The organism is Methanobrevibacter sp., assembly GCF_045130115.1.
Lineage (GTDB): Archaea > Methanobacteriota > Methanobacteria > Methanobacteriales > Methanobacteriaceae > Methanocatella.
The window spans coordinates 1-57671 of sequence record NZ_JBGUPC010000036.1 but is presented as its reverse complement, the minus strand read 5'-3'; the positions used below and the strand labels follow the sequence as shown (position 1 = coordinate 57671).

The window sequence follows — 57671 nt, the reverse complement described above, 5'->3', positions numbered from 1 at the left end:
AGTCTGAAAATACTATCTCATCAGTTCCAAGAGTTTTTGAGTGTGCATCGAGCTCTGCAACAACATGAGTGTATCCCAATTCCCTTAAAGGCTCGACCAAACGAGGCCCATCAGTCACTGCAACGGATTCTATTTCAAAATCCTCAATCGGAAATGCATGAGGAACCCCGAATACGACAATCATGTCCAAATCCTTATCCTTCAGGAATTCAGCAGCCTTATCGGCTGTTATCGGATACTCATCAAGACCCCCTGTTATGAAATCAGGTTCATTATCAAGCTGATTTTTAATATTAACCGCATGCTGCCTGATTCTTGGAAGTCCGATGTTTTCATCGAGATTTGCTACAAAAATCGGCTTGTTGTCGGGATTTATTTTTTCGTAATCAAAATTGATAATGTCTGCAAACAGATAGGAGGTTTCCTTTTTAACATTAAGAACAAAAGCGACTTTTTTATTATCTTTTAGAGCCTTAACAACAGTTTTTGCTATAGATTCCTTTGAATCACCAAAGTTAGGTTTAATATATTTTCCTTGTGCCATTCCCCTAGTCTTTTCAACTTCAGTTGCCTTTTCAAGCATTTCGATTTGCCTATCTGACTCTTCACGTGGTATTACACCCGCTTCAACGGCAGCATCCAACGCCATGATTGCCCCAACAGTGTTATCGCCTTCACCTGATCCTCCATGGGATTCGACAGGAATGACAGTGCATGGCAAGTCTGCAGTTGCAATGGCTTCCTTTAAATCCTCACCAATAATCATGCTTGCACAGGTTCCTGCAATGCCCATCAGTTTAGGCTTGAATGCATCATATGCTTCAGTCAGTGTATCAACTAGTTTTTCACCGGCGCCTAAAATAAAATCATTTTCAGACATTCCGGTAGTTACAACACGGACTCCATCACCTTCTAAAAGCCTTGCTGTTCTAAAGCAACAGCCGGTAGGCCCATGCATGACAATAACATCAACGTTCATATCTCTCAATGTGTAAAGAGTTGCCGCAATTGGACTTGGTCTTGGATGTATAATTTTTATCAACTCACAATTTTTTTAACAAATAATTATATAAAATTCTTAATTAATATAATTAATTAACAGATTCATGGAGATTGCATTATGAAACTTGACAAGGAAATATTGGAAGAAAAAATCAGGGACTACAGAACATTCCTAAGCTGTTCAGAATCAACATTGATGGGACTGTGCGAAACTGCAGATTATCCGATTTCACAGGGAGACATGAAAAAATTGGCTTGTGGTTTTGCCGGCGGAATGGGTGGAACATTCGATGAGGGAACCTGCGGTGCGGTAACCGGCGCACTGATGGCGAATGGTCTTCTCAATGACGACATACCAACAATCAAGGACAACGCCAAAGAGATTTTCAACACATTCAAAGATGAATACGGCACTGTAATGTGTGGCAAGATAACAAATAACGGTGAAGACAAATCCCCTTGTGTTGATTGCTGCGTTTTCATTGCAAACAAAGTTGCTGATTTAGTTGAAAAGGAATAACAAAAGAGACTTATGATTTACAAAAGGGAATTTGATGAAGAAAGAGACGAGTGTGAGGAAATATACCATATTGAAGAGGACATCACTGACCCCACACTAATTGAAATCGACACATTATACGGACAGGCAGATGCATTAAGCTTGAAATATGCAGAAAAACATCATGAAAAAATTCGCAACATATCCGTTATTGCACCATCGATTGTATTTTTCTTTCTTCTTTATGAAGCCGCTGAACAGCATTGGCTCATTTTCGTTGTGACAGCATTAATAATACTGTTATATCTTGTTTACAGACAGCCTAGCGAAGAAAAAACTCATGAAAAATACTTGGAATATCGAGTTCTTGCAGAAGCACTCCGCATTCAATATTTTCTATCAAAAGCAGGGATTGAAAAGAAAGCCCTTGATATCCTACCATGGTTTACTGAAATACGCATTCCTTTAGTTAAGAAGGTTCTCTCAAAATTACCCGCAACAGAAACAAATAAAAAAGAATCGATTTTAGACTGCTGGATTAGAGACCAAATGAAATACCATGACGGCGCCCATAAAAGAGCATTGGAACAACTTGAAAAAAATGAATTTTATGAAAGAATTTCACTGATTGCAACCATCTTATTCTATGTAATAGCATTGATTTTTGAAATTTCAATGATACTTTACGCCCCTTTTGATGTGGAAACTGCACATTGGGTTCGTGCAGGATTAAAGATTGGAGTTGGAACCGCCACTGCAATTACAATATTCCTTTCAAACTACTATGGAAAGATGTCCCTGTCAAGCAAAGTTGAAGAGCATCTGAGAATGTACTGGCTGTATCAAAAGGTGGAACATAAGATTAAACAGACAAAAGAGGAAAATGAAGAGGAGATAATCTATCTTGCGGAACAGTGCCTGATTGAAAATGCAAGCTGGTATTCACATCAAAAGAAAAACACCCCTGATTTTGCTGTGGAATGATTTTGCTCCTTGAAAAATCCGTGCATCATCCTAGGATATACAATCCTAACAGAATAATCAGCAGAACAACATTCAATACTGTGAAAATAATAAAATACCTGATTTTGAATTCTCCATGCTCACGAACAAGAATCTTATATGAAATGAGATTAGCCATAGATGCAATCAGGGTTCCAAATCCTCCGATATTGATTCCAATAATGATAGCTTCGTAATTGCTGCTGAAACCGCTCAACAACATTGCTGCTGGAACATTGGAAATCACCTGTGATGAAACAATACCTATTAAAACCTCATTGCCACTGATCCATCTGCTGAAAAGCGCATTGAAAAATGGGACGTTTTCCAAATTGCCAATCAAGACAAATAATGCAATGAATGTCAAAAGCAGGTAATAGTCGATGCCCTTAAAAACTCTTTTGAAGAAATTTTCCCGATTGAATTCGACTTCACTCAATTTTGGCAAAGTTATTTTATCATTTGGCACAAATAACGACAATATCAATAAAAATACTGCTGATACAATAACATAAGGCAGGAGCAAGAGGAAAAACGATTCAAATGGAATTTTGGATACCGTATACATCACGATATTGTGGGGCGCCCCGATAGGAAGCACCATACACCCTACATTTGCCGCAATGGTCTGCATGGAAACTGTAAAAACAATTAAATCAAGCCTATCGACTTTCTTTAAGGCCAATATGGCAAATGGCACAAATATTATCAAAGAAACATCATTGGTTATGAATATTGAACTGAAAAAGCATGTGAAAACCAAAAACAAGACAAGTCCCCTTGTGTTTTTAACCTTAACCAATAATCTTCGAACCAGAATCTCAAAAATTGACAGATTCTTTAGAATCTCAACAATCAGCATTATAAAAAACAGCAGTACGATTGTATCCCAATTAATATAATTTAAATAATTAAGACTAGGTCTGATAAAAAAGCAAGAGATTATAGCTAAAATTAAAGATGTGAAGAATATTATCTCTTTTTTAAAAAAATCATAAAATTTAGATGAAAATTCGTTCATTATATCCCAGTGAGGCTAGTCTGCATCCTCTTCCATAGTTTCCAGAAGAAAGCTTACAGGCCGAAATCCATCATTGCATGATATCATTGCAGACTTTTTGTTTTTCATCCAACCGTCATAGAAATTGCTGGCTCCATTTGCCAATGCCATTACAAATGGTGAAAGGCTTTCCCATGCACTGTCACAGAAATTATCGGGCTTAACCCATCCGTTTGCAATGAATACCTGACCTTCATCCACATCGCATTCATGTTCCAGTGGATTTTCATATTTTTCAATTAAATCATCGTGCCTGACCTTTCTCATGACCGTAATTTTAACCTTTTTCATTATAACACCTCTAAATCGCTTTTTTCATACCTATTATGGCCTTTAAGAGACTTCTTATGCTTCCAGCATCTGATTGCATCATCTAAAGATTTGCCTTCATTATCCTCAAAGAAATCCCTGATATACTGATTGTATTGGAATTGCTTGCCGATTTCCGTTTTTTGGTTAGAGCCTTGAATCTCATGGTATGCGTCAACTGCATCCCTGTATGTCTTGTCGGGATTCGCTTTAAGCCATTTTTGGAACCGAACCTTGAACTTGAACCCCTTGCCTATTTCCTTTTCAAAAAATGCTCTTTTATCCTCGCTGCATTTGAAATTTTCGCCCAATCTTGAATCAAGAGTTATTTCAGACAAAGGAGTGTTAGAATTTTGCCTCATAACGGGTTCATTTAACTCTTCACCAGTTGATAAATAATGGATTATCCTGTTTTCCAATTCCTGTTTGGATCCGCTTACTTTCAACCCTTCAGACCTGCAGAAGTCCTTCAGTTCCTCCTTTAAAAAATAATATTGTTTAAATTCATCCGAAGTTAAATTATTCGTTAATTTCACCATATGAATCAGTTTAATCTATATTAAGATAAAAATAGCATTAAAGATTGAATAAGGATAAATTTGGTTAACAAATTTTGACACATCCCCATTCAACAAGTATCTGATGGTTTGCCCTTTGGCAACCTAACATCAAATGATGTTAAATAACAATATTAACTTTTTAATATATATAATTTTCTTATTTTAATGAAAACAATACTCTACATAACCGAAACAATTTTATACGAATAAATCAATATTGATTTAAAAAAATAATTAATTTTAAATAGAATTACAGTAAAATAGTGAATTCTAAAACACTAATATAAAGAAAAAAAGAAGAGGAATATTATCCTCTTGTCACTATACTTATGATGTCGCCATCTTTCAGCTCATAATCACTGGCCACGCGCATTTTGGATTTCGCATCAACCGCATGCATGAACTTGTCCCCTATATCTGTGTGGACAATGTAGGCCAGCTGCTTAGGTGTTGAGCCTTTAGGGACAAGGAATCCGTCAGGCAATACATTACCCTTCTGGTCAGTGTATTTGTTTTCATCCTGAACCGGATATACGACAATCCTGTCAAGAAGTTCAAATATCGCATAATTCAGCGCATCCTGAACTCCTGTGCTTCCATAGACATCCAGGATGTTGGATTGAATATACTCCAAACCTTTTCGTTGGGCTTCTGACAGCTCTTCCGGCTTCAGGATTTCAAAATGGTCATCACCGGACATGTAGCTGATCAGTCCGCTTTCTGCAGCTTTAACCAATGCCAATTCTGAGCCTGCTGAAGTTGGAATCACGTTCGGATACTTTTCCTTGATTCTTTTGATGTTTTCAGCAGATGTAGGCAAGTCCGCCTTGTTTGCAATAATCATCATCGGCTTTGCAATATGCAGGATATTGCGTGTAAGCTCAATCAAATCCTCCTCTTCCCATTTGTTGTAATCAGGTTCTACTGTCCTTTTAGCCTCAATAATGTCTTCAATGGCTATTCCTGTACCTGACAACTGGTCATAGAGAACCTTTGAGATGTCAAGATGCTCCGCACCAACCTTTCTTATAAGCCTCACCCAGTTCTTGGACAGTATTCCATACATCCACATGACGATTTCATTTTCCAGAAATTCCAAATCGTCCAAGGGGTCATGGCTTCCTGCATCAACAGGATTTCCTTCAAGGTCGGTTGAGCCTGAAGCATCAATTACATTGATAAATACCTTAGCCTGCATCAATTCATCTAAAAACTTGTTACCTAATCCTTTTCCTTCGTGTGCTCCAGGAACAAGTCCCGCAACATCTATCATTTCAATCGGAAGCAATCTTTTCCCATCAATGCATATTGAGTTGTGAGGATTGCATGTGACGCCCAATTCCTTACACGGGCAATCCTTAATTACATGAGCAACAGCCTTGTTTGCATCGATTGTTGTGAATGGATAGTTTGCCATTTCCACTCCTGATGCTGTTGCTGAATTGAAAAAGGATGATTTTCCTACATTTGGTTTTCCACAAACTGCAATTTGAAGCATAATAATCACTTAATTATCTATGTTTTTAAAATTATAAATAGTTTCAGAATTAATTAATAATTAATGAAGGATGAAGATATAGAAAGACCCCAAGCCATGAAAATTAGACAAGGAATTCAGGATGCGATGAACCAAACATTGCCGGACAAGGAGTTTAATCCAAAAAACATCGATCTGGTTGAAGTTGATATCGCATTGGATAAAATAGGATGGAATTTTCAAAACTACAGGATTTTAAACATATCTGATATCCATCTGGGCCAATGGATCAATCCGGAGTATCTCGATGACCTGGTCGACTATGTTAATACATTGAATTATGATTTGATAGTCCTGACCGGAGATTACTTTTCATACAATATCGAAAGCTACGATGATGCATTGGAAAAATCCCTCAAAAAGCTGAAAGCCGAAGACGGCAAATTCGGCATTTTGGGAAATCATGACCATTGGATGGATGCAGACAAGGTCAGAAGAATCTTTAAAAGTGCAGACATTCATGATTTGAGCAATGACAATGTAGTGCTGAAAAGAGGTGACGACAAAATCAATTTGGCCGGTGTTGACTCCTGTACTGTTTGTGCCGACAATTTGGATAAGGTATTGGCAAAGCTTGAAGACGATTACCCGACAATCCTGCTTGCACATGAGCCGGACTTTGCCCTTGAATCCTCACAAACCGGCAAAATCGATTTGCAGATTTCAGGACATTCCCACGGAGGGCAGTTCATCATTCCAAAATTTAAAACAACCCCATTTAGAGGCCCCAACTCCACAAGATATCCTGTCGGGCTTTATAAGGTCAATGACATGGTTCAGTATACAAGCAAGGGCCTGGGTACAAATTCATTTAGAATACGCATAAACTGCAAACCTGAAATCACAATAATAACCCTTAAAAGCAATAATAGGCGAAAAATTCCGATAGAATGATAAAGAACAGATTAATTTCATCACTGAGAACCATAATAACAACCTTGTTGTATGTTATTGCAAACATTGCGGCAGTGTATGTGGTAGACTACATAAGTACAGACTTTACAATCGGCCCATGGTACAATGCAGTCCTTATAGTCATAGTCGTTGCTATTGCAAATTCGCTGCTGTGGCCCATATTCAGGCGTTTTCTGATGAAGATAATCATCTTTACCTTTGGAATCGGATCACTCTTCATAAACTCGATAATCTTTTATATCGCTTCCCTTTTCATTCCAGGACTTTCCGCAGGAATATATGGCGTACTGCAGGTTCCTATCGTGATGGCGATATTCACAACCTTCGTTACAAACATAACAAACACCAACTATTACGACAGCTACATCAAAAGCATTCTCAAGTATGCAGTCAAGCAAAAGACACCATACAAGAAAATATATCCCGGACTGATTATGGTCGAAATAGATGGCCTTTCCATAAACACCCTGAAAAAGGCCATTGACAAGGGAATAATGCCAAACATTGAAAGATGGATTGGCGAAAATACACACACTCTGAAGGAATGGGAAACCGATTTATCATCACAGACTGGGGCGAGCCAGGCAGGAATACTTCATGGAAACAATACGGACATTGTAGCCTACAGATGGGTTGAAAAGGAAAATGACAACAGAATTATCGTTTCAGGAAAATTGAGTGATACCCCTCAAATTGAAAATAAGATAAGCAATGGCGAAGGCCTTCTGGTAAATGGCATAAGCATCGCAAACATGTTCTCAGGGGACAGTGAAATTCCAACACTTACATCCTCAAAGTTGAACGGATTGGCAAACATATACAGCAAAACATTGAATGCCGTGTTTCTGGATGCATATAATTTTCAAAGGCTATTTATTCTATTCTTATGGGACATTATTCTTGAACTGACCTCCCAATTGATTCATAATGTGAAAAACATAAAGCCACGACTCAGAAGAACAATCGTATATGCAGCAGTGAGGGCAGGGGCTAATGTGGTCCTAAGGGAAGTCACAACTGATGTTCTGACAAGTGAAATACTGACCGGAAACATTGACAGCGCATATGCAACATTCATGGGTTATGATGAAATAGCCCATCACTCAGGAGTTGAGGATAGGGACGTGTGGATTGCCCTAAAAAAAATAGACCAGCAATTTGCAAAGCTTACCTCAGCAATCGAGATGAGCGACCGGGATTATAAGCTTGTTGTCCTTTCTGACCATGGTCAGTCCAAAGGAGCCACATTCAAGCAAAGATATGGAATGACCCTGGGAAATTATGTGCGCGGGCTCCTTCCGGATGATTTGAGAATGTTTAAAACTGAATATAACATAGACCACTTCAGGGATGCAATAATTCCTGAAAACAAACAGTTAAGAAACTTCAAGGAAAAGATGGGAGACATTCGGGAAGACATTTTGGATTGGGAATCCCTGCAAAACATAAGGGAAGGCGTTGAAAAGAGAAAACCTGCCATAATATTTGAAAATGAGCAATATCTAAATCTGAGAGACAGATATACTAATAGCCTTGACTACATCAAAGGCTATGAAACCTCACAGCAAAGCACAAAAAAGGAAAAGGACTCAGAACTGATTGTGTTGGGTTCTGGCAATATGGGACTGATATATCTGACCCAATGGAAGCAGCGCCTGAACTATGAAGAAATCGTAATGCTCTTTCCCGATTTGATTCCAGGCCTTGTAAAGCATTCTGGAATAGGCTTCATTCTGGTCGATTCGATAGCGAATGGAGGAATGATAATTGGCGAAAATGGAATCTATTATCTTGACAGCGATGAAATCGTCGGCGAAAATCCACTTGAAGACTTCGGCAAAAATGCCGCAATGCATCTTAAAAGGCAAAATTCATTCAACAACATGCCCGACATTCTGGTCAACAGCTTCTATGACAGCGAAAGCGATGAAGTATGTGCATTTGAAGAACTGATAGGATCCCACGGAGGATTGGGAGGAAATCAGACAAAGCCGTTCATCTTGTACCCGTCCGAATGGGACGACCCGGGCGAACTTATTGGCTCAGAATCAATTTACCATTTCTTAAAAGATGAAATCACCAATCTAAATTCTTGAAAGCCAGTAATCCAGAATTTCCTCAACGTTTTCATCAAAGCTTATTGTCTTGTCCTTATTTTCCGGAATTGCCTGAGGATAATCAAGATTCAATCTTATAAGTGTTGCATCTGAATTGCCGTATGTCATCTGCTCAAAGGGATAGCGGATGATTCCAGGAGTATTGAATCCAACGCCAATTTCCAAAAATACGAATTTTCCGTCGATATTGTCTAGGAAATCGTAATAATTCTTATTCATTTCATGCCATTTAGCATCTTCAACAAAATAACTGTCCTTTCTTAGATTCAAATCCATATTCCCTCCGCAAACCGGGCATTTAGGAACAAGATCAGATGGAATTCTAAAGTTCTCTGTTTTTTCCACCCATTCAAAAACCTGTTCTTTGTTCGGATATAATCTGTCATGGCATGCCTTTTCACATTGAAGCAATCCGTAATCGCCCTGGGTTGCAAATATCCTTTCATCATCGAATCCATTAATCCAAAACTGATGTTCAACATTGGTTGTAAGGACAAAATACTCCTTATCCTCAACCAATTTCAATAATTTCTGGTAAACGCTTGTTTTTCCCACATCATAACGGTTTGCAAAAACATGCCTAGCCCAGTAGGCCCATTTTTCTTCCTGAGACTCGAAGGGATAAAATCCAGATGAATACATGTCTGTAAATCCGTATTCCTCAATGAAATCCTTGAAATATTTTTCAAACCTCTCACCGGTGTAGTCGATTCCGGCGGCAGTAGACAGCCCCGCACCGGCACCTATTATTATGTAATCAGCCTCATCAATGGCCTTTTTGGCCTTATCCAATCTTAATGTAAATTTATCCATTGAAATACTCCTTATATATTAAATAATCCTCATCAGTAAATACATTGAAAATTACATGTTTCAATGTTGTTTCATTTGATTTTAAATATTCTGTAACACTACCTATTGCAATTTCAGCCGCCAGGTCCTGTGGAAAGTTAAACACTCCTGTTGAAATGCAGCAGAACGCAAGTGATTTCAGTTCATTTTCGCTTGCAATCTCCAGACATGACAGATAACAGTTTTTCAGGTCTTCACAGTCCCTGTCTGTCGGCTGTGAACCATATGGGATTTGCGGCCCTACAGTGTGAATGACATATTTTGAAGGCAAATTGTAGGCGCCTGTGATTTTTGCTTTTCCAACCGCCTCGTCATGGCCTTGCATTTGCATGATCTCGTTGCACTCATCCCTAAGCTGAACACCAGCAGATGAGTGAATGACATTGTCAATGCAGTTGTGCTGCGGAATAAAGCATCCAAGCAATTTCGAATTTGCAGCATTGACGATTCCATCAACCTTTAGTGTTGTGATGTCGCCCTGCCACAGCATCATCCTTCCTTTAGCCTCAGTAATGTCTTCCGGAGAAGTCAAAACCTTTCCTGAAGTTTCTGCGGTTAAGAATTCATCCTGAACCCTTAAGAACTCATCAGAAATTTCCAAAGGAATCCGTACATTCATCAATGCCCTGAGCAAATTTCTTTTGTCCTGAAAATCATCGGGAATGTCAATAGCTTCTCCCCTTTCATCAATCAAATAGTCCAATAGGAAATCCAGTTGTTCGGTTGCATTAATTTTAACCCCTCCTCATTTTTGTTAATTATTAGTATAATCAACAGCATTTAAATGATTTTTGTAACCTCCAGGAAACCGGGTAACAAAAAAGTAACTTTAAATAGAAATTAAATCAACTTTTAATTATGAACACAGACAAAGTTGTTTGCCCAGTGGATAAGACTTTAAATCTGATTAACAAAAAATGGAGCGTTCAGATTATAAGGGACATGTTTTTTGGCAAAAAGCATTTCAAAGAATTTAAAGAGGACAAGCCCAAATTATCCAATAAGGTATTATCCAATTGCCTTAAAGAACTGGAAGAAAATGGATTAATTGAAAAAAAGGTTCTGAACACTACTCCAGTTACAACCGAGTACTATTTGACTGAATATGGCAAATCAATGAACAGGATAATCTATGAATTGGCCATGTTTACCCTGCATGATGAAAACAACAACAGCTATTCTCTTGAAACTCGAGAATCCCTGAAAAATGATTTCAAACAAAGATTAGGAATTGATGATTAAAATGACCGGTAAAATTTATATCATTGGAATTGGACCTGGTTCCAGCGAATATTTGACAAAAAAAGCAATCGATACCGTTGAAATGAGTGATTATACTGTCGGAAGCACCCGTGCGATTGACCTGTTTGATGATGCTCCAGGAAAAATCGCATTTAACGTCAAGGATCTGCTGGACAAATTGGAGGAAGGGGTCAAACTGGCAGCCGATGGAAACACCGTGTCAATATTGTCAACCGGAGATCCAGGTTTTTCAGGCGTTTTGAATACCGTCCTAAGGCTTTCGGATGAAAACAATTTTCCCGAAGAAAACATCGAGGTCATTCCAGGAATCAGTTCACTTCAGCTTGCTGCTGCAGAATGCCACATCCAATGGGACAATGCCAATGTGATGACCTTCCACGGCCGTGAAAACATAGAGGACATCCTTCCGGTCATAAACAACGGCAAGACAACCATTGCACTGCCCTCCAGAAAAGTCAAGGACATGGCACAGTTCCTGCTTGACAATGGGGTTGAAGAGGACAGGAAAGTGACCGTCTGTGAACGCCTAAGCTATCCGGATGAGAAAATTGTTTCAGCCACTTTAAGCGACATTGCCAGCAGCGAATTTACTTATATGTGCATAATTGTCATATATCCATAGGATTGCTCTTAAAAATTCATTATAAAAGCAATTTACCATTTAATTTTAATATCAAAGTTTATATGTTCTAGATATCATACTTTAACCGTCAATTAGACAGAAAAATTGACAGAAGGTAGATATCATGAACATTAAAATAAACACCATATGTTTCATCATCCTACTTTTTTTGCTTATTGGAACCGTTTCGGCAGCGGAAATGGATAATGAAACATTGAAACAGACAATCAAACAACCAGAAGACGAAATCTGCCAGATTTCTTCCGAAAGCCAGGACGAAGTCATGGCAGGTTGCGAGAATATGGAAAAGCTTGAGGCTAGTCTCAGCAATGAGAAGATAGAAGCAGACAATTCCAAAAAGGCATATGCAAGTCTAATAACCGACAGCAAACTGAAAGTGAACATAAAGGCTCCTGATGTGAAGATGCACTACAAGGACGGAAGCAAACTTACTGTTACAGTCAAGGACGAACTGAAAAAAGCAGTGAAAAAATCCAAAGTGAAAATTACCATAGATGGAAAAACCTACACCAAAACAACCGATTCCAATGGAAAGGCATCGATAAACCTTAACCTGAAGAGTGGGAAATATACGGTAACAACCACATTTGACGAAACGAAAAACTATCATAAAAACAGCGTCAAAAGCACAGTGACAATCAAAAGCACAATAAAAGCGGGTGACTTTTCAAAATACTATAAAAATAAGGCATCATATAGCGCAACATTTTATGACAAGAAAGGAAAGCTCCTTAAGAACACCAATATCAAATTCAAATTGAACAGCAAAAGCCATAGCGTTAAAACCAGCAAGAAGGGCAAAGGAAAACTGTCCATAGATTTGAAACCCGGAACCTACAGCATTTCATCTATCAACTCCAAGACCTCCGAAACAGTCACAAAAAAGATAACAATCAGGACAATCCTTGAAACAAGGGATCTGACAATGGACGAAAAGGACGGAAGCAAATTCACGGTCAAAGTGCTGAACAGCAACGGAAAGGTTTCACCTAATAAAAAAGTGACATTGAAAGTGAACAGCAAAACATACACTCCAAAAAGCGATTCGAAAGGTATTGCAGTACAGACAATAGACCTGCCGGCCGGAAAGTACAGCATTACAACCGAATATGAAGGGCTTGTACATACCAATCATATAACAGTCAATGCAGTAATGAAAACAGCATCCTTCAGCCACATTACCATGATTCCAGATTATGTCAACGTAACCGTACCCTATGCTTTCCACAATTCCGCCTACACCCTGAAAACAGGAAATGACGGAATAATAAAACTGCCTAAAAAGGATGTTTTTGCAATACACATCACTGAAAGCAAACATTACCTGTTCTCCACAGATCCACAGCCGGGGATTGATGCAAATGTGATCGGCTATAAAACATATCTTGTGCCGTTTGACGGAAGCGGTCTCAAAAGCGATTACAACAAGGATAATCTGAAAGGGGACGGAGTGATGATTTCAAAGGCAAATGACTATACACAAATCGAATTCAGAAGTACGACACAGTGCGATGCGGACCTCTTCGGATTGACTATGGACAAGCATCTGGATAACATTGAAATCATCACATACCTGCAGAACGACTTGATAAAGGCAAGGATATTGTTTTTCACCGGCAGCTATGATGAGGTGGGCCTTAGAAGCAATTTGGGAAAATTATATGAAAAGAATGCCTATGAAATCAATTATAACAACTACGACCAGCTAACCATGAACAATACCGAAAGCATCAGGTTTACAAATACAGGAGAAAGCGTCATATATGACGATTCAAAAAACTCGATCATGCCGAGCATATCAAGAGAGGACATCAAAACAAAACTGATTGTCAATGGCATTGAAGAGCTTGAAAAAAGTGAAAGCATAAGCTATGGTCGCAGCGACTTATATAACGTTATCAGAGGCTTTGAAGTGCTTCAGTCATATGCCATAATCAATGAGAAGGTGAGATATTCCACCATGGATAAATGGTTAATGGTGAATTCCGGATTTCTTTCAAGAATCGGAATAATGAATATCTATGGAATGTTTCTGGCGGGTCTTGAGACAGCATGGCTTGCAGACGAGATAGCCGACAATTATGCAAAGGAGTTCAATGTAAAATGGGACCGTAAAAGGACAACAACAATACTTGGAGGAATCAACTTTGATGACACCTATCTTCACATATTAAACGCAGATATGGGAATGAATGTTGCCGGAAATGGCCAAAATTCAGCAATGTTTAGACTGATGAACTCGTTTTACCTGCCGAATATTGAAAGTTACGTATTGAATCCAGTTGCCGAGAGATATTCAAACAATCTGACAAATTCTTTAGACAGCCTTTACGAATCCGTTGAAAATAATAAATTCAGCATTGCTCAGATTGGAGAAATGTTTTATATTCTATGTGAAGACGGAAGCAATGCCACAATTGTCATCAATTCAACAAGCGGAATATCCAACGCGATAATAATTGACGATGATTTTGCATACAAAGGCTCACTAGTCCCTACATCCTGTGACTGCTGCAGTGTAGGAACAACCCCCGTCGACATAATCAGCGGCATCGGAAACACCTATGCAAAAATCAAAAGATCCAGCGGAAATATCATTGACAATATTATGAATAAGATTCACCCGCTGACTGTGGCAGGGTATATGGTCAGCAATCTGGTTACTGGAATTGCCGGAAAGATTGTGACCGGAAGCCTGACATTAGGTCTTGCAAGCACCATTGGAACAATGATGGGAATACATGGAGCTGGAAATTATATAAAAAATAAATTCGTTGATAAAAAAGATTGGCATTGGGCGTATGAACATGTTGCATTCACCAGAGACGGATATATGCAGGGCAAAAAGTTCTTCAACATCCCAAAAGATGACGGCACATATGATTATGTTGAAGTCACAATAAATCCGGATGGAAGCCTAAACAGGAACGATGCATTATATGTCGGCGACGGATATACTAAAAAACTGTCAAAAAGCGAAACATACCAGTATTTTACTGAAGAAAAATGGACCGCATGCAATATTCCAAGAAAATACCAGATTTATGAAGTTCCCTACCCATTATGAGGAAAGAAAAGTTAAAATAATCTTATTTTAACTTTTTTTAGAATGAAAAAAAATATAATAAATATCAAAAATATATTACATTGTTAAAAGTTTAAAGGAGAAATAAAATGGAGAAAAGTGAGTTAATATTTGGAATAATTATAATAATAGCATACATCATATGTTCAGTAGCTTTAAAAATCCCGATTGTTGCTCATTTAATGTTTGGAGCACTGCTCTTAGGAGTAATAATAATTGCAATACTTTTAAAATTCAAACAGAAATATGAAAATGAGAAAATCAGCAAGATATTCAGGGCCATATCAATAATTTTCATTATCTGTTTTGCAGTGTCGTTTATTTACGAGACATTCTACCATAAAGCATTATTTATTGACTCTGCAATATTCATATTCCTAATATTGATTGTCGAGCTGATTAGTTGGGTTTTAAGAAAAAATAGTGATTAAAAGTTAAAATTTTTAACTTTTAATTTTTTTTACAATTGAATAGCTTCCTGAACAACCTCATCGTTGTCCTCATCGTCATATAGGATATGAGCCAATTTCAATAGCTTTTCCTGACCTTTGACCTCATCCTTGAACAATGGCACTTGAGCAATGTGCTGGTCCGGGAACTTCTGGTCGATTAAGGCCAATCTCTTTTGCTGAAGCTTGTGTCTTGAGTGGCAGAAATCACAGTCACAGATGTCAGGCATCACCTGATTTACAATGACGCTGTCGACAGTTATGTCATATTTGCCTAAAGCTTCCAGGGCCCTTTCGGATTCATAGATTGACATCTCCTCAGGAATGACGACCATCTTGAAGGTTGTCCTGTCAGGATCAGACAATACCTCTTTTGCCTGGTCGATTTGCTCTTTTGTCCTTTTCAAGTCCTCTGATGTTTGAGGATCATCGACTTCATCCATGAAAGGCATGATTTTTCTGAGTGCATTTGTTGCTGAACCTAGTTTTGCCTTAAGCATCATCATCTTGCCCACCCATGAGTCCATTACTTCAGGGAAGGACAATAATCTTAAGGTGTGTCCTGTAGGTGCTGTATCGAACACCACAACATCAAATTCATCTGAATTCATTACTCCCATGAACATTTCAAATGCTGCGGCCTCATCTGCTCCAGGTGAAGATGATACCATGTCCAATTGGTCGGACAAAAAGTCCATGCCAAACAGGCTATCGCTATCATCAGGATTTGCTGCCTTTTGGGCTTCCAGTTGTGCCTGCTTTTGTTCCATTGCAACATCAGGGTCGATTTCAACTGCGAATAAGTTGGTTTTGATTTCACGTGGGTAGCTGCCGATTGGAACTTCCAATGAATCGGATAGGGAGTGTGCAGGGTCAGTTGATACAATCAATGTTTTTTTGCCCTGTTCAGCCAGCCATAATGCAGTGGCAGAGGATACTGAAGTCTTTCCGACTCCTCCTTTTCCGCCTATGAAAATGAATGTTGTCTTGTCTTTGTTGAATTTGAAATAATCTTTAAATGCCAAGTAAATTACCTCCTTAAATAAACTTACTTTTAGTTACTAATTGTAACTTTAATTTCTTATAGTATATAAAGTTAGTTGTTAGTAAAATATTGTTTGTCTTTTTACTTCACAATCCCCTCTTTTTGAACATGTGAAATTTTTGCACAAGTTGAACTTTTACTCAATTCACCACCACCATAAATGAACTTAAAAGTGAACTGAGCGGACTACCGCAGATATTGACAGCCTAAAGGCATGATTGGGAAAAAAAACATTTTCCCAATTATCAAATTTAAAGCCCTAAAAATGTTAAATTACTATTTGCCATCTGAAAATACTCATTTTATAAAAATGAGAATGTTTTTGGAGGCAGATAAATAATATTATCTTTTTTAGCTATTGTTTTAGTTGTATTTGAAATTATTATTCCATAATCAGCGTTGTAACGTTCGATTGCTTGAGCAATTTGTCTTTTCTTCTTTTTGCCCATGCTCACTTCTATAGGTATTGCCTTTTGGAATTCGCCCTGAATTACAAAATCGACATTGGTCTTGTCTTCCGGATCATAATATAATGTGAAATAGTTTCCCTCCTCATTGCTCAGGTAGAATAATGTTGATGCCACAAGATTTTCAAGTAGAACTCCAAGATATGCCTTTTTATTTGAATGGAGATTGCCTATTGATGATGTCAGGATATGTTTTATGCTTGATGTTGCAAAGAAATACTCCCATGACTTGATAGATCTTTTAGGTGATGCAATATGTGGTTCACAATGAAATATCAGGCGTGTTTTTTCAAGAATGTCAAGAATGTTTCTTACATTACCTTTGGATGTTCCAAGATATGTTCCCATTTTTTCCTGGGAAATGTCTCCCGGCTTTTGCAGTGCAAGAAATCTCAATAGACGGTTGGCGTGTGTTTGGCTGGCCGTGGTTATTGATGATATTGCTCCCATATCATGTGATATTACCTTTTTTATCATTCCGGTTATGTTTTTGCAGATTATATGGCGGTTGGTTTCAAATAGTGATGTTGGAAATCCACCATATTTTAAAAATTCATCCCATTCCGTTGTTGAATAGCCGTTGATGTTGATTAAATCCTGATTTATCTGTTGCTCGCAAGCGACTGCATCGGTTATGTCGCCTTGGAAAATTAATTTTTTGAGGGATGCTGAAGCGTTGGCTGCATTGTAGTTGTATTTCAGTTTCAGGTGCTGATTGTAGTTTAGTGGAGTGATGTTTTCTTTTAGAAGTCTTCTTGCTGAGTCTGCATCGTATTCAAGGTTCAGTGCTGATGAGCCGGTGAAGATCATGAATATGTTTTTGGTTCTGTCATATATCCTCTTTCCGGACAATGCCCAGCTCTTGTCATACTGTGATTCATCAATGAGCAGGAATATCTTTTTGTCCAGTCTTCTTAGGGTTGTGTTGTGGTAGGTTTCTAAAAACTGTTTTACAACATCTATGATTTTAAAATCCATTATGTCATTTAGGTTTTCGCATGAAATGAACAGTATCTGATTGGGATTGATGTTTTTGGATTTGAACAGGTATTCATAGGTTTGATATAGTAATGTTGTTTTCCCGACACCTCTTAAGCCGGGAAGTGCAAAATAACGGTTATTGGTTGTTTTTTCTAAAAACTCATCAATATGATGTTTAATAAATTCAAACTCTTTTCTATGTTCAAAACTTCTACCTTCCAATGTTAATTCATTATCTAAAATATTAGGTACATCATATAATTCTTCTTTAATATAATCACTGATGATTTCTTCTTTTTCATACATTTAAAACCACATCCCGGAAAAAATATTTAATCTATTGGTTAAATATTTGACCACATAATATATAAATATGTGGTCAGATAATTGACCATTATATGCTTACTATGATAGTTGAACCACCCCATCCTATAGAAGATGGGGATTCCTGAATTATTTTCACTTAATAATGGTTAAATAAAAAGTTGGGGATGTTCTTGCAAGCAATTCAACAGTCGGCTCCTTGACCGGAGAGAGGAAAAAGTAAATTGAAGCTGCAGCTACACTTATCACAATCTGCATTCCAAAGCCAATCATATGGTTTGTAAATAGCGAATAATCCGCTGACACATTTCCATATGCGGAAGCAAGAATGCCGCCCATTATAGGCGAAATCAGCATTGCCCCGATAATTACTGCAGTCGAACTCATATTTAGACCGACAGAAGCGATTATCATCGCACATACAAGCACACACGTTGGTTCCAGTGATTTTTCCACCATCCAAAAGACGTTCCTTAATCTCCTCATGAGAAGCGGAATCCTCCGATAATGAAAAAGCCATTCTAATCTTTTCCTTTATTGTTTGATTTTGATCATTATTCACACTCATACTCTCATTTCCTTTATATCCCTGACCCTAGGCATTTAACTAATCTCAAGAATGTCCCTCAAACCCAAAGTTCAGGTAACTTATATTACCATTTCAATGTTTCAATATTTAAATCTCTTTAAAAATCATTTATAAGTGTCAATTAAAGAACTTAATCATGAACAAAATACAAAGCAATCAAACAGTAACATGCTTATATTATTTTTTTACTTTTAATGGATACTTTCCATAATTTAAGAATTTAACTTAAAATTTAATAGTGGTGACACAAAAAATATATACATATATAAAAAGGTGATTTAATTATGGACTATAGGAAATTACTCGGAATTATATTTATAATATTGGGTTTGCTTTTCATAGTTTACCCAATGTACAGCGCAGCAGCTGTATCATGGATCGCAGGAATCTGCCTGATAGCATTCGGATTTGCTTCAATTATTGACGGATTTTCAGTGTGGAGCATGATGGCCCACGTTTCAGCAATCAAGATATTGCTTGGTATCTGTGCAATACTATTCGGAATATTGTTTATTTATGAAATAGACGCATTATCATTCCTTGTTGGATACATATTCTATTTGATTGCATTTGTAATGATATTTGCAGGTATTGCAGGTATCTTTTTCGGATTCAATTCAATATCAAGAATTACCTCAATATTGATTTTAATCTTAGGTATAGTGGCATTCTTCTTAGCAACATTTTCAATCGCACAGCCGTTATATACTGCAATCCTTGTAGGAATATGTCTTATTATGGAAGGAATAACATTCTTTGCATCAAGTATCGTTGAAAGTTAAATAGTAACGTGATATAATGGATAAGGAAACTAAAGAACGTTTGGGCGAAATTAGAGCAGCCGTAAAAAAATATGGCTTCGATAAAATTTTGGGCCAAACCGCAAAAAACAAAATACGCGGAAAAGACGATGCTGCAGCCAATGAACTTTTGCTGGATGATGAAATTCCCGTAAAGCTAAGATTGATGCTTCAGGAATTGGGAACCACATTCATCAAATTTGGCCAACTGTTAAGTACAAGACCTGATATCGTTGGGGAAAGGATTGCGGAGGAGCTTGCAAATCTGCAGGACGACAATCCGGCAATAACATACGAGCAGGTCAAGGCAATAGTCGAAAGGGAACTTAATGGAAACATTGATGAGCTTTTCGAAGAATTTAAACATGACCATTTAGCTACCGCATCCATCGGACAGGTTCATGAAGCAAGATTGATTACCGGTGAAAGAGTTGCAGTCAAAATCCAAAAAGAAGGCATCACCGACAAGATTGACCTTGACATAAGGATATTGAAATATATTGCCAACCGTACTGACAAATTGAATGCAAATCTCAGGAAACTTAACCTTCCGGGAATAATGGACGAGTTTGACCGTTCAATTCATAAGGAAATCGATTACAACAATGAATTCATGAACATGCAACGCATTGAAATGAATTTCGTTGAAAATCCAGCCATACACATTCCGGCCACCTACGCCAAATATTGTTCCTCAAAAGTATTGACAATGGAATTCATTGAGGGTACCAAATTAAATGACGTGTATGAAAGCACCAGCGATAAGTTCGACAAAAAACTCTTGGCAAAAAATGTCCTTGACTCATATCTCCAACAGCTGTTCATAGACGGATTTTTCCATGGAGACCCGCATCCGGGAAACGTGATGATTCTTGAAGACAACGTAGTGTGCTATCTTGATTTGGGTATGATGGGATTCTTCGATGAAAAATTCAAGCATGACCTTTCCGAAGTGATATTGCTGTTCATGGACCAGGACGTTGACGGACTGATAAATCAGCTGATGTACATGGACATATTGGATTATGACATTGACACATCTTCCTTAAGAAGGGATCTCAATGACCTCTTCGGAAGGTACTTCGGTGTGCAGCTGAACCGTTTCGATGGAGTTTTAGAGGCACTTCTAAGCCTTATGCAGGAATATGGCGTGATTCTTCCTAATGAAGTCGTTACCATGGCAAGAGGCCTGTCAATGATTGAAGCAATTGCCCACAATCTTGACCCTGAAATCGATGTTTTCGCATCAATCAAACCTGTTGCAAAACAAATTGCAAAACAAAGGCTCAGCCCTAAGCAGATGTTAAAAGGCAAAAAAAGCAACCTCATCCTATATGAACATATGCTTCAGTCCCTGCCAAAACTTCTCACAAGGACAATCCACAAAATCGACAATGAAGAGTTGCAATTCAGGTTTGAAGTCGACATTACCGATAAGGTTACAATAGTCGCATTAATCTCCGCACTTATAATCGGATCTTCAGTCGTTTCATTCGGACCGATGGTATTTGATATGCCTTTAATTTCATTAATAGGTTATATAATAGCCATAATCCTAAGTATTATCGGCCTTAAAAGATTTGTCTTAAAATAAGATAGAAATTATGAGGAATTTTTTCCTCAATTATTATTTTTTTAAAATTAGCTGTCCCATCCGACAACATGCCAGATTCCATCTGTTTTTCTAAAATTGGCCACAGTATCGGAAATCCATCTCAGTTCCCTGCCGTAGACCTTGGCAGTCAATCTGACTTTGGATATCAAGGAAGCAGACTCATCATCATCAAACAGTATTGTAGGATCCATTATATCGGATTTTGAAAAATCCATGGACCCGTCACCAATCTCAGAGATGAATTCCTTTTTATCCTGAGACCTGTTTGGAGCCTGAGTGAGTCTGAAATCATCTGAAAGGATTTCATCCAACTTTTCGATGTCTGCCTCAATCAATGCATTTTGAAACTCGACAAAGCTATCAACGATTTCCTGGTCTGCACAGGAAAATGATTTCTCACAAAATAGTTCTACATCGGACATGATATAATATATAAATTAATAAGTACATATTATTTATTGTATAGATGATTAGGCTGGTGAAATCATTAGCGAAATTCCGGAAATAAACTGCAAAAAAACAAAGGACACAATTGTTGAATTCATCAAATCAAAAGTATCCGAGTCTAAAACCGACGGGATTGTAGTCGGCTTGAGCGGAGGAATCGATTCGACATTGATAGCCTATCTTGCATGCGAAGCAGTTGGAAATGACAATGTATTTGGAATTGTCATGCCGTCCGCTACAACACCTGCTGAAGACACTGTTCATGGAATCGAAATAGCGCAAAGATTAGGTATCGAATACAGAGAAATAGCTATCGACAGCATTCTGAATGAATATTTATGCCTGACACAGCTTGAAGAGGATAGTCTTGCAATAGGAAATCTCAAAGCAAGAATCAGAATGTCAATCATTTATTATTATGCAAACGCTAAAAACTACCTTGTCAGCGGAACAGGTAACAGAAGCGAAATTCTGATTGGTTATTTCACAAAGCATGGAGATGGCGCGTGCGACATGGAACCGATTGGAGACCTATACAAGAGTGAAGTTTACAAGTTAAGCGAATACCTGAACATCCAAGAGGAAATCATCAAAAAGCCTCCAAGGGCAGGCCTCTGGGAAAACCAGAGCGATGAGGAAGAAATTGGAATGAGTTACGATTTGCTTGATGAAATCCTATATCTCTTTACTGAAAAGGATATGAAAAATACCCAAATAGCTGAAAAACTTGACATTTCAGTTGATGACGTTAATATGATTATCAATAAAATAATTAGGAGCGAACACAAAAGCAAAGTTCCTGAAATTCCTAAAAAAATATTATAATGGTGATTTAGTGAGCGAAAATATTGAAAAGAAATGGCAGAAGAAATGGGCTGATGCAAAACTGTTTGAATCAAACCCTGACGAACGAGAAAAACTATACCTTACCGTTGCTTTTCCATACCCTAGTGGAGCAATGCACATAGGCCACGGCCGTACTTATACCGTGCCTGATGTTTATGCAAGGTTCAAAAGAATGGAAGGCTACAACGTATTGTTCCCAATGGCTTGGCACGTTACCGGTGCACCGGTTATCGGAATAGCTGACAGGATTCAAAGAAAAGACCCTTGGACACTTGATTTGTACCACAGGGTCCACGGAGTTCCAAAAGAAACATTGCCAAAACTTGAAGACCCTGAATACATTGTGAAATACTTCTCAACAGAATACCATGAAGTGATGGATGAAATGGGATATTCAATCGACTGGAGAAGGGAATTCAGAACAATCGACCCGACCTACAGAAAATTCATCGAATGGCAGATAACCACATTATATGAAAAGGGATTGGTTCAGAAAGGAGAGCACCCTGTAAAATACTGTCCGAACTGTGACAACCCTGTTGGAGACCACGATCTGCTCGAAGGTGAAGGAGTAGGCGTCAATGAACTGACACTATTGAAATTCCCAATTGAAGATAAGATTTTAGTTACCGCAACCCTTAGGCCTGAAACCATAGTTGGAGCAACAAACATCTGGCTGAACCCTGATGTCGAATATGTCTTGGTTAATGCCGAAGGCGAAAAATGGGTAATTACAAAAGAAGCTCACTATAATTTATCCAACCAAATCAAGGATTTGGACATCATATCTGAAATTGACCCTAATGAATTAATAGGAAAAATGGCTAAAAATCCATTCACCGGAGACGAACTGCCAATTTTCCCTGCAAGCTTTGTTAGCGCATCCTACGGAAGCGGTGTCGTATTTTCCGAACCTGCAGATGCACCTGCAGACTACATTGCACTTCAGGACTTGAAGAAAAACGATGAAATGATAGCCAAATACAATTTAGGAGGCATCATTGAAAACGTGGAACCTATTCCGGTATGTACCCTTAAGGGCTATGGGGAAATCCCTGCAGCAGACATCATCGAAAGATTAGGAATTACTGACCAAAACGATGAAAAGCTGCATGAAGCCACCAATGAGCTGTACAAGCAGCAGCACAGCAAAGGTACAATCATCGAATCCATTCCTGACTTTGGTGGAATGAAAGTTCGCTTTGCACGTGAAGAGCTTAAAGAGAAATTAATAGCCGAAAACATGGCAACAATCATGTATGACTTTGCCGAAAGGCCTGTAGTGTGCAGATGCGGAAACAACTGTGTCGTCAAAATCATGGATGACCAATGGTTCATGAAATACGGAAATGAGGAATGGACCGAAAAGACCTTGGAAGTGCTTGAAGGCGAAACCATCATTCCAAAGGAAATCAAAAATAATTTTGACTATTACATCAATTGGCTGGATGATTGGGCATGTTCCAGAAAAGTGGGACTTGGAACCAGACTTCCATGGGACAACCAATGGCTGATCGAGCCATTGACCGATTCTACAATCTACATGTCCTATTATGCAATTGCAAAATACCTAAAAGACATGAATCCGGATGATTTGACCCCTGCATTCTTTGACAAAGTTTTATTGAACAAGGATTCAGGCGAAATTACCGTTCCTGCAGAAAAAGTACAGGAAATTCAGGATGAATTCAACTACTGGTACCCATTAGACTGGAGACTGTCCGCAAAGGACCTGGTAGGTAACCACCTGAGCTTTTTGATGTTTGCCCACAGTGCAATCTATCCAAAAGAAAAATGGCCTCAAGGAACCGTAGTGTTCGGTATGGGACTTCTGGAAGGGAACAAGATGTCATCATCCAAAGGTAACGTCATCCTCTTAAAAGATGCAATCAGGGACTACACCGCTGATGTCGTAAGGCTCTTCCTGATGGCTTCCGCAGAACCATGGCAGGACTTCGACTGGAGGGAAAAGGAAGTTCTTGGAACCAAAAGAAGACTTGAATGGTTCAGGGAATTTGCAGCAAGAGTCGAAGAGATTAAAGGTTCACCATTAAACTTAAGCAACATTGAAGAGGTGGAACTGACCCGTACCATTGACTTATGGATGATAAGCCAGCTAAACGAACACATCAAAAATGCAACAGAAGCTTTGGAAGTCTTCCAGACAAGACAGGCATTACAGGATTCACTGTTCCTTCTTAAAAAGGATGTTGACCACTACCTGTACCGTGTAAAACACATAATCGATGCACAGGACCCTGCAGTAATTTACGTGCTGTCAACTGTCCTTGAAGCATGGATCAGGCTTTTAGCACCATTCACTCCACACACCTGTGAGGAATTATGGTCCAAATATGGTGGAGAAGGATTTGTAAGCCAGTCCAGCTGGCCTGAAGCTGACGAAAGCCTTATGGATATAAAAATCGAAAAGGCAGAGTCACTGGTTGAAAACATCATCAAGGATATCGCCCACATCAAGCAGATGGTTGGAGATGAAGTTGAAAAGATTCACATCTACCTTGCCCCTGACTGGAAATGGGACCTTTACAAAATAGCTGATGAAGTAGGAAAACCTGACATCGGCCAGATTATGGGAAGAGCCATCGGCGCCAATATCTATGACGACAAAAAGGAAATAGCAATGGTGGCCAAAAAAATCGGTAAGGAAATAACCAAAACCCGCTACATCGGCAAGATCAACGAAGAGGAAATCTTAACCGATGCACTTGACTACATCAAAGAGGAAAGCGGCAATGAAGTAATTATCCACACCGATGACTCATACGACCCACAAAACAAGGCTAAAAACGCAATGCCTTACAAACCTGCAATCTTTATGGAATAATTCAAATTATTCCATCTATTTTCTATTTTTTGTTAACTTAACGAATATTAACAATCGCAGATACTGAAAAATATTATGCATATGGTTTTCCATCTGCAATTCCTTTCTTTTTTTAAAAATTTGCAAAAAAATTTATACATGTCTCTCTAATTCATTTAAAAAAAATAAACTAAATTTAATATAGATTAATTAAAGAAATATATTACAATTAAAATTTACATGGGAGGCCATTATGAATAAAAATAGGGTAATTGTAATTTTTTCAATTTTTTTCGTTCTTTTATGTTCACTTTCTGCGGTTGCTGCAAGTGACTTAAACTCGACAGACTCTATTGCAAATGATATTGATGAAGATAGCATTACTGAAAATGCAGATTTTGATGAAGAACAGGAAAACATATTGAATATGACTGATGAAGAACCGGAAAGCGTATTGTATGCAACGGATGAAGAACAGGAAAACATATTGGATGATGGCGAATCAGGTGAATGGGGCACATTCTCTGAGTTAAGGAATATACTCACCACATCTGGCTATCAAAATGTCGTTTTGTATAAGAATTATAGATGTGAGGGTCCTAAGGACGCAATAGTCATTGACCACACTATGAACATTAATGGAAATGGGCATACGATTGACTGTGCAGGAAAATCAAATGGATTCGTATTCAGGAATTGTGCGATTAATTTAAAAAATTTGCGAATTACAGGATTTGCCGGCACTTCAAGTTCTAGCTCTTATGCTATATCTGTTGAATCTGTTACTAAGTACGGCAAAATCGAAAATTGTATTTTTGAAGGCAATTCACATAGCGTATTGTCATTTGCAAGATCCGATAAATGTACGATTTCCAATTGTATTTTTAGAAACAATTCTGCAAGGGGAGCTGAAATTTTTTATGGAACCGGAAATAATGTCATGACTGGATGTATTTTTGAAAATAATGGAAGATTCACATCCAACGAAGGATATGACACCGACAAAATAATTAGTTTAAAAAATGAGTTTCTTGTTGAGAACTGTATCTTTGAGAACAATGTTGCTAAAATGGGAATTGTCTATTTTGAAGACACCATGTATAGTCCTTGTGTTAAAAAATGTTTCTTTGGTGCTGCTCAAACCGATGAGGATTATGGTTTAATTTATTGTGACGGTCCTAATAAAATAGAGGAATCAATTTTTTGCACTCCTGATATAAAAGGAAATGTTAAAAACGGTGATAAATCCGCTGGCCTGTCGTATAATCTCTGGCTGGACGGTACAAAATCTAATGAAATCCCTGAGAGATTCGTTGGATCTGGATACGGCTATGAAACCAGATATGAGCCATTTATTGTTACCGGATACCAAACAGTGAGAATATATGGCCAAATTTTTTCCAGGTATATTTATGTCCCGACAATACCTAAAGAAGTGAGGCTGGGCGATACTGTTGAATTAAAACTCATGTTTCTCAAATCCGACGATACTCTTTTACAAATGCCTCAAGGAAAACCTGTAACATTTCAAGTCCAATTCAGTGACAGTAACCTAAATCCAACAAACATCACATTCACCAATAAAATTTCAACACCGTTTAATTATACTGCATTGGATGGTAAGGAAGGTACTGTATCAATTTTTTATAACGGTGCACTTATCAGCTCCCTTAAAATAACCCATGCCGGAGAGTATGATTCATTAACCCTACTGAAACATGAGATATCAAAAGCCTCAAATGAGATAAACCTAACTCATGATTATAAGTTCTACTCCTCCCTCGACGATAGAAATGCGATTACCGTTGATAAAGACCTTACAATAAACGGAAATGGCTATACAATTGACGGATGTAACGGTGTCAACGGCATCTTTAACTTTGCAGGCGGAAGAAACCTCACAGTCAAAAATTTAAATATTATAAACGTGAAGGAAACTGCAATAAGTGGCATGTCTTCCGGCAATGACCAGATTACATTTATAAACTGTACTTTTGAAAACACAGGAGAGGCAATAAACTCAACTAAGATAACATTTATTTCCGGTTGTGAATTTGAAAACATTAAAGCTACTGCTGTTAAGTTATATTCCACCCAAAGCACAGCAAACATTATTGATAAATCAACATTTGAAAATTGTAACAGTAAAAATGACGGTGGTGCAGCCTATATCAATTCAAAAACCGTGATTACAAATTCAAAATTTATAAATAACTATGCAAGCAATGGTGGAGGATTATACATTGACGCAGAAAATTGTGCTGTCGACAATTGTGAATTTATTGGAAATGAAGCTGATTATGTGGCTGGAGGAGCATATTTCTCAAGTGCAAACTGTAATCTTACCAACACTGCATTTATAAATAACTCCGCTGCATCAAATGCTGCATTTTACCTTAAAACAACACCTGTGACAGTGGAAAATAACACAGAAAGCAATAGCACAATAACCAGTAATTCATTTACCCACCTTAATGAGATAATAGCCCAAACCGGAAACGTGCTCATTTTAGAAAATGATTATAAATTCAAATCTAAAGAGGATATGGATGTTGCAAGCGGTATCATTATTAATAAAAACCTGATAATAAACGGTAACGGCCATGCAATTGATGGTGCCGAATATGCCTCAATTTTGATAATCGATGAAGAAACTGCAGACGTAACATTCAATAACATCAATTTTGTCAATGCATTGGACTATGCTGTCAGTATTAAAAGTGCAAAATGCGTCACTTTCAATAATTGTACTTTTTATTCCTCAAATCATGGTTATTATAATGAGGAGGGAGTAATATTTATTGACAACGATGGAGGGTCTGTTACAGATAGCGTGCTTATCAACAGATGTTCTTTCATTGACAATGATGTCGACAAAATGATTTATGCAAACTCCGGTGGATATACATTAACCGTTAAAGACAGCATTTTTGCAAATCCAAAATCCACCTATGACGTATACATTCAAAACCATAACAATAACAATCTGGATTACAACTGGTGGGGAAACACTGCAGACAACTTTAACAGCACCCCTAAAGTGAATGCCCAATTAAATAATTGGTACTTCATGAACATGACACTAAAATCCAACAGGGCGACAATATCACTTAACAACTTATATGACGACCGGGAAAAAACAATCGCAACCGTTACAGATTGCAGTCTTGCTGATGTGGCTGTCGAACTCATTGGAAACGATCTCATAGTAAAAAATAATGCAATCATTAAAAATGGAATGGTCACAGTATCCTATAAAACAATTAAAAAACCTGCATATTTAACTGCAATCATTTATGGATTTAGCTATACTGCCAATACAACAGAAAAAGGACAATTCGATTTGTTACAGGAATTAGTTGACAATGCCGCAAACTTTACCCTGAACCTGACTCAGGACTACACAATCACAGATGGCATCGACAGCATTGGCGGAATAATAATAAACAAAGACAGTTTAACCATTTATGGTAACGGACACACCATCAATGCCCTTGGAATATCCAAATTATTGAACGTAGTGGGAAATAATGTTAAATTAATCAATTTAAACCTGATAAACGGATATGATCCAGTATCCCAAAAAAGCCCTATCCAATGGAGCGGAAATTATGGGACTATGGAAAACTGTACCGTTTCCAATAATTTCGCAATGAACGGTGGAGCTATAACATGGACAGGACCTATGGGCAGCATAAACAATTCCACTTTCATCAATAACCGGGCAAACTTTTATGGAGGTGCAATTTATTTCGATGAAATCCGTGGAGGAATAACCAATTCAAAATTCATCGACAATTCTGCATCTGATGGAGGAGCAGTCTATGCAAATCAAAAATATATTCACATAGATAACTGTGCATTCATAAAAAACGATGCAAATAACGGTGCTGCCGTTTACGTTAATGGAGAAAAAGGAAAAATACACAACAGCTTATTTGAAAACAACACTGCAAGCAGAAGCGGTGGAGCAATCTACTGGAATTATATAACAGGCATCGTCACCACCAGCAACTTCACATTCAATAAAGCAAAATCAGGTGGAGCGATCTACTGGAATCACGAGTACGGCAAAGTGTCCGATTGTGAATTTGCAAACAACACCGCAACCGAGGACGGCGGAGCAATCTACTGGAATGATGACTATGGAACCGTAGACTCAAGCTACTTTGAAAACAACACCGCAGGCAGATACGGTGGAGCGATCTTTTGGGATTACGATTACGGAAATGTTATCGAATCAGTATTCATTAAAAATACCGCCAACGACGGCGGAGCGATCTACTTCCGTGAAGGAGTTATATTCAAAAGCAAAAATCAAACAGTTGAAAATTCAACATTCCAGGAAAACCGTGCTGAAAATAATGGGGGCGCAATATATCTCGCCGCAAAACAAAGCAGTATTGTCAACTCCTCATTCATCAAAAACCAAGCCACAAACGGCGGAGCAATTTACTCAAGTAATGAAGAGGAAACAATCTCAAAATTGGCATTCATAAGCAACACCGCATCAGATAACGGAAGCGCAATATACCTGGAAGAGATATCAAACCCAGTCAATTACTGCATTTTCATAAATAACGGTGGAAATGTCATATATTATGACGATACCTCATGGTTTAGTCCTACCGCTTTAAATGCAGATTACAACTGGTGGGGAAACAACATAACAAATTTCAATCAGAATTTTGCAGATGTAAGTGAGGATGTGGAAATAAATAACTGGTATGTCTTAAACATGACAATGGCTGATGGAATTGCTCATATCACACTGAATAACCTATATGATAATGCAAATTCCAGAATACTTATTGGACAAACCTGCAAATTGCCGCAGATAACATTAACATTAACAAATGAAAACATTGATGTTGCAGACAATACAACACTTGATGATAACGGAATTGCAGAGGCGTCTTACATACCTAAAGCAACCCAAACATCCCTCACTGCCCATTTTGAAACAGCAGAAATTACCGTAAACAAAGCATATATGGAAGGCACTGTGACAATTGAGGATAAGGATGAATTTGACTATGGAAACGTTACAATTGAATTCAGTGTGGTAAATCCTACAACAGTTGAGGTACTCATAAAAAATGAGGATAATGAAACAGTATTCAGCAATATAACCGATAAAAGAATACTTAACCCTGATTTGGCTGCAGGAACATACACCATTACAATATCAAACGCTGGAAACGATACTGTTCTTCCAAGCAATGTAACAAAAACCTTCAGAGTCAACAAGTTAACTCCAATAATAAATGTTGTCACAAATGACGTGACCTATCCTGGAAATATAATTGTGAACATTACCGGTGATATAACAGGCAAATACATAGTAAAAATCGCAGATCAGCAAATAGAACTCAACCTGACAGCAAACATTGCAGAAACTGTAACATTCACAGGACTGGCTGCAAAAGAATACACAGTTAATGTGACTTATGATGAAACAGAAAACTACACAAGCGCAACAAACGACACAGTCAAGGTAAACATCCTAAAGGTAACTCCAACAATAACAGTTAGTTCTGAAAACGTAACCTACCCTAATGATGTAATTATTGTTATTGCCATTGATACCGGTGGAAAATACAATATAACTGTTGGAAACCAAACTAAAGAGGAAACATTGACTGCAGGCACAAATACAATAATATTCACAGGAGTTAAAGTTGGAAACTATACTATAACCGTCAAATACGCTGAAACTGAAAATTACACTTCAGCAATGAATGATACGGTTAAAGTTAGTGTGCTGAAAAATAAAGCTTTCGAACCTGAAATAACCGCAACAAACACTGCAAACGAAACTGTAATAACATTCACTTTCCCTGAAGATGCTACAGGAAACGTTACAGTTATAGTTGACGGCAAACAATACAACGCAACAGTAGAAAACGGCAAAGCAATAGTAACCATGCCTCTGATACCATTAGACAGTACTGTGGACTTTAAATATAGTGGTGATGAAAACTATCCTGCAAAATCCAAGGAAACCAGCATTGCAAATGTCACAGCAATCATAAAAGCAGTGGACATGACCAGGGGATACAATAGTGGTGTGGACTATCAAGTAACAGTTGTTGACGGAAACGGAAACCCAATGGCTAAAAAACAGGTCAAATTCATCATAAACGGCAACCAATACAATGCCACCACCAATGATGAAGGTATTGCAATACTAAACATCAAACTGGCAATTGGAACATATGAAGTGACAACTGTAAATCCATTAAACAACGACAATGTCACTAAAACAGTTAAAATCACAACCAGAATCACTGGAAACAAGAATGTGAATACATACTATGCCAAAAACTACGCATACAAGCTTCGCATCATAGGAGATGACGGCAAACCTGTCGGATCAAACGTTGCAGTTAAAGTGACAGTGAACGGTAAAGCAAAAACACTTAAAACTGATAAGAATGGTTACATTACCTTGAAATTCACCAAAAGTTACCTTCCGAAAACATACAAGGTAACAGCCGAATACAAAGGAATCAAAGTGACAAACAAGGTAAACGTAAAACAGATCTTAACCCTCAAAAAGGTCAAAGTCAAAAAATCAGCCAAAAAACTTGTACTGAAAGCAACCTTAAAAGAAGGCAAAAAAGCACTTAAAAACAAAAAAGTGACCTTCAAGTTCAAAGGCAAAAAATACAAGGCAAAAACCAACAAAAAAGGAATAGCAAAAGTAACCGTCAAAAAATCAGTGCTTAAAAAACTCAAAAAAGGCAAAAAAGTAACTTACCAAGTAACCTACCTAAAAGACACTGTAAAAAGAACTGTAAAAGTTAAAAAATAGAGAATATCTATAATTCTCTATCTTTTTTTATTTTTTTGATACATCCCTTAGCTGATTTTCATACAACGGATAATCAACATCAATCAAATAAACAGCAGCCATCAAAAATTAAAGAAGTTATTAAAAAAATAGTAAAATAATTATAGCTAAAATCAATTAAATGTATAGCTATAATTTTCTTGCAAACATCAGATATCCGCTATGGCCAACCATGCGTGTTTTTGGCCTGACACCCTGGGTTCTGACTTCAAGGCCACGCTCCAATGTTTCAAATATCTCAACATTATAAAACCCAAGCTTTTTAGCAACACGATATGATGTCTCCGCCTGGTCAACATAAGGCGCATAGACGCAAAGCCATCCGCCGACATTCAAAGCTTCCATAACTTCCTCAAACATCTCAAACGGCTTGGGCAAATCCAAAAATACCAAATCTATATTGTCCTCATCGATTCCATCCTTGATGTTCTGGTTTTTGACATGAATGTTTGTGATGCCGAACCTTTCAATGTTCTTTTTAGCCACTTCGGCAAAGTCTTCCCTGATTTCATATGTAAAAACATCCCCTTCAGGCCCTACGACATTTCCGAAGTTTAGCGCAATGGCACCGGCACCTGTTCCGGCATCGACTACACGGCAACCTGCACCCAAACCTGAATGGGCAAGAACCTGTCCGATATCCTTTTGAATCAGAATTGAACATCGCCTGTCCATAATATCAATGAAATCGTTGATATTGGGCTTCATGATCTTAAACGTATGGTCGAGGTGGCTTTTGACTTCGTCACCCACTTCAGCAGCATCCAAAACCTCGGCTTTAATGATTCCCAAATCGCTTTGAAACTCTTCGCCAGGCTTCAATACGTACTTCTTGCCACGTTCATCCAAAATCATCTTCATGGTTCAAGCTCCGCCAATCTTTTTACCCTTTTCAATGAATCCGGGTGAGTGGACAGCAGTTCCATGATTCCACTTGTCTTTGAAATCTTAACTTCAGCGTTTGCAAGCTTCCTTAACTCCTCATCGGAAATCCTTCCATCACCGTCAAAGTCTATTTGCTGAAAATCAGTAACGTCATGCTTTGCATTGTTGACATCATTTACAAAGAACGCCCTGTTGGTATTTACCTCATCAATGGTTTCCTTGGAGCATCTTGCAGCGCCATATGACAATTTGTAAAGTGCAGACACCAATGCAGCAGGTCTGTTGCCATATTCAACGCTTGCCTGATCTGCATAGTATTCACGGGTTCTTGAGATGAACAGCACAAGCAGTTGGCCGATGAGGTAGAACACATATCCCAATACTCCAATGATGATTCCTCCACCGTTATCGTTATCTGAAAACATGAAGGCCAATGCAATATAATAGCATATCATAGGAATGACGCTTACGGCCGCTGTGACCGCCATGTCATTGTGTTTGATATGGCCCATCTCATGGCCCAAAACAGCCTTCAGCTCATCACGGTCAAGCAACCCTAAAATCGGACGTGTAATTGCAATGTGTCCGCTTCTGCTTGTTCTGCCGTATGCAAACGCATTTGGAATGTTGATTTCTGATAAGCCTATTTCCGGTTTTGGTACGCCTGCAGCATCAGCCAACTCCTGAACCATCTGATGGATGTGAGGAGCTTCGGCTTCAGACAACGGCCTTACGTTCATTGAACGTTTGACAAGGCTAGGTCCATACCAGTATTGCAGGAATGAAATCAGTAAACTTATTCCAAAGTAAAATTTCCAACCGCTAATTCCAAAATACAGACCAACTCTCATGATAAAGAAGTAAATAATCGTGAACATTACTACGGATGTCAATATCATCCTTAACCTGAGTTTCCATGCGCCTCTCATTTTTAACACCTTAAACTTTTCCAAGCATTACTTTTCAAATGCTCTCTTAATCTATATATTAATTGATTTTCATATATTAAAAACGTAATGAAAAAATAATTTAACAACATCATACATATACTTAACTATAAAAAAATGGTGATTAAATGAGCGGACCATGGGTAGAAAAATATAGACCACAAAAATTGGAAGACGTCGTAGGACAAAAGCAAATCGTAGCTAGACTTGAAAAGTATGTAGGCGAAGGAAGCATGCCTAACCTAATGTTCACAGGTCCTGCAGGTGTCGGTAAAACAACCACAGCCTTAGCACTGGTAAAATCCATATTGGGAGAATACTGGAGACAGAACTTTTTGGAATTGAATGCATCTGACGCAAGGGGAATCGATACCGTAAGGGACCGCATCAAAAGTTTCTGTCGTTTGAAACCTGTCGGCGCTCCATTCAGAATAATATTCCTGGACGAAGTCGACAACATGACAAAGGATGCACAGCATGCGCTTCGTCGTGAAATGGAAATGTATACCAAAACCGCTTCATTTATACTTTCATGTAACTATTCATCAAAAATCATTGATCCTATTCAGTCAAGATGTGCAATATTCAGATTCGCTCCGCTTAAGGCAGAGGAAATCAAAGGACGCCTCGAATACATTTGTGAAAAAGAAGGATTCGAAGCGACAGATGAAGGCCTTGATTCAATAGTCTATTTTGCCGAAGGGGACATGAGAAAGGCAGTCAATGTCCTTCAGGCCGCAACCTCAGAAGGCGAAGCTGTGACAGAGGATTCCGTTTATGAAGTTGTGTCCAAGGCAAAGCCGCAGGACATCGGAAACATGATAACCAAAGCACTTATGGGCGACTTTATGGGTGCCCGAAACATCCTAAGGGAAACAATGGTACTTCAGGGAACCAGTGGAGAGGACATGGTGACCCAAATCTATCAGGATGTCTCAAAAAGGGCAATTGACGGAAAAATGGATCCTAGCATCTACATGAATCTGATTGAAGCGATTGCCGAATGCGACTTTAGAATAAGGGAAGGAGCAAATCCAAGAATACAACTCGAAGCATTACTCGCACAATTCTTATAAGGTATAGAAATGTTATGGACTGATAAATACCGACCTCAAGAGCTATCGGAAGTTGTCGGTAACAAAAAAGAGATTAAGATAATCACTGATTGGGTTAGCGAGTGGAAAAAAGGCAACCCGCAGATACCCCTACTTCTGGTTGGACCGCCGGGCATCGGAAAGACAACACTGGCATTAATCATTGCAAAGGAATTTTCAGAATCAATTGAGCTGAATGCAAGTGACAAGCGTTCACAGGATGTCATCAAAAGCACAATCGGCGAGTCCTCAACTTCAAGGTCCCTTTTTGGAGACGAATACAAACTGATTATTCTTGACGAGGTTGACGGAATTCATGGAACAAATGACCGTGGTGGAGTTGCCGAAATAGGCAAAATCATAAAATCCTCACAGCATCCGATGATTTTGATGGCCAACGACTTCTACTCAAAAAGGCTGCAGTCAATAAAGCCGAAATGTCAAGTAATCAAGATGAAAAAGTCCCGATGGAATTCGATTTCAGCATTGCTTAGAAAGATTGCACAGGCAGAAGGGGTTGAAGTCGAACCTGCAGCGCTAAAGGAGATTGCAGTCAAATCACAGGGAGACGTTCGCTCAGCAATCAATACACTGCAGGCCCTAAGCGACAAGGACCACACCCTTGAAGTCAAGGATGTTGAAGGAATGGTTACAAAGGATACCCGTTCAGACATCTTCAATGCGATAACCGCCGTTTTGAAAAGCAAAACACCGGCACATGTCAAGGAAGCGATGTGGATTGAAGAGGACCCTACGCTTGTAATGGAATACATCGCCGAAAACATTCCAAGGGAATACAAGAAACCTGATGAAATCAAAAAGGCATACGAGTACATCTCAAAGGCCGATGTCAACTTTGGAAGGGCACAAAGCAGCAGAAACTATGGCTACTGGAAATATGCAAGCGACTTTATGGGAATAGGAGTTAGCAGCGCAAAACATGACACCTACAAAAAGTTCACAAAAATTCAGACCCCAAGCATATTCGGCCTGATGAGCCGCAACCGTGCCAAAAGGAATCTGCGCGACGACATTGCTGAAAAGATGTTTGATAAGATGCACGTTTCACGAAGGGTGGCCGTTTCAATGTTTCCATACCTGGAGATAATGTTTCAAAATGACGAGCTTGCATGGGAAATCTCCGACTTCCTAGAGCTTGACGAAAAGGAAATCAAAAGGTTCAGGAAAAAGAAGATACCTAAGAAGGTCATCACAAAAATGGAAAAGCAAAAGGCTCAAATGAGAGTTGAAGAGCGTGACAGACGTGCAGAAGAGCTTCAAAACCAGATGATGAATGTGATTCCTGAAGCTGAAGAGCCTTCCGGTGATGATGAACTGCCATTTGAAATTCCAGGCATTGACGAAACACCATCACAAGAAGTCACAGAAGAGCCTGAAATTATCGAAGAAGAAGAAAAAGTTGAAGAGAAAAAAGAGAAAAAAGCAGATAAGCAAACAACACTTTTCAGCTTTTAATTTATTTTTTTTAAATATATTATTGTGAATTTAACTTTTCACTGACAAACACGCTGGCGCTGACAACATTATCCTTATACTGCGGAGCTACATCGTCCAAAAATTCACTGAATGAATGTGCCATTTCATCCTTGTTTTCACATTCAATTGGATCATGACCATCCATTTTCAAAAATGAATTAATCCAGTCAAGTGAAACGCTGACCAAAGGATAGATTTCACCTTCCCTTTTAGTCAGGTTCAGGCCTTCACCCTTGAAAATGCCTTCAAAAACATTATTCACCTGGTCATCCAAAATCAGGGGATTTACGACCAGGTCATAATCTCCTTCATAGACCAGCTTTGCGCCGTATTTTCTGGTGTATGGCTCCATCAAAAGCTCGACAAGGAAATTGTCCTCAGGCATCAGTATCCTGGAGTTGGGCTCGATTTCCAATGCCAGATGCTTTGATGACTTTGCGCAGATTTTCTGGAACAGCTTGTTTCTCACGACTTCGATTTCCGGATACTGCCTGTTGAATGTGGCTTCCTTTTTCCTTGAAAACCTTGAAAACCTCAGATTGTTAATGTAGATCTTTTGGGGAGTGTATGATATGAAACGGGTGTCCACTCCAATAATCTTGAGATATTTCAGGACATCCTTTTTGGATGTTGAAAAGTCCTCCTCATCGCTTGCCAAAGCAGAAATGTCAAACAGAAAATCCATATTATCCTCACAAACCAAGTGTTTTTCTCAAAGCGTCTTCCATAACATCAACCGGTGCATCACGGCCTGTCCAGATTCTAAAGCTTTCAGCACCCTGATAAAGCAGCATCTTAATTCCATAAACCGGCTTTGCGCCTGCCTTAACTGCTTCCTTTATAAGCACGGTATCGTTTGGATTGTAGACCGCATCAAATACGACCAAATCATCATGCATATTATCCGCAAGCACGATTGGCTCGACATCAACATTCGGATGCATTCCGACAGGTGTGGTGTCAATCAGGATATCGGCATCAGCCACATGACTGTTAATTTCAGACATTGAATCTGATTTAACCTCATTAATCAAATTGGAACTTGAAACATCCTTAGCCAAATTATCAGCCTTTTCGACATTCCTGTTTAGAATTGTTAAAGAATCAGCACCATATTTTGCAATGTAAAATGATATGGCCCTTGAAGCACCTCCAGCACCTGCAACCACAACATTTTTATTTTTGATTGAAGTTACCTCTTCAATAGCCTTTACTGCACCGATGCCATCGGTATTGTAACCCTTCATGTTCTCAAAATCGATTGTGTTGACGGCACCTATCAAGGCTGCAACTTCATCGATTTCATCCAGATGTTTCATGACATCAATCTTATGGGGTATTGTTACATTGAAACCCCTGATGTTTAATGATTTGGCACCATCAATCGCTGATTTAAGTTTTAGGGGATCAACATCAAAAGCGACATAGGCATAATCCATTTCCAAAGCCTCGAATGCAGCATTATGCATTGGCGGTGAGAAACTGTGCTCGACAGGATGTCCTATCAATCCTACAATATTTGTACTACCTTTAATATCCATAAAAATAAATTTCCTTTGAAGATAATTTAAAAACTAGAAATTAATGTCTATATTGTAGGAAAAACCTACAATAACCAGGTTAGACATTAATTATATCCATTCATTTACGAGGCTTCCACTAGAGAAACACTCTTAATAATAATTATATAGAATGTCATATATAAACATGATTGTTAAGGCAATGACAGTGCTCATTGAATCCAGAAAAAGCCTCCATGGAAACCTGGCAATTTCCAATAAAAATTCATCAATTGTGATATTATCATTGCCTTAATTTAATTTAGGAGAGAGGTGAAATGGAGCGTTATATTCCTATTTCATTGCAAACATTAACATCAATAACATTACGATATTGAAGTAATATGTTGCAATCAGGAACATAATTAGCTCCATGATTTCACCTCACTTAAATGAATGGAGAAAGGAGAATCAAAACAACAAAAAATTGCAGTGAACAATAAGTAAGTATTTTCTAAAAAATACATCATACTTATCTACCTCCTTTTGATATTAACGACTTTTTAACATATCATTATATATTAAATCATATTTAAGGCTTGTTGAAGCCATTTTGAAAAATTGTAGCCATTGAAACATAATATATAAAGTTTTCCATTGTTTTTTTAAAATTCCATAAACAAAAGATTATATAACTTTGCAAAAACATAATTATTATATCATATACAAGGAGTGTAAAAATGGAATTTACAAGACCAAGAGGTACCAGAGACTTTCTATTTGAAGAAATGAGAGAAAGAAAACAAGCTGAAAGTACCTTAAGAAAAGTATTTGAAAGTTATGGTTATCAGGAAATCAAAACACCTTTATTTGAAGAATTAAAGTTATTTACAACAAAATCAGGAGAAGAAATTGTAAACCAGCTATACAATTTCAAGGACAAATCAGACAGGGAACTTACATTAAGACCGGAAATAACCGCACCTGTAGCAAGATTATACCTCAACGAGCTTGAAAAGACTGCCGTAAAGCCAATCAAATTATATTACTACGGAAGCTGCTTCAGATATGAAAGGCCTCAAAAGGGCAGGTTCAGACAATTCTGGCAGTTCGGATGCGAGCTGATCGGTGCAAAGACCCCACAGGGAGAGGCTGAAGTAATCGCATTATGTTCAGATGCAATCCAATCACTGGGAATCACAACAGCAGATGTTAACATAAACCACCTTGGAATCATCAGAGGACTATTCAAGCACTTTGAAATCACACAGGAAACCCAGAGGGAAATCATGGTCGTCATCGACAAGGGGGATAAGGATTTATTAATAGAATCCCTGAGCGGCGATGAGCCGGTAATCGACAATGACGAATTGAATCAGATTCTATTAAAACTCATCGACCTTGTTGGGGACAAATCCATCATCTCAGATGTTGAGGAATTGATTGCTCCATATGATGAGCCAAAAGAAGCTTTGGAAGAGCTAAAAGAGCTAATTATATTATTGGAAGCATTCGATGTAGAAAATTACACCTTAAACCTTGGAGTTGCAAGGGGTCTTGACTACTACACCGGAATCGTGTTTGAAATCTATGTTCCCGAGCTCGGCGCCCAAAAGCAGATCTGCGGCGGAGGGTCATACAGCCTTGTAAAACTCTTCGGAGGCCAGGAAGTTGAATCAACCGGTTTTGCACTCGGTTTCGACAGACTGATGAATGCGATTGAGGAGCTCACCGACAGAGAAGAGCTTCCTTCACACCTGGATGTCTATGTCGCTCCAATCTCCAAAGACGTAAGAGCCAAGGCATTTGAAATAACACAGCTTTTAAGGAAAAACGGCTTCAAGACCGATGTTGACTTGAACGGCAAAAAATTCAAGAAGCTCATGAACTATGCAGATAAGATAAAAGTTGAAAAAATGGTCATAATAGGCGCCAATGACCTGGCAGAAGGCAAGGTTACCGTCAAGGACATGGTAAGCGGTGACCAGGAAGCGGTTGACATTGACAATATCATAAATTACTTAAAAGAGGAATGAACATGGAAATAAACTTCAGACATGAGATTAATGGCGTTAAGGTCATCACTGCAATTGCGCAGGATGCAGAAACAAAAGAAATACTGATGCTGGCAAACATGAACAAGGAAGCATTGAGCAAAACAATAGAAACCGGAAAAGCCCATTATTGGAGCACCTCAAGAAACAAGTTATGGCTTAAAGGAGAATCCTCAGGACATTTCCAGGAAGTTAAAGAAATCCTTGTAGACTGTGACATGGACGCAATCATCTTAAAGATCAATCAAACAGGCGCTGCATGCCATGAAGGATATCGCTCATGCTTTTTTAGGAAACTGAACACACAGCATAAAATTGATATTGAAAACATGAATGATGATGATTTGGAAATCGTTTTAGAAAGAATAATAAACCCAGAAGACGTGTATTAAAATGGAACGTATAATACCGGACACAAGCGCTGTAATCATAGGTGCAATTTCTGAAATCATAGAAAGGGACGAGCTTGAATTTCCGGAAATAATTGTGCCTGAAGCGGTAGTTTGTGAACTAGAACATCAAGCCAATGCAAACAGGTCCGAAGGCCATAGGGGATTAAGCGAACTGCAGAAACTGCAGAAACTGCAGGACGAAGGCAAACTGGCAGTCAGCTTCAAAGGAAAAAGGCCTACAAATTACGATATCAGATATGCAAAAAGCGGCGAGATAGACAGCATAATAAGGGATCTGGCAAGAAGCGAAATGGGAATCCTTGTAACCAATGACAAAGTGCAGGCGGAAGTTGCAAAGTCACAGGGGATACCGGTCTATTATCATGAACAGGAATATGAGATAAAGCCACTTTCAATTGAGAAATACTTTGATGACGAAACAATGTCCGTCCATCTGAAGGAAAATGTTGTGCCGATGGCCAAAAAGGGAACACCCGGCCACATTGACTTTGTAATATTGAATGAAAAGCGCTATAGCTACAGGGAACTTAAGGAAATCATGGATGAAATCCTTGACAAGGCAAAAAGCGACCCCAAAACATATATGGAAAGCGACAAGGAAGGGTCATTTGTCGTGCAGTCAAGGGAATACAGAATTTCAATAGCCTATCCTCCATTTTCAGAAGCATTGGAGATAACTGCAGTCAGACCAGTTGCAAACATTGATTTGAACGAATATCACTTATCAGATAAGCTTTTAGAGAGAATCAGAACAAATGCCGAAGGTATTCTGATATCAGGTTCACCAGGAGCAGGTAAATCAACTTTCGTACAGGCAATAGGCAAATACTACTCATCAAAATTGAATAAGGTTGTAAAGACAATGGAATCCCCAAGGGATTTGCAGCTGCCTGATGAGATAACACAATATGCGCCATTGGAGGGCAGCATGGAGAATACCGCTGACGTACTGCTGCTTGTAAGGCCTGACTACACAATCTATGACGAGCTCAGGAAAAATACCGATTTCAACATATTTGCCGACATGAGGCTTGCGGGCGTTGGAATGATTGGAGTTGTCCACGCAACACGTCCTATCGATGCAATCCAAAGAATAGCCTCAAGGGTGGAGCTTGGAGTAATCCCTTCAATCGTTGATACAAGCATCTACATCGAAGACGGTAAGGTAACAAGCGTCTATGAGACAAAGATGACCGTCAAGGTTCCGACCGGCATGAAAGAGGCGGATCTTGCAAGGCCAGTCATTGAAGTTAGGGACTTTGAAACAGGAGAGCTCAAAAACGAAATCTACACCTACGGTGAGCAGACAATTGTAATGGATATCGACTTGGTGAGCGGCTCCGGAAGCGAAGAGGGCTATAAGTCATCAGTCGACAAGATCGCCGAACAGGAAATTTTAAGAAAAGTCAAGAAGCTTGTTCCTAAAAGAGCAAAGGTTGATGTTGAAGTAATTTCACCTGAAAGGGCCAACATATACATCCCTGAAGAGTTTGTTCCAAAAATCATCGGCAAAAACGGTAAAAGAATTGCCGAAATCGAGGAAAGCATTGGAATAAGCCTGGGCGTCGAAGTGATTGAAGCCAAACCTGTCAATAAGGCACCATTCGAAGTTGACATACTTCACACAAAAAAACAGTTGATTCTGGAACTTGGAAGGGACAACGGACGCAAAAACTTCGACATTATGATTGACGGAGAATATCTGTTGACCGCAACAACCTCCAAAAAGGGAGAAATAAAAATCAAAAGGGGAATAGAATTATCAGACTTCATCATAGAAGCCATTGAAATGGGCTTGAAGATTACCGCAGTTCAAAAAATGTGATTAATATGAAAATTGGAGCATCTACATTAGCAGGAATCGAAAGTGATTTGGAAAATATTTTGGAATTCATTGAAGAATTAGGCATCGAATATGCCGAAATCGTCCACCAATATCCTCACGATAAAATAGATATTGAATCATTGGAGAGCTTTGATTTGAAATATTCCGTTCATGCCCCATTTATGGATGTCAATATCGCAGCGCTTCAGGAAAAAAGCAGACTGAATTCCATAAAGCAAATTAAGGAATCCATAGATTTTGCCAATGAAATAAATGCGGAGGCTGTCGTTGTCCATCCTGGCCTGGCTACATTTTTAGCAAACAAATACTTTTTAGATACCGTTTATGAATTTTCAAATGAATCAATCAAGGAAATTGGTGATTATGGGCGTGACTTGGGAGTTTTAACCACTATCGAAAACATGCCAGCTTTTGACGGCATGCTTTATCAGAACATGAATGATTTAGATGATTTGCTCGTTTCACTCGACATGTCCATGACACTTGACATCGGCCATGCCAATCATGTGGGATATTCTCCAGATGAGATGATTTTTGATTCAATTAAACACATACATATGCATGATAATTTTGGTGATGATGATGCACACCTACCATTTGGTGAAGGCTCTATTGATTTAAAAGGTATAGTAAATCGATTAGAAGAAAAAAGTTATGATGGCATCTATATCATTGAAGTAAATGATACCGATTCTATCAAAAAAAGTTATGAGTACATGAAAAGGAACTTCTAGAGAAGTTTCTTTTCCTTTATTTCCTTTTCAAAATAAAGGTATTTTGAGTCAATTACCTTTCTAATGTCCTTAGCTGTTTTTTTACCTATCCCTTCAACTTCCTGCAACTCATTTTCAGAAGCATTGAACACCTTTGACACACTGCCGAAGTGCTTCAGCAAATTCTTGGCATTGACAGGACCAATATTAGGCAGGGACTCGACAATGAACAACTGCTGTTCCAATAGACTGACCGGTTTTTTATCAGTACGAATTTGAATGGAAGTTCTCTCACCATTCTGTTCACGTATGGCAATTCTCTTTATCATTGCAGCAGTATCCTGGGCATTTCTTGTCGGCAGGATGCTTATTCCAAAATCAATCGCAAGTGAGGCCATTGTCCCCCTTATGGCATTGGGATTGATAAATCCTGAATACAAATCATCCCCTTCAAGAATCAGGATTGGATGCTTGAACTCTTCAGAAAGTTCCTTGGCCTGCTTGAACAATCTTTTATCAATGATTGAATCAACAAAGTCCTTTGCGGTTTTTCTCTCGATGGCAACCTCATCGCTCACCTGATAATCTGCAACAGCCATTGAACGAACCTTAACATCAATTTCCATTTCAGTCAGATGTCTGATTACCTTGGAATTTCCTTCACGGGAGTCCGCATATACAATTGGAAAATCATTTTCCTCCTTGGGCTTTTCAATGACTTTGACATGCTTCTGATTTTCCATCCTCTCAACAGCGGATTCATTCAACTCTTCCAGAACGACAGGGTCAATCAACTGGTTCTTCATTTGGTCTTCCTTTCTCAAGCTTGACCAGTAATAAGCCTCATCACGAGTTCCTTCAGTGATCAATACTTTCACACGTCCTGTCCTTTTACGTCCTGTCCTTCCTCTCCTTTGTATCATACGCACTTCAGACGGAACAGGCTCATACAACACCACCAAATCAACGGCAGGAATGTCAATGCCCTCTTCAGCCACACTGGTTGAGAGCAACACATCATATTCGCCCATTCTGAACGACTTGATAATGGCCTTTTGCTGCTTTTGGGTAAGGCCCTTTTCACCATCCTTTGATGCCTGACCAAAGAACTTGGCTGATTTTATGCCTTCCTTTTCAAGCTTTTGATGAATCATCTCAAGAGTGTCACGATACTGAGTAAAAACAATGACTTTTGATGCACCTTCATCGCTCTTATCATCAAAACGTGTAGTTTTAAGTTTGGTCTGTCCATTATCCCCCAATTCCTGCTTCAGGATTTTAGTTACTTCGCGCAATTTGGGATGTTCCCAACCATGCTTTTCAGCCTGTTTTGCCAATTTTACGGCACGGCCAAAATTATCATCTGACATTAATGATTTGGAAGCCTTTGTTTGCTTTTTGCGCAACCTTCCAACATATTTATTGAATGTCTGAATACCCTGAGTTTCGATTAATTCCTGAGCATGCTGAACGTTTATTACTGCAGTCAATATGGAAATAGCCTGGAACAATTCCTTATCAGGATTGGCTGAACGGGCAATTTCGCCTTGAACCCTGCCCCTTGCCTTTAGAATATCCACTTTACCGACAGAAACTGTTTTAATAACTCCCATATTCTTCAAAGCCTTAAGCCTTACTTTTAAAGCCTTGTCAACATATTCCTTAATCTTTGCAAGTTCAGAACTCATCTTGACCTTGACCCAATCAATGCCGACCGGATTGAAATATGGCTTGACATCAGCATCATCCTCTGTTTTAACAACGATATTTTGAATGTAAAGGTTTTCGCACACTTCCTTGATTTTATACTTATCAGAACCTGGAGAAGCGGTCAATCCCAAAATAAGATTGAAATTGGATTCCTGAACATAGCGGGATGCCAGGTAAACATAGGAATAAGACCCGACCCCATGATGGCACTCGTCAAAAACGATCAGGGACACATTGCTCAAATCATATCTGCCATTCAACAAATCGGACTCGACAGTTTGCGGAGTTGCGGATATGATTCTTGACTCCTCCCATCTTTTAACCCTCTCATCTGTTTTTACAGCTCCGGTGATTGATGTGCAAGGCAGCATAATGAATTCCTTAAAGCTTTCCTCATGCTGAATGGCCAATGGCTTGGATGGTGCAAGAACGAGAACTTTTGAATTTTTAACTTTATTCAATCTGTCTGCAGCTACAAGAATGGCTACGATTGTCTTACCTAATGCAGTAGGTGCAACAACCATAGTATTTCCTTTTTTTAATACATCTCCTGCAAGAATCTGCTGATATAACCTTGATTCGATTGCATCTTTTTTGAGTAAAGGATGATTAATGTAGCTTGCCATGATATCATATTAATCAAACATTATATTAAAAGGTTAAGAGAGCATTTGAAAAGTAATCATGAAAAAAATAGAAAAAATAATTGTAATGCAAGATTGCATTACTATAATTCAAAAACGATGTCCTTGAATTTGGTGGCGGCTTCACCGATAGCTATTACCATTTCACAGTCAAGGTTCAGGGCTTTTCTTAAGCCGTCACGGACCTCTTCTCTGGAAGCGCCCAATGTTCCCTGTTTTACAAAATCGTCAACATGATTTAAAAAGATTCTATCATTTAATTTGGGATTGGATTTCAATTTCTCAATCGCTATTTTTTGTGAAGCGACTGAAGCGGGAACAATAAACTTTGAGAATTTCAAAACGCTGTTGAAAATGTCGATATCACCGATATATCCGGATTCGGATGAAACTGTAATGACGGTTGTAAAGTCGCCGAACAATTTTTTGAATTCCTTTAAGACTGTCTCCACACCGGCAGGGTTGTGGGCATAATCAACATAGATGTCCTTTCCTTTTACTTTAGCAACCTCTTCCATTCTTCCGCTTACGCCTGTAAAGCTGGCAATTGTCGGCAGGATTTTCTCATAAGGCAAATCTAAAAATTTATGGGCTGCAATGATTACTCCGGTCAGGTTGTAAACGTTATGGAGACCATCAACACCCATTTTAACGGTCAATTTTTCAGTTGGAGTATGTAAATCAAATGTCCTGTTAGCCAAATCCACATTTGTTGCAATATAATCCACCTGAGGAGTGGTGATGCCGCATTTGCAGAAGTAATATCCGCATCCTGAAATAATCTCCTTTACGGCAACCTCATTGCCGCACACGCATTCCTTCATGCCGATTGAATCAGGAAGCTCATCAACACCGAATGTTATGACTTCACCCTTAAAATCCAGTTCGCGCAAAAGGCCCATGATAGTCGGGTCGTGACCGTTGACAATCAGTTGGCCCAATCCGAGCTCAGTTATGAATTCTCCCTTAACGTTGGCATAATCCATAAAGCTTCCAAGGTCATTCAAATGATCAGGAGTGATATTTGTTATTAAACCGGAGGCCATTGAAGTGTTCTTTACAATTCTTCCGACAGTTCCGGGAACTCCGAATGTTCCAACTTCAAGGATTGCAACATCCCCATCCAGTCTTGACTGCAGTATCGGAATGAATTCGGCATTTCCCTGCATGCCTTCCAAATCATGTTCACACGGTTTGATTCCATTATCATAAGCAATTCTTTTAAGCAGTGTTGTGGTTGTGGTTTTGCCGTTTGTTCCGGTTATTCCGAAAACCGGCTTTTCAGGCTGTATCATGTCAATGACATCCTGCAATTCCAAAATTGGTTTTTTACAATTCTTTAAAATTTCAGAATCCTTAGACAAGCTTGCAGGTGGAATAATATAATCAGCTTTTTTGAAAAAAGATTCCGGAGTCTTTCCATAAAAAACATCAATGTCATATCCCTCTAGAGCTTTTGCAAATCTGCAGTCCTTTTTGAAGGTCAAATCTGTTCCGATGACATTATACCCCCTTTGTTTAAGCACTCTTGCTATTAAATTACCGTTTGCTCCGCAAACTCCAATAACTCCAAAGGTTTTATTTTTATTCATATTTCTTAGCCCCTTCTTCAAGTCCTTTCATAATCTTATCAACGGTAGTAAGCCTATCGTAAGCTATAAGCGGTCCCATGTGCAGAATGATGTCTCCAGGTTCTGAATACTTAAAAGTCTCACAGGCGGCGATTTCAATATCCTCAACTGCAACCTTCAGGATGTCGGGATTTGTTATGGCATCCAGAATCTCCTGAGCCGCATCCATCTCAACTTCCTGTGTAACCTCATTAAAGCCGCTTGCTATAACGCATTTGAGATTATAGTCACTTACCAATTGGCCAACTTCAGCCTTATTCCTAACTGATAGAGTATCAAAATGATCCAGGAACAACACCACGCTTTCATCCTTAAAGTAATCCAGGGTGATTTTCATTCCGTCATAAAGAAATGCGGAATCCAGAATGACCTTTCTTCCATTATATGTTCCGACATAGTCCATATGTGCAGGCAGACCCTTAAACTCGGTCAATGCATCAATGATATCCTCCTTTTTAACACCATATGTGAGGGCAGCGGCGCTTGCACCGACGGAATTTTCGAAAAAGTAGCTCATCATATGGAACGGAGTGGTAAATGAGTCTTCGCCATATTCGACAGTCAAGGACTCGTCGCCTACTGTACCCTTAAAGTCGACATCCTCGTCCAATGCATAGTATAATGCATCATCCCTTTGAGGATTGATGATGTCAAAGCAGGAGTAGTTTGCAATGAAAGTTTCGCTCATCCTTTCCAGAATTAGTTTTCTCTGCTGATAAAGTTCCAGTGATCCGCCGAATTCGGATAGATGGTCCTCAGAAATATTGGTTAAAAGACCTATTTTGATGTTTAAACTATTCAACAACCCAATTGTTCCGTGAGGAAGTTCAAAAATAGCGATGTCACACTCCTGAGCCTTTCCCTTGACGATGCCGTCAATGATGGCTTCGCTGACAAGGTTGTTCACCAAAGATGAACAGGACCACACGTCATATCCTGCCTGTTTAAATAAGCTTGTTGTGATGAAGGTTGTTGTAGTCTTTCCCATTGTTCCTGTTATTCCAATAATGTCGACTGGAATAAGGTCGTTTACGATATTAGAGAATTTTTCATTAGTGAGGACTTCAACATCAGATTGCTTGATTAGTTTGTAGATCGGTGCGGATTCCGGAAGTGTCGGAGGCATGTAAACGGCTTCGATTCCATCCAGGGTAGGATTCTGATTAGCCAAATCTAAAATTACCCCTTCACTTTCCATCTCCCTTAAACTTCTCTGAAATTCGATTTTAAAAGAATCCATATCCTTCAAATCTGTTACAGTAACATTATGACCCAAATAATTAAGTAATCTTGCAACGGGCCTACTAGCATTTCCAGCACCAACAACTAAATAATTCATAAAAAAGTTCCTCACTAAATCCTATTAGTTTAATATTTAGAATTTATTTGATTTAAAGGTTAAAGATTTGAAAATAAAAATGGTGATTTAAAATTTAAATTCAAAAAAAAGAATTGTGAAAACCTTACTCAAAGCGAATAAGATTTTCTGTATCATCATAAACGACGTCAAGTCCGCACATTGACGGAACATAGTTTGCAGCCTTGGCTGAGTTGACACCGATTACCTCAAAGCCCATCTCTTCGATTGGAGCCACAACCATACAGGTGTCGCATACAACGTTTCCGCCTGCAGATTCTATTATTTGAGTGTAACCCATCCTGTCAGCGGTTGCCTTAACGCTTACTGAAGTGCAAATCCATAATTTGTTTTTAATGGTTTTGCCTTTCACAATGCCTGCAACCTCTTTAATCTCTTCAAGTGATGCATGAGGACAGCCCAAACAAACCAAATCGATTTCCCTGTCTGTGGTTGTTAAAGATTCACGAGTTTCATTTATTTCCTTTTCGGAAATGAACATTATGTCTTCAATTTCCCCAACAGAAATCAAATTTGCTTCAGGAGTTATATCTTCAACATGATAAAGAGCAACTGAACCTGATGATGCAAGTGCCGCACCCAATGTTTTTAAGTTATTATTGCTTGGAGAATTCTGCATTTTAAAGTAAGGTACGCCTCCACCGACAGCCTTACCAATAATGTAGCCTAGCGCTCCAAAATCAGCGCCCTGCAATTCACAGGAAACATTGACAACAAGATTGGCCTTACGATTTTCATCCAAATGAAAACCATAAAGAGGAGTTTTTCCGACGATTGCCGCAGCAAGTGCAGCAGGACCTCCTTCACGGTTTGTACGAGCACCTATTACAGAGTTACCATATGCAACGGCGGAAGATTCAGACCAGGAAATATGGTCCCTGAATCTTGGGACATTACCAACCAAATATGGGGTACAGGTACATGTTTTGGCAATTCCCAAATCACCATAAGCATCTACAATGTCATTTTGCTTAACTGCAAAATACTCCGGAAAGCCTAACTCTTTCCAGTTGTCCAAATCGGTTCCAGGCGGGTTTAAGGAAGCATTAACACTAGCTTTAGCAGATTCATCACGAGCCAGATCCTGCAAGTATTCGAGACCCGCTTCCCCAATAGTCTTATAGGAAACACCTGATACCTGTGCTGAAGTAATGTCAACCAGTTTAGAAGCACCATAGATATCACCCAATGCAACCAGGATATCCATGCTTTTTCTAATGGTTTCCCCGTATTCTCCATCACACATTTCTTGTTCTTCTTTAGTCAAAAACATATTAATCATTACTTAATTGATATTCAACCATCTCATCTACCAAGTGCAGGAATTGATCTTTAGCTTCATAAGGTATCATTGCACCAGCAGCAATATCATGTCCTCCACCTGTTCCCATGAAGTTATTTGATGAGTCTTTAAGAGCTTTTCCTAAGTTTACACCTTTTGCGACCATATCGCGAGTTGTACGTCCGGAAATCTTAATATCCTTGTGAAGCCTGGACATTCCAATAACCGGCTTTGAACCATCCAACAGTTCAACAGACAAACCGATACTGGCAATTGTTCCCATTACTGATTTCAACACCTTATCCTCAGAATATAAGTATTGAATTGAGTTCAACTGTTCAGCACCGTTCTTTTTGACCCATTCAAGGCCCTTAACGATTTGGTCACGGTATTGGCGCTGAAGCCTTTGAGCAGCATCAAGTGCCGGACCCCTTTCGCCAAGTGCAATGCTCAATCCGAGTCCCGGTTTCTTGTTTTTGCCGCATGCATCAAGAATATAGGAATACTCCTCCAAATCACGGAGCAATGGTATTTCTTTGGCAACAGTGTAGCAATCACCAAAGATATCCGGATTTACGCTGACCAATGCCTCTTTTAGAAGGTCTTTCTCTTCATCTTCAAGGTCTGTGAATTTAATACCATATGACAAATTCATCTTTTCCAAAAATTCCTGAGAACCTTCCAAATCTCCACTGATTCCAGGCAAAGGAGGTGAGAAAGTATAGGCGAGTGATTTGAAAATAGGTTCTGTAGCTTTTGAAACTATTTTCAACCCTTCATGTATTTCCACAACGCCGCTTTCCTGCGCATCATTCAATATTTCCTTGTTCATGCCAGTAAAACCATCCTGACCCTGCATATCACCAAATGCACCAACAAGTGCAAAATAAGCCAAGTGCTTTTTGTCAAGGCCACGAACAGTAAGATAAGCTGAACCTGCACCGCACAAATCCCTGCTTCCATCAATTCCGAACAGATGAGGGTTCAAGTGAACCACATTGCTTTCAGACTCCGTATCATCCACCTGATGGTGGTCAGCAACTATAACGTCATGCTTATAGGAGTTGAATTCCTTAATGAATGGACTTCCCATGTCTGAAAAGATAAACAAATCATACTTTTCGCTTCTAAGCTGATTTACGTTTTCATCCTTTAGACGAGGAAGGATTGTAGTGTGGAACTGAACATCCTCTTCGGCCAAAGCATTCGCTATAACTGCTGCGGCAGATATGCCGTCAGCATCGTTATGAGAAATTATTCTGATAACGCTGTCATTTTCAATATGCTCCTTAAGCATATTACAAGCTTCGTCAGCTCTATTTAACAAGGAGTGCTGCTTCTCTTGGATTATATCTCCAACCTTCTGGTAATGCACCTTCACTTACATAGTAAGATGCTAATTTTCTGATTCTTGCTTCGATAATAGTTAATCCTCTTTTGGAGTGTAAATCCTTAGGATTTTCTTCTAAGTGGTCTCTGATGTTAACTGCCCTTTTGATTAAGTTTAATAAATCTTCTGGGTATTCTCCAGCTTGACCGTTTCTTTTTAAGATTTGAGTGATTCTTTCACCGGTTACATCTTTAACTGATGGAATTCCGTATTGATCCCTTAAGATAATACCGATTTCAGAGGTACTTTTACCTTCTCTGTTAAATTTTAAAATCATCTCTTCAATTTCTTCGTCACTATAAGTTACCCATTCTGGTCTTGCCATAATATAAACCTCTTTAAATTTTTTAAATCTTAAATAAGCCCAATATAAACAGAAAATAATGTTATTCTTGACTGGAATACCATTCAATAAATTTTTTTAATGAATTTTTCCTATGTGAAAATTGGTTTTTCTCATCAGTTGTGAGTTCTCCGAAGGTCTTTCCTTCACTAGGAACATAAAATAAAGGATCAAATGCAAATCCTAAATCTCCTCTTTCTTCAACTGCGATTTCACCTTCGACCTTGCCTAAAAAAGTCTTGGGCTCAGAATTGGGGGCGCAGTACCCAATAACTGACCTGAATTCGGCATAACGGTCAGAAACATCGGTTAATAACTTTAAAATTCCCTGATTTCCAATGGTATCTTGAACATAATGTGAATATGTTCCAGGAAATCCATTCAAAGCCTTAATGAATAAACCAGCGTCTTCCACAATCACAGGTTTGTCAAGCTTACGACTGGCATATTTTGCGCCTGATAAGGCCACTTCCTCAAGAGTTCCTTGGGGTTCTTCATAGCCTAAATCAATATGCTCAATTTCAATGCCGTAATCTTTGAAAATATTCTCTGCTTCTTTTACTTTATGTTCGTTACCAGTTATAAATGTTATCATATTTTTAGTTATGATAATGGTTTTTATTATAAGTGTTGGTTATGTGACATTAGGTGGAAGTTTGAAAAAATCAATGAGTATATCTTCCACGTGATTCGATATCGTGAATTGTCTTGAGTATTGATTCATCACCATATCCTTTCAGAACCAAATCAAAGTATCTCAAGGCCAAGTTGTAATCTATGCTCTGCAGGGACTTTTTCAAAACAAGCAAATCGACTGCCTTATCCTCTTTTAGCTGTGAATATCTGCCAAGCCCGAAATCGATGAAAACGAGCTTATCGTCACTGAACAGGATATTGGAAGTTGTGATGTCTCCATGAATGATGTCTGAGGAATGCAGTTTGGAAATCTCGCCTCCGAGCCTTAATGCCAATTCGTCATCGATTACTTCCTTAAGCATTACGCCTTCAATCTCTTCCATGGTAATTGCCTTGTCTTCAAGATTCACGTCATATAAAACAGGGGTTTTAACGCCTGCCCTTTTGGCATCGGACAATAATTTCGCTTCCTCCTTACATCGGGCCTTTCTGATCTTATTGTCGATTTCGGGAATCCTGTATCCTTTTGGAATGCGGTCCTTGATGAGAGCCTTTTCACCCAAATAATTGCTTTTAACGATGTTTGACTCAGCGCCCTTAGCAATCAGGTTATCAGGCAATGTCAAGTAGGTTTTGGAATTGTCAATCCAGGGAATGTCAACCTCATCGGTTCTGAACTTCTGAATGATTCCAGTGTCTGCCAGTTCCAGTGGTCCGAATTCATTACACATAAGCAAACCTAACCATGCAATCATGACCCCATTGTCGCCGCAGAGCTTCATTTCAGGCATATAGAATTTGGCGCCATGCTCTTCTGACATTGTCCTGAGCATTTCGCGCAGCCTTGAATTGGCTGAAACCCCACCGCAAAGCATCACCTCATCCTTTTGTGTATGTGAGAGAGCTCTCTCAGTCACTTCAACAAGCATTGAAAAGGCGGTTTCCTGAAGTGAAAAGCAGACATCCTCAATTGGAGTGCCCTTTTGCACTTCCCTTATGGCCGCTGAAAGCAGTCCTGAAAAGGAGAAATCCATTCCCTTGACAACATATGGCAAATCAACGTAAGATCCTTTCTTTGCAAGCTTTTCAATGACCGGTCCGCCAGGATGTCCGAGACCGGTTTCACGGCCGAAATGGTCAAGGCAGTTTCCGACTGCAATGTCCAGGGTTTCTCCGAAAATACGATACCTTCCGCTTTCATAGGCTATTACCTGACTGTTGCCTCCACTTACGTAAAGAGATACGGGGTTGACCGCACCTGTGTCAAGCTTGCCGACCTCAACATGTCCAATACAGTGATTGACGCCGATTATCGGCTTTTTGAGTGACAGTGCCAGAGACCTTGCTGAAGTGGCTACGATTCTGAGTGCCGGACCCAGGCCCGGACCCTGTGAAAAGGAAATCAAATCAAGGTCATCATATGACAATCCGGATTCCTCAATTGCCTGAGGTATGAGTTTAGGAATCCATTCGGCATGATGTTCGGCAGCCAAACGGGGATGAATGCCACCCTCTTCTGGAAATAGCTGCTTTCCAGCCATTGCTAGTATATTTCCATCGCTGTCTACAATGCCTACACCGGTTTTTTCTGCTGTTCCTTCAATTCCTAAACATATCAAGATAATCATCTGGGAAAAAATTAATTAATTAGTATGTTAGTATTTAAAATATAAAAATATTTTTTAATTTCAAAAAACATAAGTGAAAGTATGGGATTTTATAGTGCAAATACTCCAGAACAGAAGAGAGTAAAACAATTGACCGGAGATATCAACATCAACGATATGTTCAAAAACGAATGCAACACTCGTGGAATACCGATTTACAATGCATACAATATTCAAAAGAGACTGATACACGAAGTGGAGCAGGAACAGCTGGTTGGTGTTGACCAAGTGGACGACAGGCTGATGGAACTTTTGGAAGAGAGGGGAAAAAACAAGGTGACACACAGATATGTTGACTTTGTCTCAAGAGAGGACAGTGCCTCAAAGGGAGTGATACCTAAAAGGCCCGATGAAGAATCTTCACTTCCACCAAAAGATCAGATAAGAATCCCTCCAAGAGCAAGAGACGGACAGACATTCAAGACGGACAATGAACTGTCCCAGGAAGAAATGTTGAAGAAAATCATGCTCCAGAACAAAAAGATTATTAATCAAAACAAGATTATAATTGACTTATTAAAAAAGCAAGGTGAAAATAATGATTGATGGAATTACAACCTACGGCTCAACCGACCTGATTGAAAAGCTTCAGGAAGCGGAAGACGATGCCGTATTTCTGCTTACAATAGGAACAACTGAAACCTCACTGATAGATGGAATTTCAGGAGCCGGCCCATCTGCAGACCTGACCGAATACACACCTGCAGGCGATGCAGAATTCATGGTTCTTGGAGAAGTGAGATGCTGTGAAGCCCCTGCAGAAACCGTTGTTGGAGACGCTGCGGCACCGACACCTGCAAGGCTCACAAAGGCATCACTCCAGCTTGCAAGCATTCCATTTGTTATCGTTGATGCCGGTTCCAAAATCAAGCCCGATGTCGAATATGTGAATTTGGGAAAGGAATACGGAAGAGACATAAGAACCGGAAAAGGAGTCTTAAACCCATTGGAAATATTGGAAAATGCAAAGGATTTGGGAAATGAATTATCCCAAAGACATGAAATGCTCATTATCGGTGAAAGCATAGCAGCCGGAACCACAACTGCCCTAGGTGTCCTGAAGGCTTTAGGATATGAGGCAAATGAGAAGGTCAGCGGAAGCATGCCACACAATCCTCACGATTTAAAATCAAAAACCGTTGATGAAGGCCTTGAAAATGCCGGAATAATACCTGGCGAAGCCGATGCAATCCAGGCAATCGGTGCAGTGGGAGATCCTACAATCCCTGCAATCGCAGGAATAGTATTGGGTTCAGACATCCCGATCATTCTGGCCGGAGGAACCCAGATGGCCGCAACCTGTGCTGTAATAAAATCCCTTCAGCCAACATTTGACTTTTCAAGAATCAATCTGGCCACCACAGTATTTGTTGCAGGCGACGAGACTGCAGACCTCTTCGGAATTTTAGAACAAATTGACGACAACATCACAGTCCATGCGGTAGACCCTAGATTTGAGGAATCCGAACATGAAGGATTGAAAAACTACCTGAAAGGATTCGTCAAGGAAGGTGCCGGAGCGGGCGGAGCAATGTTTACAGCCCTCGTTTTAGGAAATTCCGTTGAAAAACTAAGAAGAAAAATAGAAAAAGTTTGTAAATAGAGATTAATTACAATCTCTACTTTTTTTTAAATTTTAAAATATATGAGCGATTGAGCCCATAAATACTATTAATCCAATCAACCAACAGTAATAAGCGAAAATGTCCAAGCTCTTGTTTTGTATCAAATCAAGCATCCACTTGATAGCCATATAACCTGCAATTATTGATGCTATAAAACCTAAAAACACTGGAAGGAAGTTTGCATCCATTGCAGAGCCTATGTCCTTAAGCTGCAATACAAAAGCTCCTAGAATTGCTGGTATTGATAATATGAAGCTGAATTTAGCTGCAAATTCTTTGTTAAGACCTATTGTCAATCCTGCCGCAATTGTTGTTCCTGAACGTGAAAGACCAGGCAATATTGCACAAGCTTGACCTAAACCCATGAACAATGCTTCTTTTTTAGTTATTGTATTATAATTGATTTCTCCGCTTGTCATCCTTTGTGAAAGATACAGAATTGTACCTGTTACAAAAAGGAAAAATGCCGGAACGTAAAGTGCACCTGAAAATAAAGCGTCTACAGAGTCTTCAAACAGCACTCCCACAATACCAACAGGAATTGTGGCCAAGATAACATACCATGCAAGCCTCTTGTATGGATCCTCATAGAATCCTTCCTTAAATCTTCCCTGAAGGATATCCTGAAGGCTTGCCACCCATGACATGAGCATCTTGTAGATATCGTATCTGAAAAACCACAATACAGCAATTAAAGTTCCCAAATGCAGGAAAGTGTCAAAAGCCAGGGAGCTTTCAACTCCCAGAATCTTTTGAATGAAAACCAAATGTGCTGAACTACTAACCGGCAGGAATTCAGTCAGTCCCTGAACGATACCGATTATAATTCCCTGAATTATATCCATAGGCTACACCGATTTAAATGTAAGATAACCAGTTGTACTTATCTTCTGTTTTAGCTTCTACGATATCAAAGAAAGCGGTTTGTATCTTTTCAGAAATTGGTCCTCTTTTACCGATTCCAATGGTTCTGTGGTCAATTGAACGGATTGGAGTAACTTCAGCTGCAGTTCCTGTGAAGAACACTTCATCAGCAGCGTATAATCTTTCTCTTGAAATTACTTCCTCTACAACTTCATAACCTAAGTCACGTGCAATTGTCATTACTGAATCTCTGGTAATTCCTTTAAGATTAGATGAGGACATTGATGGTGTGAACAGTTTTTCGCCTTCAACGAGGAAAATGTTTTCTCCACTACCTTCGGAGACGTGGCCTTCATAATCAAGCATGATAGCTTCGTCATAACCGTTGTCGATAGCTTCAAGTTTAGCCAATTGTGAGTTCATGTAGTTTGCACCACATTTTGCAAGTGCAGGGAAAGTGTCAGGTGCAGGTTTTCTCCAGGAGGAAACCCCGATGTCTACACCGTTTGCCATTCCTTCCTCACCTAAGTATGATCCCCATTCCCAAGCGGCAATAACCACATTGACAGGACAGTTTGAAGGGTCAACTCCAAGTTCCCCATAGCCTTTGAATACGATAGGGCGTATGTAGCAGCCATCTAATTCATTGACACGAACTGTTTCTAGGATTGCCTCTTCGATTTCTTCTTGTGTATATGGAATTTCAATCTTATAGATTTTTGCAGAATCAAATAAACGTTGAACGTGCTCTTTTAAACGGAATACTCCTACTCCGTTTTCGTTTTTATATGCACGAATTCCTTCAAAAACACTTGTACCATAATGGACAACATGAGAGAGTACGTGAATGTTTGCATCTTTCCAGTCTACCATGTTTCCATCAAACCATATTTTACTAGCTGTGTCATCCCAAGCCATTTTATCACTTCAAAATTTTTTTACAATAATAAATATTGTTTTTATTATTATTTAAAATATATTCATAGACAGAATTTGGAAAAATAGTAAAGTATATATAATAGTAAAATCATAATAATATTTGTTGGTTCCGTGGTCTAGTGGTATGATACCTCCCTTACAAGGAGGGGATCACGAGTTCGAGTCTCGTCGGAACCACTCTGATTTTTTTTAAATTTTTTACATTAAGTCTACTTTTTCATTGATTGAAAAATGGTAATTTTTAACTAAAATTTTGGCATATCTAAGATTATTTTTAATAAAAAAATTACTTAAAACACATCAACTGTATAATATTTTACATATAAAATACTAAAATGAATATTTTTCATATAAATTCTTAATATATTGACTAAAAACATTAAATAATAAAATTTAAATAGTTTCTGAATGAAAAATATTAGTATCAAATATGGAGACAAAATTATGGTAGTTAAAATTGCTATTATTAAAAGTGGTAATATTGGTACTTCACCAGTAATTGACCTATTGTTAGACGAAAGAGCAGA

General features: G+C 38.8%; 47 protein-coding genes and 1 tRNA gene (1 of these 48 running past the window's edge). 23 read left to right on the top strand and 25 right to left on the bottom strand.

The genetic code is table 11. From position 1 onward, the window contains the following. Window positions 1-1030 carry the 5' portion of a Ni-sirohydrochlorin a,c-diamide reductive cyclase catalytic subunit gene (cfbD, locus tag ACJMML_RS05980; RefSeq protein WP_405306464.1) on the bottom strand. 44 nt of this gene lie to the left of the window's left edge, so 1030 of the gene's 1074 nt are visible here — the first part of the coding sequence; the start codon lies at window positions 1028-1030; its stop codon lies beyond the left edge, outside the window. Between the two features lie 90 nt (window positions 1031-1120). On the opposite strand from cfbD, the gene ACJMML_RS05975 reads away from it, so the two are divergent. Both ACJMML_RS05975 and ACJMML_RS05970 read left to right on the top strand, forming a co-directional pair. Next, complete coding sequence (locus ACJMML_RS05975) at window positions 1121-1522, top strand: C-GCAxxG-C-C family protein (RefSeq protein WP_405306442.1); 402 nt, start codon at window positions 1121-1123, stop codon at window positions 1520-1522. A 12-nt stretch (window positions 1523-1534) separates the two neighbouring features. Continuing rightward, a complete protein-coding gene (locus ACJMML_RS05970) occupies window positions 1535-2485 on the top strand; it encodes a hypothetical protein (protein WP_405306441.1) in 951 nt (316 codons plus the stop codon). Window positions 2486-2510: 25 nt separating this feature from the next. On the opposite strand, the gene ACJMML_RS05965 is transcribed toward ACJMML_RS05970, so the two are convergent. From ACJMML_RS05965 to ACJMML_RS05950, 4 genes are all read right to left on the bottom strand, one after another. Then, window positions 2511-3524 (bottom strand): SLC13 family permease, encoded by a 1014-nt coding sequence (locus ACJMML_RS05965; protein ID WP_405306440.1) that lies wholly within the window; start codon window positions 3522-3524, stop codon window positions 2511-2513. Between the two features lie 15 nt (window positions 3525-3539). Continuing rightward, the gene (locus ACJMML_RS05960; RefSeq protein ID WP_405306439.1) at window positions 3540-3854 is read right to left on the bottom strand and encodes a TIGR04076 family protein; all 315 of its coding nucleotides are present in this window, start codon (window positions 3852-3854) and stop codon (window positions 3540-3542) included. Further along, a complete protein-coding gene (locus ACJMML_RS05955; RefSeq protein WP_405306438.1) occupies window positions 3854-4411 on the bottom strand; it encodes a DUF6434 domain-containing protein in 558 nt (185 codons plus the stop codon). Before ACJMML_RS05955 ends, ACJMML_RS05960 begins: the two co-directional genes overlap by 1 nt. A gap of 328 nt (window positions 4412-4739) precedes the next feature. After that, window positions 4740-5930 carry a redox-regulated ATPase YchF gene (locus ACJMML_RS05950; RefSeq protein ID WP_405306437.1) on the bottom strand — a complete coding sequence of 397 codons (1191 nt, stop codon included), beginning with the start codon at window positions 5928-5930 and terminating at the stop codon, window positions 4740-4742. A 63-nt stretch (window positions 5931-5993) separates the two neighbouring features. Between ACJMML_RS05950 and ACJMML_RS05945 the strand changes: the two genes are divergently transcribed. Together ACJMML_RS05945 and ACJMML_RS05940 are read left to right on the top strand one after the other, a co-directional pair. Further along, on the top strand, window positions 5994-6863 hold the full coding sequence (locus ACJMML_RS05945; RefSeq protein ID WP_405306436.1) for a metallophosphoesterase: 870 nt from the start codon (window positions 5994-5996) through the stop codon (window positions 6861-6863). Continuing rightward, window positions 6860-8980, top strand: coding sequence for an alkaline phosphatase family protein (locus tag ACJMML_RS05940; RefSeq protein WP_405306435.1), 2121 nt, complete (start codon window positions 6860-6862; stop codon window positions 8978-8980). The genes ACJMML_RS05945 and ACJMML_RS05940 overlap by 4 nt, the downstream gene beginning before the upstream one ends. Here ACJMML_RS05940 and ACJMML_RS05935 read toward each other — a convergent pair. Further along, window positions 8969-9814 carry an SIR2 family NAD-dependent protein deacylase gene (locus tag ACJMML_RS05935; protein ID WP_405306434.1) on the bottom strand — a complete coding sequence of 282 codons (846 nt, stop codon included), beginning with the start codon at window positions 9812-9814 and terminating at the stop codon, window positions 8969-8971. The two genes, ACJMML_RS05940 and ACJMML_RS05935, sit on opposite strands and share 12 nt — an antisense overlap. Continuing rightward, a complete protein-coding gene (locus tag ACJMML_RS05930) occupies window positions 9807-10547 on the bottom strand; it encodes a protein-ADP-ribose hydrolase (RefSeq protein ID WP_405306433.1) in 741 nt (246 codons plus the stop codon). Before ACJMML_RS05930 ends, ACJMML_RS05935 begins: the two co-directional genes overlap by 8 nt. 164 nt (window positions 10548-10711) lie before the next feature. Here ACJMML_RS05930 and ACJMML_RS05925 point away from each other — a divergent pair, with 164 nt between their 5' ends. The 4 genes from ACJMML_RS05925 (at window position 10712) to ACJMML_RS05910 (ending at window position 15275) form a co-directional block, all read left to right on the top strand. Next, entirely contained in the window at window positions 10712-11095 is a 384-nt protein-coding gene (locus ACJMML_RS05925) for a winged helix-turn-helix transcriptional regulator (RefSeq protein ID WP_405306432.1), read from the top strand. A gap of 1 nt (window position 11096) precedes the next feature. Continuing rightward, window positions 11097-11738, top strand: coding sequence for a cobalt-precorrin-7 (C(5))-methyltransferase (locus tag ACJMML_RS05920; protein ID WP_405306431.1), 642 nt, complete (start codon window positions 11097-11099; stop codon window positions 11736-11738). A 124-nt stretch (window positions 11739-11862) separates the two neighbouring features. Then, window positions 11863-14826 carry a hypothetical protein gene (locus tag ACJMML_RS05915; protein ID WP_405306430.1) on the top strand — a complete coding sequence of 988 codons (2964 nt, stop codon included), beginning with the start codon at window positions 11863-11865 and terminating at the stop codon, window positions 14824-14826. Window positions 14827-14933: 107 nt separating this feature from the next. After that, window positions 14934-15275, top strand: a complete 342-nt coding sequence (locus tag ACJMML_RS05910; protein ID WP_405306429.1) for a hypothetical protein — start codon at window positions 14934-14936, stop codon at window positions 15273-15275. Window positions 15276-15304: 29 nt separating this feature from the next. Here the strand turns inward: ACJMML_RS05910 and ACJMML_RS05905 are convergent, their stop codons facing one another. From ACJMML_RS05905 to ACJMML_RS05895, 3 genes are all read right to left on the bottom strand, one after another. Then, window positions 15305-16318 carry an ArsA family ATPase gene (locus ACJMML_RS05905; RefSeq protein ID WP_303737976.1) on the bottom strand — a complete coding sequence of 338 codons (1014 nt, stop codon included), beginning with the start codon at window positions 16316-16318 and terminating at the stop codon, window positions 15305-15307. 322 nt (window positions 16319-16640) lie between these two features. Continuing rightward, entirely contained in the window at window positions 16641-18092 is a 1452-nt protein-coding gene (locus tag ACJMML_RS05900) for an ATP-binding protein (RefSeq protein ID WP_405306428.1), read from the bottom strand. 153 nt (window positions 18093-18245) lie between these two features. Next, on the bottom strand, window positions 18246-18569 hold the full coding sequence (locus ACJMML_RS05895) for a DUF389 domain-containing protein (protein ID WP_405306427.1): 324 nt from the start codon (window positions 18567-18569) through the stop codon (window positions 18246-18248). A 414-nt stretch (window positions 18570-18983) separates the two neighbouring features. Here ACJMML_RS05895 and ACJMML_RS05890 point away from each other — a divergent pair, with 414 nt between their 5' ends. Continuing rightward, window positions 18984-19481 (top strand): DUF308 domain-containing protein, encoded by a 498-nt coding sequence (locus ACJMML_RS05890; RefSeq protein WP_405306426.1) that lies wholly within the window; start codon window positions 18984-18986, stop codon window positions 19479-19481. 16 nt (window positions 19482-19497) lie between these two features. Further along, window positions 19498-21093 (top strand): ABC1 kinase family protein, encoded by a 1596-nt coding sequence (locus ACJMML_RS05885; protein ID WP_405306425.1) that lies wholly within the window; start codon window positions 19498-19500, stop codon window positions 21091-21093. A 47-nt stretch (window positions 21094-21140) separates the two neighbouring features. On the opposite strand, the gene ACJMML_RS05880 is transcribed toward ACJMML_RS05885, so the two are convergent. Next, a complete protein-coding gene (locus tag ACJMML_RS05880) occupies window positions 21141-21536 on the bottom strand; it encodes a nuclear transport factor 2 family protein (protein ID WP_405306424.1) in 396 nt (131 codons plus the stop codon). Between the two features lie 61 nt (window positions 21537-21597). On the opposite strand from ACJMML_RS05880, the gene ACJMML_RS05875 reads away from it, so the two are divergent. The 3 genes from ACJMML_RS05875 (at window position 21598) to ACJMML_RS05865 (ending at window position 32048) form a co-directional block, all read left to right on the top strand. Continuing rightward, complete coding sequence (locus ACJMML_RS05875) at window positions 21598-22386, top strand: NAD+ synthase (RefSeq protein ID WP_405306463.1); 789 nt, start codon at window positions 21598-21600, stop codon at window positions 22384-22386. Window positions 22387-22396: 10 nt separating this feature from the next. After that, window positions 22397-25252 carry a leucine--tRNA ligase gene (gene leuS / locus ACJMML_RS05870; RefSeq protein WP_405306423.1) on the top strand — a complete coding sequence of 952 codons (2856 nt, stop codon included), beginning with the start codon at window positions 22397-22399 and terminating at the stop codon, window positions 25250-25252. Window positions 25253-25484: 232 nt separating this feature from the next. Further along, window positions 25485-32048 (top strand): right-handed parallel beta-helix repeat-containing protein, encoded by a 6564-nt coding sequence (locus tag ACJMML_RS05865; RefSeq protein WP_405306422.1) that lies wholly within the window; start codon window positions 25485-25487, stop codon window positions 32046-32048. 168 nt (window positions 32049-32216) lie between these two features. Here the strand turns inward: ACJMML_RS05865 and ACJMML_RS05860 are convergent, their stop codons facing one another. Together ACJMML_RS05860 and ACJMML_RS05855 are read right to left on the bottom strand one after the other, a co-directional pair. Further along, the gene (locus tag ACJMML_RS05860) at window positions 32217-32948 is read right to left on the bottom strand and encodes a tRNA (adenine-N1)-methyltransferase (protein ID WP_405306421.1); all 732 of its coding nucleotides are present in this window, start codon (window positions 32946-32948) and stop codon (window positions 32217-32219) included. Then, on the bottom strand, window positions 32945-33901 hold the full coding sequence (locus ACJMML_RS05855) for a zinc metalloprotease HtpX (RefSeq protein ID WP_405306420.1): 957 nt from the start codon (window positions 33899-33901) through the stop codon (window positions 32945-32947). The genes ACJMML_RS05860 and ACJMML_RS05855 overlap by 4 nt, the downstream gene beginning before the upstream one ends. 146 nt (window positions 33902-34047) lie before the next feature. On the opposite strand from ACJMML_RS05855, the gene ACJMML_RS05850 reads away from it, so the two are divergent. Then, window positions 34048-34995 carry a replication factor C small subunit gene (locus tag ACJMML_RS05850; protein ID WP_405306419.1) on the top strand — a complete coding sequence of 316 codons (948 nt, stop codon included), beginning with the start codon at window positions 34048-34050 and terminating at the stop codon, window positions 34993-34995. A gap of 9 nt (window positions 34996-35004) precedes the next feature. After that, window positions 35005-36489, top strand: a complete 1485-nt coding sequence (locus tag ACJMML_RS05845) for a replication factor C large subunit (protein ID WP_405306418.1) — start codon at window positions 35005-35007, stop codon at window positions 36487-36489. Window positions 36490-36508: 19 nt separating this feature from the next. Here the strand turns inward: ACJMML_RS05845 and ACJMML_RS05840 are convergent, their stop codons facing one another. Both ACJMML_RS05840 and aroE read right to left on the bottom strand, forming a co-directional pair. Next, the gene (locus ACJMML_RS05840; protein WP_405306417.1) at window positions 36509-37195 is read right to left on the bottom strand and encodes an ATPase; all 687 of its coding nucleotides are present in this window, start codon (window positions 37193-37195) and stop codon (window positions 36509-36511) included. Between the two features lie 7 nt (window positions 37196-37202). Beyond that, window positions 37203-38051 (bottom strand): shikimate dehydrogenase, encoded by an 849-nt coding sequence (gene aroE, locus ACJMML_RS05835; protein ID WP_405306416.1) that lies wholly within the window; start codon window positions 38049-38051, stop codon window positions 37203-37205. Window positions 38052-38749: 698 nt separating this feature from the next. Between aroE and hisS the strand changes: the two genes are divergently transcribed. Genes hisS through ACJMML_RS05815 form a run of 4 tightly spaced genes read left to right on the top strand, consistent with a single transcriptional unit; the run spans window position 38750 to window position 43056 of the window. Next, window positions 38750-40045, top strand: a complete 1296-nt coding sequence (hisS, locus tag ACJMML_RS05830) for a histidine--tRNA ligase (protein WP_405306415.1) — start codon at window positions 38750-38752, stop codon at window positions 40043-40045. Between the two features lie 2 nt (window positions 40046-40047). Beyond that, window positions 40048-40455 (top strand): phosphoribosyl-AMP cyclohydrolase, encoded by a 408-nt coding sequence (gene hisI, locus ACJMML_RS05825; RefSeq protein WP_405306414.1) that lies wholly within the window; start codon window positions 40048-40050, stop codon window positions 40453-40455. A 1-nt stretch (window position 40456) separates the two neighbouring features. Further along, window positions 40457-42301 carry a PINc/VapC family ATPase gene (locus ACJMML_RS05820; RefSeq protein WP_405306413.1) on the top strand — a complete coding sequence of 615 codons (1845 nt, stop codon included), beginning with the start codon at window positions 40457-40459 and terminating at the stop codon, window positions 42299-42301. Window positions 42302-42306: 5 nt separating this feature from the next. Further along, entirely contained in the window at window positions 42307-43056 is a 750-nt protein-coding gene (locus tag ACJMML_RS05815) for a sugar phosphate isomerase/epimerase family protein (protein WP_405306412.1), read from the top strand. Here ACJMML_RS05815 and ACJMML_RS05810 read toward each other — a convergent pair. The 8 genes from ACJMML_RS05810 to ACJMML_RS05775 all read right to left on the bottom strand — a co-directional run bounded on the left by ACJMML_RS05810 (window position 43053) and on the right by ACJMML_RS05775 (window position 53677). Beyond that, the gene (locus ACJMML_RS05810; protein WP_405306411.1) at window positions 43053-45371 is read right to left on the bottom strand and encodes a DEAD/DEAH box helicase; all 2319 of its coding nucleotides are present in this window, start codon (window positions 45369-45371) and stop codon (window positions 43053-43055) included. The genes ACJMML_RS05815 and ACJMML_RS05810 overlap by 4 nt on opposite strands. 101 nt (window positions 45372-45472) lie before the next feature. Further along, window positions 45473-46981, bottom strand: a complete 1509-nt coding sequence (locus ACJMML_RS05805) for a Mur ligase family protein (protein WP_405306410.1) — start codon at window positions 46979-46981, stop codon at window positions 45473-45475. Beyond that, on the bottom strand, window positions 46974-48359 hold the full coding sequence (locus ACJMML_RS05800) for a Mur ligase family protein (RefSeq protein WP_405306409.1): 1386 nt from the start codon (window positions 48357-48359) through the stop codon (window positions 46974-46976). The genes ACJMML_RS05805 and ACJMML_RS05800 overlap by 8 nt, the downstream gene beginning before the upstream one ends. A gap of 124 nt (window positions 48360-48483) precedes the next feature. After that, a complete protein-coding gene (locus ACJMML_RS05795) occupies window positions 48484-49671 on the bottom strand; it encodes an aconitase X (protein WP_405306408.1) in 1188 nt (395 codons plus the stop codon). 1 nt (window position 49672) lies between these two features. Next, the gene (locus ACJMML_RS05790) at window positions 49673-51007 is read right to left on the bottom strand and encodes a DHHA1 domain-containing protein (protein WP_405306407.1); all 1335 of its coding nucleotides are present in this window, start codon (window positions 51005-51007) and stop codon (window positions 49673-49675) included. Next, on the bottom strand, window positions 50997-51395 hold the full coding sequence (locus tag ACJMML_RS05785; protein WP_405306406.1) for a 30S ribosomal protein S15: 399 nt from the start codon (window positions 51393-51395) through the stop codon (window positions 50997-50999). The genes ACJMML_RS05790 and ACJMML_RS05785 overlap by 11 nt, the downstream gene beginning before the upstream one ends. Window positions 51396-51456: 61 nt before the next feature. After that, window positions 51457-52008 carry an XTP/dITP diphosphatase gene (locus ACJMML_RS05780; protein WP_303738571.1) on the bottom strand — a complete coding sequence of 184 codons (552 nt, stop codon included), beginning with the start codon at window positions 52006-52008 and terminating at the stop codon, window positions 51457-51459. A 70-nt stretch (window positions 52009-52078) separates the two neighbouring features. Beyond that, a complete protein-coding gene (locus ACJMML_RS05775; RefSeq protein ID WP_405306405.1) occupies window positions 52079-53677 on the bottom strand; it encodes a bifunctional N(6)-L-threonylcarbamoyladenine synthase/serine/threonine protein kinase in 1599 nt (532 codons plus the stop codon). An 81-nt stretch (window positions 53678-53758) separates the two neighbouring features. On the opposite strand from ACJMML_RS05775, the gene ACJMML_RS05770 reads away from it, so the two are divergent. Continuing rightward, window positions 53759-54262: a hypothetical protein gene (locus ACJMML_RS05770; protein WP_405306404.1), complete on the top strand. Its 504-nt coding sequence runs from the start codon at window positions 53759-53761 to the stop codon at window positions 54260-54262. Beyond that, entirely contained in the window at window positions 54255-55319 is a 1065-nt protein-coding gene (gene cobT, locus ACJMML_RS05765; protein ID WP_405306403.1) for a nicotinate mononucleotide-dependent phosphoribosyltransferase CobT, read from the top strand. The genes ACJMML_RS05770 and cobT overlap by 8 nt, the downstream gene beginning before the upstream one ends. Window positions 55320-55352: 33 nt before the next feature. On the opposite strand, the gene ACJMML_RS05760 is transcribed toward cobT, so the two are convergent. Beyond that, the gene (locus ACJMML_RS05760) at window positions 55353-56186 is read right to left on the bottom strand and encodes an undecaprenyl-diphosphate phosphatase (RefSeq protein ID WP_405306402.1); all 834 of its coding nucleotides are present in this window, start codon (window positions 56184-56186) and stop codon (window positions 55353-55355) included. Window positions 56187-56199: 13 nt separating this feature from the next. Beyond that, window positions 56200-57123: a branched-chain amino acid transaminase gene (locus ACJMML_RS05755; RefSeq protein ID WP_296786062.1), complete on the bottom strand. Its 924-nt coding sequence runs from the start codon at window positions 57121-57123 to the stop codon at window positions 56200-56202. A 126-nt stretch (window positions 57124-57249) separates the two neighbouring features. Here ACJMML_RS05755 and ACJMML_RS05750 point away from each other — a divergent pair. Together ACJMML_RS05750 and ACJMML_RS05745 are read left to right on the top strand one after the other, a co-directional pair. Beyond that, a tRNA-Val gene (locus ACJMML_RS05750) sits at window positions 57250-57321 on the top strand. A 267-nt stretch (window positions 57322-57588) separates the two neighbouring features. Then, window positions 57589-57671 (top strand): F420-dependent methylenetetrahydromethanopterin dehydrogenase (locus ACJMML_RS05745; RefSeq protein WP_405272995.1); only part of this gene is annotated, 83 nt, incomplete at its 3' end.

What these genes read in the sequence shown, in the direction of transcription:
- ACJMML_RS05975 (WP_405306442.1), top strand. Translation starts at nt 1,121, where the DNA reads ATGAAACTTGACAAGGAAATATTGGAAGAAAAAATCAGGGACTACAGA.
- ACJMML_RS05970 (WP_405306441.1), top strand. Translation starts at nt 1,535, where the DNA reads ATGATTTACAAAAGGGAATTTGATGAAGAAAGAGACGAGTGTGAGGAA.
- ACJMML_RS05965 (WP_405306440.1), bottom strand. Translation starts at nt 3,524, where the DNA reads ATGAACGAATTTTCATCTAAATTTTATGATTTTTTTAAAAAAGAGATA.
- ACJMML_RS05960 (WP_405306439.1), bottom strand. Translation starts at nt 3,854, where the DNA reads ATGAAAAAGGTTAAAATTACGGTCATGAGAAAGGTCAGGCACGATGAT.
- ACJMML_RS05955 (WP_405306438.1), bottom strand. Translation starts at nt 4,411, where the DNA reads ATGGTGAAATTAACGAATAATTTAACTTCGGATGAATTTAAACAATAT.
- ACJMML_RS05950 (WP_405306437.1), bottom strand. Translation starts at nt 5,930, where the DNA reads ATGCTTCAAATTGCAGTTTGTGGAAAACCAAATGTAGGAAAATCATCC.
- ACJMML_RS05945 (WP_405306436.1), top strand. Translation starts at nt 5,994, where the DNA reads ATGAAGGATGAAGATATAGAAAGACCCCAAGCCATGAAAATTAGACAA.
- ACJMML_RS05940 (WP_405306435.1), top strand. Translation starts at nt 6,860, where the DNA reads ATGATAAAGAACAGATTAATTTCATCACTGAGAACCATAATAACAACC.
- ACJMML_RS05935 (WP_405306434.1), bottom strand. Translation starts at nt 9,814, where the DNA reads ATGGATAAATTTACATTAAGATTGGATAAGGCCAAAAAGGCCATTGAT.
- ACJMML_RS05925 (WP_405306432.1), top strand. Translation starts at nt 10,712, where the DNA reads ATGAACACAGACAAAGTTGTTTGCCCAGTGGATAAGACTTTAAATCTG.
- ACJMML_RS05920 (WP_405306431.1), top strand. Translation starts at nt 11,097, where the DNA reads ATGACCGGTAAAATTTATATCATTGGAATTGGACCTGGTTCCAGCGAA.
- ACJMML_RS05915 (WP_405306430.1), top strand. Translation starts at nt 11,863, where the DNA reads ATGAACATTAAAATAAACACCATATGTTTCATCATCCTACTTTTTTTG.
- ACJMML_RS05910 (WP_405306429.1), top strand. Translation starts at nt 14,934, where the DNA reads ATGGAGAAAAGTGAGTTAATATTTGGAATAATTATAATAATAGCATAC.
- ACJMML_RS05900 (WP_405306428.1), bottom strand. Translation starts at nt 18,092, where the DNA reads ATGTATGAAAAAGAAGAAATCATCAGTGATTATATTAAAGAAGAATTA.
- ACJMML_RS05895 (WP_405306427.1), bottom strand. Translation starts at nt 18,569, where the DNA reads ATGGTGGAAAAATCACTGGAACCAACGTGTGTGCTTGTATGTGCGATG.
- ACJMML_RS05890 (WP_405306426.1), top strand. Translation starts at nt 18,984, where the DNA reads ATGGACTATAGGAAATTACTCGGAATTATATTTATAATATTGGGTTTG.
- ACJMML_RS05885 (WP_405306425.1), top strand. Translation starts at nt 19,498, where the DNA reads ATGGATAAGGAAACTAAAGAACGTTTGGGCGAAATTAGAGCAGCCGTA.
- ACJMML_RS05880 (WP_405306424.1), bottom strand. Translation starts at nt 21,536, where the DNA reads ATGTCCGATGTAGAACTATTTTGTGAGAAATCATTTTCCTGTGCAGAC.
- ACJMML_RS05865 (WP_405306422.1), top strand. Translation starts at nt 25,485, where the DNA reads ATGAATAAAAATAGGGTAATTGTAATTTTTTCAATTTTTTTCGTTCTT.
- ACJMML_RS05860 (WP_405306421.1), bottom strand. Translation starts at nt 32,948, where the DNA reads ATGAAGATGATTTTGGATGAACGTGGCAAGAAGTACGTATTGAAGCCT.
- ACJMML_RS05855 (WP_405306420.1), bottom strand. Translation starts at nt 33,901, where the DNA reads ATGAGAGGCGCATGGAAACTCAGGTTAAGGATGATATTGACATCCGTA.
- ACJMML_RS05850 (WP_405306419.1), top strand. Translation starts at nt 34,048, where the DNA reads ATGAGCGGACCATGGGTAGAAAAATATAGACCACAAAAATTGGAAGAC.
- ACJMML_RS05845 (WP_405306418.1), top strand. Translation starts at nt 35,005, where the DNA reads ATGTTATGGACTGATAAATACCGACCTCAAGAGCTATCGGAAGTTGTC.
- ACJMML_RS05840 (WP_405306417.1), bottom strand. Translation starts at nt 37,195, where the DNA reads ATGGATTTTCTGTTTGACATTTCTGCTTTGGCAAGCGATGAGGAGGAC.
- aroE (WP_405306416.1), bottom strand. Translation starts at nt 38,051, where the DNA reads ATGGATATTAAAGGTAGTACAAATATTGTAGGATTGATAGGACATCCT.
- hisS (WP_405306415.1), top strand. Translation starts at nt 38,750, where the DNA reads ATGGAATTTACAAGACCAAGAGGTACCAGAGACTTTCTATTTGAAGAA.
- hisI (WP_405306414.1), top strand. Translation starts at nt 40,048, where the DNA reads ATGGAAATAAACTTCAGACATGAGATTAATGGCGTTAAGGTCATCACT.
- ACJMML_RS05820 (WP_405306413.1), top strand. Translation starts at nt 40,457, where the DNA reads ATGGAACGTATAATACCGGACACAAGCGCTGTAATCATAGGTGCAATT.
- ACJMML_RS05815 (WP_405306412.1), top strand. Translation starts at nt 42,307, where the DNA reads ATGAAAATTGGAGCATCTACATTAGCAGGAATCGAAAGTGATTTGGAA.
- ACJMML_RS05810 (WP_405306411.1), bottom strand. Translation starts at nt 45,371, where the DNA reads ATGGCAAGCTACATTAATCATCCTTTACTCAAAAAAGATGCAATCGAA.
- ACJMML_RS05805 (WP_405306410.1), bottom strand. Translation starts at nt 46,981, where the DNA reads ATGAATAAAAATAAAACCTTTGGAGTTATTGGAGTTTGCGGAGCAAAC.
- ACJMML_RS05800 (WP_405306409.1), bottom strand. Translation starts at nt 48,359, where the DNA reads ATGAATTATTTAGTTGTTGGTGCTGGAAATGCTAGTAGGCCCGTTGCA.
- ACJMML_RS05795 (WP_405306408.1), bottom strand. Translation starts at nt 49,671, where the DNA reads ATGTTTTTGACTAAAGAAGAACAAGAAATGTGTGATGGAGAATACGGG.
- ACJMML_RS05785 (WP_405306406.1), bottom strand. Translation starts at nt 51,395, where the DNA reads ATGGCAAGACCAGAATGGGTAACTTATAGTGACGAAGAAATTGAAGAG.
- ACJMML_RS05780 (WP_303738571.1), bottom strand. Translation starts at nt 52,008, where the DNA reads ATGATAACATTTATAACTGGTAACGAACATAAAGTAAAAGAAGCAGAG.
- ACJMML_RS05775 (WP_405306405.1), bottom strand. Translation starts at nt 53,677, where the DNA reads ATGATTATCTTGATATGTTTAGGAATTGAAGGAACAGCAGAAAAAACC.
- ACJMML_RS05770 (WP_405306404.1), top strand. Translation starts at nt 53,759, where the DNA reads ATGGGATTTTATAGTGCAAATACTCCAGAACAGAAGAGAGTAAAACAA.
- cobT (WP_405306403.1), top strand. Translation starts at nt 54,255, where the DNA reads ATGATTGATGGAATTACAACCTACGGCTCAACCGACCTGATTGAAAAG.
- ACJMML_RS05760 (WP_405306402.1), bottom strand. Translation starts at nt 56,186, where the DNA reads ATGGATATAATTCAGGGAATTATAATCGGTATCGTTCAGGGACTGACT.
- ACJMML_RS05755 (WP_296786062.1), bottom strand. Translation starts at nt 57,123, where the DNA reads ATGGCTTGGGATGACACAGCTAGTAAAATATGGTTTGATGGAAACATG.